Source organism: Achromobacter animicus (assembly GCF_040775605.1).
Lineage (GTDB): Bacteria > Pseudomonadota > Gammaproteobacteria > Burkholderiales > Burkholderiaceae_B > Achromobacter > Achromobacter animicus.
Genome location: NZ_JAYGJK010000001.1, coordinates 908709 through 965210 on the forward strand (window position 1 = coordinate 908709; position 56502 = coordinate 965210).

51 protein-coding genes, 1 tRNA gene and 1 pseudogene (2 of these 53 running past the window's edge) are annotated in these 56502 nt (G+C 64.1%); 12 read left to right on the forward strand and 41 right to left on the reverse strand.

The window, feature by feature from the left end; genetic code table 11:
- The 29 genes from AB3147_RS04090 to AB3147_RS04230 form a co-directional block, all read right to left on the reverse strand.
- A protein-coding gene (locus AB3147_RS04090) for a KfrB domain-containing protein (protein ID WP_152383444.1) crosses the window boundary here: on the reverse strand, nucleotides 1–741 show its 5' portion. The gene continues 177 nt to the left of window position 1, outside the view; only the first 741 of its 918 coding nucleotides appear in the window; its start codon is at nucleotides 739–741; its stop codon lies off the left edge, out of view.
- A gap of 734 nt (nucleotides 742–1475) precedes the next feature.
- Nucleotides 1476–2465 (reverse strand): helix-turn-helix domain-containing protein, encoded by a 990-nt coding sequence (locus tag AB3147_RS04095; RefSeq protein WP_152383445.1) that lies wholly within the window; start codon nucleotides 2463–2465, stop codon nucleotides 1476–1478.
- Nucleotides 2466–2529: 64 nt separating this feature from the next.
- The gene (locus AB3147_RS04100) at nucleotides 2530–2799 is read right to left on the reverse strand and encodes a hypothetical protein (RefSeq protein ID WP_152383446.1); all 270 of its coding nucleotides are present in this window, start codon (nucleotides 2797–2799) and stop codon (nucleotides 2530–2532) included.
- Nucleotides 2800–2971: 172 nt separating this feature from the next.
- On the reverse strand, nucleotides 2972–3445 hold the full coding sequence (locus AB3147_RS04105; RefSeq protein WP_152383447.1) for a hypothetical protein: 474 nt from the start codon (nucleotides 3443–3445) through the stop codon (nucleotides 2972–2974).
- Complete coding sequence (locus AB3147_RS04110) at nucleotides 3429–4109, reverse strand: hypothetical protein (RefSeq protein ID WP_152383448.1); 681 nt, start codon at nucleotides 4107–4109, stop codon at nucleotides 3429–3431. The genes AB3147_RS04105 and AB3147_RS04110 overlap by 17 nt, the downstream gene beginning before the upstream one ends.
- 402 nt (nucleotides 4110–4511) lie before the next feature.
- Complete coding sequence (virB11, locus tag AB3147_RS04115) at nucleotides 4512–5531, reverse strand: P-type DNA transfer ATPase VirB11 (RefSeq protein ID WP_152383449.1); 1020 nt, start codon at nucleotides 5529–5531, stop codon at nucleotides 4512–4514.
- Nucleotides 5532–5649: 118 nt separating this feature from the next.
- Nucleotides 5650–6813 (reverse strand): type IV secretion system protein VirB10, encoded by a 1164-nt coding sequence (virB10, locus tag AB3147_RS04120; RefSeq protein WP_152383450.1) that lies wholly within the window; start codon nucleotides 6811–6813, stop codon nucleotides 5650–5652.
- Nucleotides 6810–7628, reverse strand: coding sequence for a TrbG/VirB9 family P-type conjugative transfer protein (locus AB3147_RS04125; RefSeq protein ID WP_152383451.1), 819 nt, complete (start codon nucleotides 7626–7628; stop codon nucleotides 6810–6812). Before AB3147_RS04125 ends, virB10 begins: the two co-directional genes overlap by 4 nt.
- Nucleotides 7625–8212: a hypothetical protein gene (locus AB3147_RS04130; RefSeq protein ID WP_152383452.1), complete on the reverse strand. Its 588-nt coding sequence runs from the start codon at nucleotides 8210–8212 to the stop codon at nucleotides 7625–7627. Before AB3147_RS04130 ends, AB3147_RS04125 begins: the two co-directional genes overlap by 4 nt.
- Nucleotides 8213–8217: 5 nt before the next feature.
- Entirely contained in the window at nucleotides 8218–8913 is a 696-nt protein-coding gene (locus AB3147_RS04135; protein WP_152383453.1) for a virB8 family protein, read from the reverse strand.
- A gap of 623 nt (nucleotides 8914–9536) precedes the next feature.
- Nucleotides 9537–10427, reverse strand: coding sequence for a type IV secretion system protein (locus AB3147_RS04140; RefSeq protein WP_152383454.1), 891 nt, complete (start codon nucleotides 10425–10427; stop codon nucleotides 9537–9539).
- Nucleotides 10427–11176 (reverse strand): P-type DNA transfer protein VirB5, encoded by a 750-nt coding sequence (gene virB5 / locus AB3147_RS04145; protein WP_152383455.1) that lies wholly within the window; start codon nucleotides 11174–11176, stop codon nucleotides 10427–10429. The genes AB3147_RS04140 and virB5 overlap by 1 nt, the downstream gene beginning before the upstream one ends.
- Nucleotides 11177–11178: 2 nt before the next feature.
- A complete protein-coding gene (locus AB3147_RS04150) occupies nucleotides 11179–13638 on the reverse strand; it encodes a VirB4 family type IV secretion/conjugal transfer ATPase (RefSeq protein WP_286895896.1) in 2460 nt (819 codons plus the stop codon).
- On the reverse strand, nucleotides 13635–14036 hold the full coding sequence (locus AB3147_RS04155; protein ID WP_082900587.1) for a type IV secretion system protein VirB3: 402 nt from the start codon (nucleotides 14034–14036) through the stop codon (nucleotides 13635–13637). Before AB3147_RS04155 ends, AB3147_RS04150 begins: the two co-directional genes overlap by 4 nt.
- 2 nt (nucleotides 14037–14038) lie before the next feature.
- Nucleotides 14039–14365, reverse strand: a complete 327-nt coding sequence (locus tag AB3147_RS04160; protein WP_152383457.1) for a TrbC/VirB2 family protein — start codon at nucleotides 14363–14365, stop codon at nucleotides 14039–14041.
- Between the two features lie 109 nt (nucleotides 14366–14474).
- Complete coding sequence (locus tag AB3147_RS04165; protein WP_152383458.1) at nucleotides 14475–15140, reverse strand: lytic transglycosylase domain-containing protein; 666 nt, start codon at nucleotides 15138–15140, stop codon at nucleotides 14475–14477.
- 3 nt (nucleotides 15141–15143) lie between these two features.
- Nucleotides 15144–15755: a TrbM/KikA/MpfK family conjugal transfer protein gene (locus AB3147_RS04170; protein WP_227741356.1), complete on the reverse strand. Its 612-nt coding sequence runs from the start codon at nucleotides 15753–15755 to the stop codon at nucleotides 15144–15146.
- A 16-nt stretch (nucleotides 15756–15771) separates the two neighbouring features.
- A complete protein-coding gene (locus AB3147_RS04175; protein ID WP_152383459.1) occupies nucleotides 15772–16665 on the reverse strand; it encodes a hypothetical protein in 894 nt (297 codons plus the stop codon).
- Between the two features lie 23 nt (nucleotides 16666–16688).
- Nucleotides 16689–17966: a prepilin-type N-terminal cleavage/methylation domain-containing protein gene (locus AB3147_RS04180; RefSeq protein WP_175157418.1), complete on the reverse strand. Its 1278-nt coding sequence runs from the start codon at nucleotides 17964–17966 to the stop codon at nucleotides 16689–16691.
- 67 nt (nucleotides 17967–18033) lie between these two features.
- Nucleotides 18034–18660: a type 4 pilus major pilin gene (locus AB3147_RS04185; protein ID WP_152383461.1), complete on the reverse strand. Its 627-nt coding sequence runs from the start codon at nucleotides 18658–18660 to the stop codon at nucleotides 18034–18036.
- Nucleotides 18661–18716: 56 nt separating this feature from the next.
- Nucleotides 18717–19814 carry a hypothetical protein gene (locus AB3147_RS04190; RefSeq protein ID WP_152383462.1) on the reverse strand — a complete coding sequence of 366 codons (1098 nt, stop codon included), beginning with the start codon at nucleotides 19812–19814 and terminating at the stop codon, nucleotides 18717–18719.
- Nucleotides 19811–21604, reverse strand: a complete 1794-nt coding sequence (locus AB3147_RS04195; protein WP_175157419.1) for an ATPase, T2SS/T4P/T4SS family — start codon at nucleotides 21602–21604, stop codon at nucleotides 19811–19813. Before AB3147_RS04195 ends, AB3147_RS04190 begins: the two co-directional genes overlap by 4 nt.
- Nucleotides 21601–22125, reverse strand: a complete 525-nt coding sequence (locus tag AB3147_RS04200) for a hypothetical protein (protein ID WP_253856173.1) — start codon at nucleotides 22123–22125, stop codon at nucleotides 21601–21603. Before AB3147_RS04200 ends, AB3147_RS04195 begins: the two co-directional genes overlap by 4 nt.
- Nucleotides 22109–23470, reverse strand: a complete 1362-nt coding sequence (locus AB3147_RS04205; RefSeq protein ID WP_152383465.1) for a hypothetical protein — start codon at nucleotides 23468–23470, stop codon at nucleotides 22109–22111. The genes AB3147_RS04200 and AB3147_RS04205 overlap by 17 nt, the downstream gene beginning before the upstream one ends.
- Nucleotide 23471: 1 nt before the next feature.
- Nucleotides 23472–25160 carry a type II secretion system protein GspD gene (locus AB3147_RS04210; protein ID WP_338617962.1) on the reverse strand — a complete coding sequence of 563 codons (1689 nt, stop codon included), beginning with the start codon at nucleotides 25158–25160 and terminating at the stop codon, nucleotides 23472–23474.
- A gap of 24 nt (nucleotides 25161–25184) precedes the next feature.
- Nucleotides 25185–25598, reverse strand: a complete 414-nt coding sequence (locus AB3147_RS04215) for a TcpQ domain-containing protein (RefSeq protein ID WP_253856180.1) — start codon at nucleotides 25596–25598, stop codon at nucleotides 25185–25187.
- A 340-nt stretch (nucleotides 25599–25938) separates the two neighbouring features.
- Complete coding sequence (locus AB3147_RS04220) at nucleotides 25939–26265, reverse strand: hypothetical protein (protein ID WP_152383468.1); 327 nt, start codon at nucleotides 26263–26265, stop codon at nucleotides 25939–25941.
- Nucleotides 26249–26524: a hypothetical protein gene (locus tag AB3147_RS04225; protein ID WP_152383469.1), complete on the reverse strand. Its 276-nt coding sequence runs from the start codon at nucleotides 26522–26524 to the stop codon at nucleotides 26249–26251. The genes AB3147_RS04220 and AB3147_RS04225 overlap by 17 nt, the downstream gene beginning before the upstream one ends.
- 460 nt (nucleotides 26525–26984) lie before the next feature.
- The gene (locus AB3147_RS04230) at nucleotides 26985–29276 is read right to left on the reverse strand and encodes a putative bifunctional diguanylate cyclase/phosphodiesterase (protein WP_367351437.1); all 2292 of its coding nucleotides are present in this window, start codon (nucleotides 29274–29276) and stop codon (nucleotides 26985–26987) included.
- Nucleotides 29277–29563: 287 nt separating this feature from the next.
- Here AB3147_RS04230 and AB3147_RS04235 point away from each other — a divergent pair, with 287 nt between their 5' ends.
- The 3 genes from AB3147_RS04235 to AB3147_RS04245 all read left to right on the forward strand — a co-directional run bounded on the left by AB3147_RS04235 (nucleotide 29564) and on the right by AB3147_RS04245 (nucleotide 32986).
- Complete coding sequence (locus tag AB3147_RS04235) at nucleotides 29564–30286, forward strand: PIG-L deacetylase family protein (protein WP_367351438.1); 723 nt, start codon at nucleotides 29564–29566, stop codon at nucleotides 30284–30286.
- A 232-nt stretch (nucleotides 30287–30518) separates the two neighbouring features.
- Nucleotides 30519–32348, forward strand: a complete 1830-nt coding sequence (locus AB3147_RS04240; RefSeq protein WP_367351439.1) for an ATP-binding response regulator — start codon at nucleotides 30519–30521, stop codon at nucleotides 32346–32348.
- The gene (locus tag AB3147_RS04245) at nucleotides 32345–32986 is read left to right on the forward strand and encodes a response regulator (protein WP_367351440.1); all 642 of its coding nucleotides are present in this window, start codon (nucleotides 32345–32347) and stop codon (nucleotides 32984–32986) included. Before AB3147_RS04240 ends, AB3147_RS04245 begins: the two co-directional genes overlap by 4 nt.
- On the opposite strand, the pseudogene AB3147_RS04250 reads toward AB3147_RS04245, so the two are convergent.
- From AB3147_RS04250 to AB3147_RS04260, 3 genes and pseudogenes are all read right to left on the reverse strand, one after another.
- Nucleotides 32883–35130, reverse strand: a pseudogene (locus tag AB3147_RS04250) (peptidase domain-containing ABC transporter). The gene AB3147_RS04245 and the pseudogene AB3147_RS04250 sit on opposite strands and share 104 nt — an antisense overlap.
- Nucleotides 35127–36374: an HlyD family secretion protein gene (locus AB3147_RS04255; RefSeq protein ID WP_367351442.1), complete on the reverse strand. Its 1248-nt coding sequence runs from the start codon at nucleotides 36372–36374 to the stop codon at nucleotides 35127–35129. The pseudogene AB3147_RS04250 and the gene AB3147_RS04255 overlap by 4 nt, the downstream one beginning before the upstream one ends.
- Nucleotides 36375–36451: 77 nt before the next feature.
- The gene (locus AB3147_RS04260) at nucleotides 36452–36661 is read right to left on the reverse strand and encodes a hypothetical protein (protein ID WP_367351443.1); all 210 of its coding nucleotides are present in this window, start codon (nucleotides 36659–36661) and stop codon (nucleotides 36452–36454) included.
- 310 nt (nucleotides 36662–36971) lie between these two features.
- Between AB3147_RS04260 and AB3147_RS04265 the strand changes: the two genes are divergently transcribed.
- Complete coding sequence (locus AB3147_RS04265) at nucleotides 36972–38012, forward strand: patatin-like phospholipase family protein (protein WP_254595062.1); 1041 nt, start codon at nucleotides 36972–36974, stop codon at nucleotides 38010–38012.
- Nucleotides 38013–38014: 2 nt separating this feature from the next.
- On the forward strand, nucleotides 38015–39466 hold the full coding sequence (locus AB3147_RS04270) for a GntP family permease (RefSeq protein ID WP_175125573.1): 1452 nt from the start codon (nucleotides 38015–38017) through the stop codon (nucleotides 39464–39466).
- Between the two features lie 11 nt (nucleotides 39467–39477).
- Here the strand turns inward: AB3147_RS04270 and AB3147_RS04275 are convergent, their stop codons facing one another.
- From AB3147_RS04275 to AB3147_RS04285, 3 genes are all read right to left on the reverse strand, one after another.
- On the reverse strand, nucleotides 39478–39768 hold the full coding sequence (locus AB3147_RS04275) for an MSHA biogenesis protein MshH (protein WP_367351444.1): 291 nt from the start codon (nucleotides 39766–39768) through the stop codon (nucleotides 39478–39480).
- Nucleotides 39769–39874: 106 nt separating this feature from the next.
- Entirely contained in the window at nucleotides 39875–40294 is a 420-nt protein-coding gene (locus AB3147_RS04280) for a hypothetical protein (protein WP_175139396.1), read from the reverse strand.
- Nucleotides 40291–40731 (reverse strand): Fur family transcriptional regulator, encoded by a 441-nt coding sequence (locus tag AB3147_RS04285; RefSeq protein ID WP_367351445.1) that lies wholly within the window; start codon nucleotides 40729–40731, stop codon nucleotides 40291–40293. Before AB3147_RS04285 ends, AB3147_RS04280 begins: the two co-directional genes overlap by 4 nt.
- A 108-nt stretch (nucleotides 40732–40839) precedes the next feature.
- Between AB3147_RS04285 and AB3147_RS04290 the strand changes: the two genes are divergently transcribed.
- A complete protein-coding gene (locus AB3147_RS04290) occupies nucleotides 40840–41622 on the forward strand; it encodes a helix-turn-helix transcriptional regulator (protein WP_367351446.1) in 783 nt (260 codons plus the stop codon).
- Nucleotides 41623–41683: 61 nt separating this feature from the next.
- On the opposite strand, the gene AB3147_RS04295 is transcribed toward AB3147_RS04290, so the two are convergent.
- Nucleotides 41684–42145, reverse strand: a complete 462-nt coding sequence (locus tag AB3147_RS04295) for a YkgJ family cysteine cluster protein (protein WP_175139394.1) — start codon at nucleotides 42143–42145, stop codon at nucleotides 41684–41686.
- A 117-nt stretch (nucleotides 42146–42262) separates the two neighbouring features.
- On the opposite strand from AB3147_RS04295, the gene AB3147_RS04300 reads away from it, so the two are divergent.
- On the forward strand, nucleotides 42263–42895 hold the full coding sequence (locus tag AB3147_RS04300; RefSeq protein WP_367351447.1) for a DNA-3-methyladenine glycosylase I: 633 nt from the start codon (nucleotides 42263–42265) through the stop codon (nucleotides 42893–42895).
- A gap of 23 nt (nucleotides 42896–42918) precedes the next feature.
- Here the strand turns inward: AB3147_RS04300 and AB3147_RS04305 are convergent, their stop codons facing one another.
- Nucleotides 42919–44841, reverse strand: coding sequence for an LTA synthase family protein (locus tag AB3147_RS04305; RefSeq protein ID WP_367351448.1), 1923 nt, complete (start codon nucleotides 44839–44841; stop codon nucleotides 42919–42921).
- Nucleotides 44842–45189: 348 nt separating this feature from the next.
- Between AB3147_RS04305 and AB3147_RS04310 the strand changes: the two genes are divergently transcribed.
- Nucleotides 45190–47265, forward strand: a complete 2076-nt coding sequence (locus AB3147_RS04310; protein ID WP_175125556.1) for an AsmA family protein — start codon at nucleotides 45190–45192, stop codon at nucleotides 47263–47265.
- A gap of 100 nt (nucleotides 47266–47365) precedes the next feature.
- On the opposite strand, the gene AB3147_RS04315 is transcribed toward AB3147_RS04310, so the two are convergent.
- Together AB3147_RS04315 and AB3147_RS04320 are read right to left on the reverse strand one after the other, a co-directional pair.
- Nucleotides 47366–48958, reverse strand: coding sequence for a diguanylate cyclase (locus tag AB3147_RS04315; RefSeq protein ID WP_367351449.1), 1593 nt, complete (start codon nucleotides 48956–48958; stop codon nucleotides 47366–47368).
- Nucleotides 48959–48969: 11 nt separating this feature from the next.
- Nucleotides 48970–49617, reverse strand: a complete 648-nt coding sequence (locus AB3147_RS04320) for a TetR/AcrR family transcriptional regulator (RefSeq protein ID WP_175125552.1) — start codon at nucleotides 49615–49617, stop codon at nucleotides 48970–48972.
- A 114-nt stretch (nucleotides 49618–49731) separates the two neighbouring features.
- On the opposite strand from AB3147_RS04320, the gene AB3147_RS04325 reads away from it, so the two are divergent.
- The 3 genes from AB3147_RS04325 to AB3147_RS04335 all read left to right on the forward strand — a co-directional run bounded on the left by AB3147_RS04325 (nucleotide 49732) and on the right by AB3147_RS04335 (nucleotide 51834).
- Nucleotides 49732–50478, forward strand: a complete 747-nt coding sequence (locus AB3147_RS04325; protein ID WP_367351450.1) for a 3-oxoacyl-ACP reductase family protein — start codon at nucleotides 49732–49734, stop codon at nucleotides 50476–50478.
- Between the two features lie 140 nt (nucleotides 50479–50618).
- A tRNA-Lys gene (locus AB3147_RS04330) sits at nucleotides 50619–50694 on the forward strand.
- Nucleotides 50695–50889: 195 nt separating this feature from the next.
- Nucleotides 50890–51834, forward strand: a complete 945-nt coding sequence (locus AB3147_RS04335) for a metallophosphoesterase (RefSeq protein WP_367351451.1) — start codon at nucleotides 50890–50892, stop codon at nucleotides 51832–51834.
- A 14-nt stretch (nucleotides 51835–51848) separates the two neighbouring features.
- Here AB3147_RS04335 and AB3147_RS04340 read toward each other — a convergent pair whose 3' ends face one another.
- The gene (locus AB3147_RS04340; RefSeq protein WP_218345005.1) at nucleotides 51849–53762 is read right to left on the reverse strand and encodes a putative bifunctional diguanylate cyclase/phosphodiesterase; all 1914 of its coding nucleotides are present in this window, start codon (nucleotides 53760–53762) and stop codon (nucleotides 51849–51851) included.
- A gap of 517 nt (nucleotides 53763–54279) precedes the next feature.
- On the opposite strand from AB3147_RS04340, the gene AB3147_RS04345 reads away from it, so the two are divergent.
- Entirely contained in the window at nucleotides 54280–56214 is a 1935-nt protein-coding gene (locus AB3147_RS04345) for a bifunctional metallophosphatase/5'-nucleotidase (protein ID WP_367351452.1), read from the forward strand.
- A 123-nt stretch (nucleotides 56215–56337) separates the two neighbouring features.
- On the opposite strand, the gene AB3147_RS04350 is transcribed toward AB3147_RS04345, so the two are convergent.
- Nucleotides 56338–56502, reverse strand: partial view of a PAAR domain-containing protein gene (locus AB3147_RS04350; RefSeq protein WP_105237403.1) — the 3' portion only. Its footprint extends 105 nt past the window's final position; the window shows 165 of its 270 coding nt (coding positions 106–270); its start codon lies off the right edge, out of view; it ends in the stop codon at nucleotides 56338–56340.

A 56502-nucleotide genomic window follows, 5' to 3' on the forward strand; every position in this document is an offset into this window, starting at 1 on the left:
CGAGATGGCAGTGCCGTTCGACACGAGCTGATAAACCTTGCTGCCCTGCACATCAAGAATGGCACCCCGATACGTCGCGCCGACTTCAGCCGGTTTCACTTCGGCCGGTGTCGAACCACGCCACAGAGTTTCGCCAATCACGAGCGTCAAATCCTCGCTGGCGCCGTGTCGCTGCAGCTCATCAATGGCCTCCGCTATAGGCATGATGTCGTAGGTGGTTTGTTCGAAGTCGCTCACGTGGTGCCATAGTTGTGTCTTGAGAAGCGCTTGGCCTTGCGTGTCGACCGCCAGTAAGGTGACCTTCTCGACCGCGTTCTCGTCTAGCGGCGACGGGTTTAAGAAGTCTTTCCGAACCACCGGCGTGGGCACGGTTTCTCGCATGACCGGGTGGTCTTCGAGATTTCGGAAGTCATCGAAAACGCCTGCGTCGATATCGCTTACCGACTTTCCGTCCCATAGCCGTAGCTTCGCTTCGGCTTCGCGCTCGAGCGCAGAGAGATGTTGCTCATAGGAATCGGCGGGGTCTACGTCCATCTGATCGGCTGCGTGGCTGACTTCGCCAGGTTGAGGCGTTGAGGGCACGTGAACGAATCGCTCGCCGGTGCTGACGATGGAGATGTCGACCGGCTTGCGTTCGCCGTCGGCGGAAAGAGCTCGCGGGCCGTTCGAAACGGGCGCGCGATCGGGTTGGGCGGAGCGAAACAACGCTTGGAATTTGGCTTTCAGGTCGGAGATTTTCATGAGATTTCCTCGTGAGGTGAAGGTGCGTAGCGCTCCAGGCTGAGCACCGGCGTGCGGTTGAGTTGACGTGAGCGGTGGCGCCCCTCGTGCTGCAGAACCGGGGTTGAAGGAGGGGGAGCCGCGCCCGTGGGCGGGCGCGGGGGAACCGTTGCGGTTCCCCGGGGGGTCGGAAGCGCGGACGCCGCTAGGCGGCCGGCCAGGGGGGCAGCAGCCCCCGCGCTTTTGGGGCCTTCCGATCCCCACCCGGCGGGATGCCCGCCGGGAAGGGGACGGACCTTTTTCTGGGGTATGCAGGCAGCGCAGCCATGGAGGTCAGCAGCGGTGGCGCGGCATTGGAGGCGTTCGGCAGACAGGTCGTGGCGCTAAGGGCGGGGCGAGGCCAGCGGCCCGCAACGCCCTGGGGGGCTGCCTTTCCCCCGCCTGGCGGCGCATCGCGCCGGCGGAGAGGGGGACTGAAGCTATGGGTTCAGGCCGGCGCCGCAGGCGTCGGGGCGGAGGGAGCGCAGCGATCGGAGGGTAGGCGGATCGGCGTTCGCGATGAGCCAGCGCCTCGCGCGCGACTCTCTCTAAAACCTATAAAACCTATATATACCTATTGGGTACCGTTTTCGGTACTGGCAAAAAGCCGTTTTCGGTACTGGCGAAAGCAGAAACTGGGACGGGCAAAAAGTACTTTTCGGGCTAGGCCCAAAATTGGGACTGGTCCCGATACTGGGCCAGGCTGTGGACAATTTCTAATGGGACGGCACGAGCCCAGCGGCCTGGAACACGCGCGCCTTGAAATGGGGAGGTGGCTCGTTCGGGGCCTGTTCCACGCCCAGCTTCTTGCCCGTGGCCACGATGCCGGTCCAACTGTTCTGCCACGCCGCGCCGGCGGCTTCGCCGGGCTCGCGCTCTCGGAAAACCCAAAGCCGCCACGACTCGAACCAATCGGGCGACGTGCCCAGCTCGCCGGGCCTGGATCTCATGTAGGCGCTGAATGTGGCGGCCATGGCGTCGATCTTCTCGTGCGTCCAGAGCGGCCGCTGTTCCTGCGTCCAGCTTCGCCATCGCTCCGGCAGTGTCCAGGTCACCGGGAGCCTGGTGGCACCGGCGCCGGCACCGCGCGCTTCGGGCTGGCGCCTTCGGCCTTTTTTCCGGGAGCCCTTCGCCGCCTTGCCGGTGGCTGCATACGTCGCGGGAGCGGAATTCCGAGAACTGTCGTGGGTGGGGCTGGAGTCGCCTGCTGAGGTCATGACGCCCTCTCTGGGCAACCCCTCGGACATGCCGTCAATACCGGCTCCATCCCGATCGCCCGGCTGCCGTTGGTCCAACGGTGGCGGGTTGTCGACTGGCGGCGCGGCCGCGGGGGCATCGTCTCCCTCGTCCTGCAGGCCCAAGTCTTGCTGCGCCGCCTGAGCCTCGCCGCCGGCGACAGCACCGGTGGCCGCTAGATCGATCAGCGGGACCGCATTCGGGCACAAGCGATAGATGATGCTGCTGCGATTGTCGCCCGCACGCCGCCCGGTGTCCTGTATCGCGCCCAGTTCGCGAAGCCGACCAAGCGCCTCGATGACCGTCTTGCGATTCAGATGCGTGACCTTGGCCAGGTAGTCGATTGATGCGAAAACGGTCCAATGCTCGGCATCGTACCGGACGAGCTGCGCCAAGTTGAGCAACACGAGCTTGGATGAGGATTTCTGGACGTCGGCCATTCTGGCCCATTTGGATGCTTCGACGCTCATGTTCGTCCCTTGCGTTGCTTCGAGGTTTTGCCGGGTAATGGATGGTGCGGGTACAGCTTGCCGATCACGAGTCAGCCTCCAGAGATTCAGCAATGGAACGACGTGCACGCAGGGGCAGGCCGTGTGCTTCGTAGAACTCGCGGCGGGCCATCAGCCACGCTTTGTAGGGCCAGGCACGGCGCTCGCCCCAGGGGTACGCGTCCTTGATGGCCTGGTGGGTTTGTTCGGCGCTGAGGCCTTCGGCGCGGCAGCGGTCGAAGACGCTTTGCATGATCTTGTAGGCCATGCGGGTGCGTGCTTCCTGCGCGCCGCGTTTGCGGTTCGCTCGGGTCATGGAAGTCTCCGGGTGAAATTGGCGTCGGGGCGGTGTGAATGGTCCGCCGACGGCAGCGCAAGCCCGGACTTGGCCGGGCGCGCTGGGATTACGAAACAGAGAGGACAGAGTGCGCGCTGGCCGCCTTCGCTGGCGCGCTCGCTCGGATGGCGCCTCGAGCTCGGCCGGGACTTCAGGCTTGCTGGGCGGGGTGGCCTTGAAAGACGTCTCGAGCCCAATGCGCGAGGAGCATAAAGTCGGCGTCCACCTTTTGGCGTTGGAATCGGGAGTCCGGGCAGTGAAGATGGAAGACGAGCTCGCCGTTGGCATCGAACATTGCGTCGATGGCCCAATAGTGCTGCAGCTCGCACGCCTGCCCATAATCAAGCAGGATCCTACCCGCGAGGCGCGCGGACCGAGCGACATCCGTACGGAACATAACGAAGGGCGTCCGACGCGTCGGCAGGCGCCACAGCCGATGTCCTTCGCAGCTGCTTACTGATGAGACGACGCCGTCGACGTTGAACGCCGCAACCAGTGCACGGACGCGCGGATCGATGACATCGAGCGCTAGCGCTTCGGTGTGTGGCCGCAACGATCCTTTGAAGAGGCGTGCTTGCATCCTCCGGCGAAAGGCGCTGCGCATATGCTCAAGTACGGCTTGCATGGTTTGTATAGGCCGGAAGCCGATGAACTTGCACGTCACCGTCGGCGGCCGTGTTGAAGTGCAGGCGTAGCAAGGCGTCGGTGGCCTGCTTGTAGCGAGAGCGCACACGCGGCGGCATGGAAAGGTATGCCAAGAAAATGGAAATCGCGCCGGTGATGCCGACAATATTCGTCAGCGTTGCGCTGCCCCATGCGCGTGCGTGCCACTCCGCCGATAGCTCCTGCAGCATAGGTACCGCTTCATTGGGAAAGGCCATTGCAAGAAGTGCCAGTAGCCAGAAGAGAACTAGGGGCCAGATGAGCAACATCTTCGCAGCGAGGGCGGCCGACCACTTCGAAGAGGACATAAGTTGCTCGACGGCGACACCGCTATTACGGAGAACGCTGCGCTGAATAGCGGCGTAATGCCTGTCGGCCATTGTCCCGACCGATATCCCGTTCACAGTGACCTTCCAGACGATGGGCCGCGGCTGGGTGACGCGTGCCTTCAGACGGCGGTCGTAACTCACCGCCGTGACGTACATCATGGCGGCGACTACCCCGGCAGATATCCCGAAAACAGGCATCTGCATGCCGCTCGCCATACCAATGACGAAAACAAGCAGCAGACAAAACGCAATAACGGTGAACCGGAACGGAAGTGAAAGATCGAGTTCTTTAATCATGGATTTTACTCGGCTGCGAGCGAAGCGCTCGCCAGGTGAAGAAGAGGGTTGAACCAGGAAGCGACGGTGCAAAGCACCTGTGGCTGCGTCCAGGGCGCCACGTGACCTGCAAACGGGCTACTCGCGCCAGCGAGAGCTACTTACACGCATGAGCCGAACGCAAGTTTTAAACTCACAGCCGCTCTTGCCGCTCGATTGCGTAGATCGCGTCCATCAAGCCATCCACAAGCTGGTGCATGTCGGCAGTGGTAAGTGAGGCGGACGCAGTCGGCGCGCCAGGCATGCCACAGCCATCCATGGCTAGAAGTGCGGTTTGGCCTTTGCCGCACTCGTGCTGGAGCCGTAGAACACCCGGCTGCCCCACCGGCGCTCTGAACGGGATTTCGACGTCTATGCGTTTGTTCATAGCACCCGCCCAGGGTTGAAATACACCTGCGTCAGCTTGTAGTCGGCGAAGTACAGCGAGATATCCAGCGTGGAAAACAGGTAGCGCCGAATGGTGTCGAGATCCATCTGATTGCCGGCCGTGGACTGCTTGACGAGGAGCGCGACGCGTTCAAACGAATCGGGCGCACTGTTGGCGTGCGTGGTCGTGACAGATCCAGGGTGGCCAGTATTCAGAGCGTTCAGGTAGTCCCACGCTTCCGGGCCGCGCAGCTCGGACAGGAATATCCGATCGGGCGAGCTGCGCATGGCGGCCTCGATGCACTCTGTCGCCGACATTCGGCCCGCACCTTTGCCGTAGATCATGTGCACGCGATTGGGATGGTTAGGCAGGAAGAGCTCGTGCACGTCTTCGATGGTCAAGAGGCGTTCGAGGGAGGGCACGCAGTCGATGAGGCTGCGCGCGAACGTCGTCTTTCCTGAGCCGGTCTTGCCCGCGACAATGATGTTGCGGCATTGAAGGACTGCGCGTCGCAGAAACTGCAACATATCCCTCGCTGTCAGAAGGTCGAGCAATTCCTTGTCGTTGTCGGTCAGGTTGTCGAGGTGTCCCGTCAGACCACTCACATTGACCCAGTTGGCGAAGGCCCCTTCTGCGGCCAGCTCGTCCAGCGTCTTCACGACACTGCTGTGCTTGCGAATGTTGATCGAGAGTGCGCCGTCGATCACCGCAGGCGGCTGGGCAACCTGAGCGCGCTCCCCGTCCGGCAGCAGCAGCGACATGATTGGCGTGAAGTTGACGTTGTTGTAGCTGGCCATGGCGCTCACCAACGCTTCCAGAAAGCTGAAGGTCAGCTTCGGATCGTGGCGCTCATGCCATCGCCCTTGAGAGCGCGTAAAGATAACGCCAGGCCGGGTGATGGTGATCTCGCGGACAGCGTCGTCGGCCATGTAGCCAGAGATGGGACGCATCATCTGGCGCAACGCTGTGTCGCGCCCGCCCGAGTCGACGGGCGGTGCACCGGAGGAGTCTTTCATAGGGAATCCAATTAATGCGTCTGGCCCGCCGAGACCCGAAGGTCAGGCAGGCCTAACGGAGGATGCGTTGGAAGCTTCGGTCAGCTTCGCAGCATTGGCAGTGCCGGCGACTGCGCTGCTACCGCGGGACGGACCGGAGCGTGTAAACAGAACTGAAGTCCAGGTCGCGAGCGACATAGATCCCCAACCGGCCTCCCTGGTTGCGGTATAGCGTCGGCGGAATGTTGATGGTGTTATCCAGCACCGTGGTAACCGCGTTGGTAGCCGCGTCGCCCGTCGTGTTGAATTGCACTTGCCCGTTGTCGCTGCTGCCACGTGAGGTAGCCCACGTGCCCAGATCGCTGATCAAGCTGACCAGGATGGCACCGCCGAACCGCTCAGCGAAGTGCGTGTCGATGAAGCCGTCCAGGCCTGCCTCACCCAAGGGGCCGGTGCCAGGCGAATCCAGGTGGATGACAACACCCTTGGGCGTTTCCAGCCGCGACCATACGACGCCCACGCGCGGCTGGCCCTGGGCCAGCACGCCTTGCTGATAGCCGATGAACCGGGATCCTTTGTCGATCAGGACCACGCGACCGCTGGTCGAGCGGATATCGTGAGGCGCGTAGCAGCTCAGCATGCCTGCCTGCGCAGTGACGAGCTTGGTTTCCTGGACGCAGTCGATCATCGAGCCCTGCGTGATCAACATGTCTCGGTTGCCGATCAAACCTGCTCGCGATGCCGAGAGCTTCATAGGGGTGAGTTTGCTGGCCATCGGCCCGCTGTCGACTTCGCGTGCTGGCGGAGGGGAAGAGCTGGACTGCCCGGAAGACTGGCCTTCTTGTCCCTTGGTGCCACGAAGGCCGCTGGCCAAGCGCCGCTGGGTGACTGCGTCTACCGTCACGGCCTGTGCAAGGTCAGGCACTGCGCCCTTCTGCTCCGCCTGCATTGGAGCAGGCACTATAGGCGTAGCCAGAGGCGAATCAGGCATCGGAGGTGGCGGCGGAGGAGGTTCGGGTCTGAGCTTCAGGCCGGGAAGCACGTTCTCGATTCTCGCCTGCACGGCGGGCGCGGCCTCCTCTGCAGCGGGCGAGTTAAATGCGCGCCATCCCGTTACGCCGATAGCCATCAGAGCAATCAGGATCATCAGAAACATGAACGCTTTTGCGCCCTGTTGCATCGGCTTGGCCGTGCCGGACAAATCGGGCCGGCCGCGGCCCTGTATCTGTGCCTGGTGCTCCTCGATCTCCGCCACGGCGTCAATGGTTTGACCGGGTCTTTTTCGCCTTTTGAAGAACTTCATGGCGCTGGCTCCTCACGAAGGACGCGTTCGACTTGCGGGGACACAGTCCCGGTGGCCAAGCTGCGTGCGACAGGCGGGCCATCGTTGTGAACGGCCAGAACCTGGTTGCCAATTCGCAAGTGCCACCGTTTGGCGACGCGATGGAGTACCACGGTTTGTTCGTCTTCCATATGGCGGTTCACAATGACCTCCTGGCCGTCGGCGTCGACGAAGTAAATGGCTGGCAGATCCTGGCCAGGCGCGAAACGAAGCCAGGTCTGCGCACCGTCATCCCAGGCGGCACTGGGTGCCAAGCTGATGTCGCCGCTCATCGAGTAAGCCTGCCAGTTGATGGCGACGTCCGCCGTGGCCAGGTCGCGCTGAACGCGCTCACGCTCTTCCTGGGCGGCCGACTTTGCCTGCTCAAGCTCGGGGTAGCGCAGCACCACGCGAAAGACACCACCGCTCTTTCGGGCCTTTTCATACTTCAGGAGGAACGAGTAGTTGCGCTTGGTCGTGATGTAAAGGAGGTTCGTGTCGGCCTGCTCGACGATAGGTTTGAGCAGGAGGTGCTTGCCGATCTGCTGAAAGTCATACGCGGCCGAATCACCGAAAGCATGAGTCACATAGTCCTCATCGTCGTTCAGCTGGATCTGCGTTGCGACACCCAGCGTCGTGTCGACCTGAATGACGTCTGCGGCGTCATAGTCCGTCCAGCGGATGCGTTGATCCTTGGGCGAAGCTGCAGGGCGGTCAAGCGACCAGGCCGGCGCTGCGACCGCGCATAGCGCGGCCGTCAGCACCGCCAAGGCCAAAGGCCTGAAGCGGATGTTCATCGGGCGTGCCCCATCTCGAGGTTGCTCTCGCGTTGGCGGACCTGGTGGTGCGAGTGCTGATGCTCGACGCCCAGCTCGGCCTGCTTACCATGGTCAGCGTCGCGCACCAGGCCGACGCCTCCGACGGCCTTGAACGGATAGCTGATCGCGAGGGCTTCTTCGTTGCCGGTCATCTCGAAGGAACGATTCAGCGTGTTGCGTGCGTGGACGATGAGGTCGCCTGTCTCGTTGTCACGCTGAATCAGGCAGTTGGGAGTCGTCCCAACGATCGGACCTTTGTACTCGCGACCGTCTTCCGGTTGGCGGATTTGTCGGTCCTGTTCCCCGTACAGTTCCACCGGACGGCGCGCTTCGCGGATCCGCTCTTCGAAGTGCTTGCCGATGCGGTCAGCGGCCATCACAGCGGTAGGCAGGCGCAGGTTCGCATCCTTTTGGAGATGGTCCTTGCACAAGCGGGCGGCGCCGTAAAGGTCGCTCTTTGCATAGCGCTCAATGTCGCGCAGCAGGGCAGTGCGCTGTGCGTTGTCCATGCGGCCCACATCTTCGAGGCGGCGGGCGAGTTCGTTGATTTGTGCTTTTTGCATGACGATTACCTCAGCGTTTCGACAGCGGTCGAGTAGGAAATGACTTGAAAGCCCAACGGGTTGTCACGGATCACGCTTTCCGACATGGGCGTATTGACGAACCGATAAGCGAGGGTGGCGATGAACTGCTCAGAATTCGGCGCCCGATTGGGGCCGATCTCGCTTCGGGTAAAGCGAACCGTGGCGGTCTGGTTGGGGCCGGGGGTGATCGAGCGGACGCTGATCGCCAGGCGCGTGTGCTCGCCATACTTTTTGTCCAGGGCTTCCCGGCCCGTTCTCGAGTCATCCTCGAACTTCGAGTGGTACTGCTTCTGCACGTCAGGGGAGCTGAACAACCCGCAGCGGTCGTACATGTTCTGCAGGGTTCGCCAGTCGTAGCCTTCGCAGGAAAGCACGTACTGAGTGACGAAGTAACGGGCGAGCCGGGGGCCGTAGTCTTCCCGTGCATCACCAACCTGAGATACGTTCTCGACCTCGCCGGTCGCGTCATTGACACGCACAACGTAGGGCGGTTGGGGCGTGTAGCTCAGCAGGAGGGCGGTCAGCGCACCGACAGCGAGTGCCGCCAGCACAAAGAAGGCTGTTGCCACTCGCCAAGCTTTGGCCCTGGACACGCTGAATTCCGTAAGAAGGTCTCGGTCCAGGCCACGGTTGCGATCCAGTTCTTGCTGCAGTGAGAGCTTGGGATCTTCAGAGGACATGACCTTCCTCCCTTTGCCCGACGAGGTGGAAGGGCCGCACGTTTCGTACGGACGTGAAAGGGCGAGCCGCGGCGAGCGCGGCCAATATGGCGTGCTTCATCGATTCTCCGAGGAGATGAGGGGATTTAAATCAGAGGAGGCTGGCTAATGCGCAGCTCAAAGAGAAGGGCACAGCGATTGCTGTGCCCTGTGAGAAACCGGCAGTGGCGCCGTTGATATTGCTTTGACCGCGCTAGCGATCCTGACTCATGTTCCGAACCATCGAACGGGTCATTTCATTATGTTGCTGTTGGGAGTGCCTTTTCTGCCAAGGCGCGCGTCCAACATCGCTCGAGCGTTGGGTAGTCGCTGTGCCCGCTATAAATAGCTGCGTCGGCCATTTGAAGCAGAGATACCAAATCGGCCGCAGAATCCACGTCCAGCTCGCGCGTGCCAAGCTCACCCACTGGAAGGCCGAGATCGGTTGTTCGGCTCCCGTCTGAAGGGACGGAGATAGGGGCACATCCTGGCTCACAAGCGGAGCCCTCGAAAGAGGTTTGCCCAGGGGCGTAATCGGGGCCATCAGTTCTCCCACAAATTGTCTTGAAATCGAGATGATGACTTGCAGTAGGTTTGGATCAATGTTAGCCGATCCTACCCAGGAAAGGAACCGAAATACCCCCCCCTTCTCCGCCCGTAATCTTTGCCGCCACGGTGGAGACCTGTTCAAGCATGTATTTGGAACACATCATGAAAAAGACGATGGCTGTGAGCATGGAAAAGATGTTTATCTGATCCGCTGCTGTGAGGTCTAACAGCCCTTGCTGCAGCATGCCGAACATGCCCATGATGAACATGAATACGACCATAAATAGGCCAGCATAGATTGCATAGAACAAGGCTTGACGCAGCCAGGTAGTAAAGAAATCCCGGGTCACATCGAACAGCAGAGCCAGTATGCAGAGTGGCCCCAACACGACGACTAAGCCCATCCCGACTTTTACGGTGATAAGTACTAGCATGCCGATCGCGCTCATTACGGCAGAGATGATCGTAATGATGACCGACACGACGACAAATACGAACGCTTGTGCGATCTTTCTGATGCCGCTGGGTGCGCGCTCCTGCAGCCTCGTGCCGATCTCCGCGCCATTGTTTGCGGCATCGTCCATCATCTCTGAAGGAGTCTTGACGGTGCCGGTAAAGAGCTGTGCGACCGACGTGGGTAAGTCCAGCATCACGGTGACGATCCTTTGCTGATAAAAGCCATTGGCACCGGCTATGCCCACAATGAGCACAATGTTGACGACACGTCGCAAAGCGTGGAGTACCGGGGTTTGAATTGCCCCGGAGCAGATTAGCCACCCGTACCAGATCAGTGAGATCGAAAGGCCGACCGAGACAAACGGCAAGATTTTCGCCGTGACGGATGCGACCATTGGCGTGACGACATTTGTCAGCATCGTGGTTACTGACTGATCGATCCAGTTCGCGATGCCACCGAGACTGACAAGGCTAACCCCGGTGGTGGCCATTACCGCGCTCCCGGAAGCGGCGCCCGAATTGCGCTGAGGCTAAAGGAACTATCGGCGAGCTTCTCGGCCTGCTGTTCCATCAGTGCCTGCTCCGCCTCGATCTGTCGGGTCAGCATATCCGCCCGAGTTTGGTCGGCCTGGATGTTGGCCTGCTCAACCAACAGACGAGCCTGAAGGTCGGCAATAGCCTTCGGATCCTGGGTTTGGTTGATCTGCGCCTGGAGCTGGTCCACCTGTTTGACGCGAGCGGTCATGGCTTTCTGGGTCTGCTCCATCATCGCCTGACTGCGGATAGCGAGTTTATCGGCGCGCGCATCGAGGTTCTTCTTGTCTTGCTCGTAGTTCCCGGTCAGACGTTCCTCGCGCTCAATGCGCTCCACGACGTCTGAGATACCGCCCAGCCCGCCGCTGGACGCCCGCAGGATCTCTCGTGCGTCCGCCGGCAGGGCATTGCGGATCGCCGGGTTGTTCAGGATGTCGCCGAGGTTGCGCGTGCCCGTGAGCGATTCGAGTTGGCGTTTCTGACTTTCGAGCTGACTCTTGAGAACCTGGATCTGCTCGGCGTACTTGGCCAACGTCTCCACATGCTTGATTGCGCGGTCGGCGAGGCTGGCGCCGTCAATCACGGGGATTCCGCTCGCGTGGACAGGGGCCAGCGCGTTGCAGAAAAGGACGGCGGCCAGGCATGCGGTGACCCGTGCGCGCCAGGGGCTGCGCAGGCGGGTATTGCCGTTGTGCTTCTGGGTCATTTTTAGCTCCTTGTCGCCTCTTGGGCGCGTTTGAGGTAGTGGGGCAGCCAGATCGCGGGATCGTCGCCATGGGTGGCGACGGCCGCTTCGGCGATTTCGGCCAGGTCTTCAGAACCGGAGAACACCAGCAGTGCTTCAGGGCAAGAAGAAAGGTCCAGCTCGGCGGTGACGGCAGACTCGTTTTGCTTGACGACGAACTGCCGGCTGAATGGCGGCAGTTCCTTGACCATCTTGAAGACGGCCGGGGACAACTTGAAACCCTCGACATATTCCTCGGCGGTTGCTTTGGGGTTCTCGAGGAACATGGCAGTTGCCGACTGCTGAATGAGCGAGCGCCCCACCGGGTTCTCCAAGATCGCCGCCGGTTCCTGGGTTGCGAACACCAGGACGCCGTTCTTCTTGCGAACGGTGCGGCTGGCGTCCTGCATCGATGCTTGGAAGTACGGCACTTTCAGCGGGTGCTGCACCTCGTCAAAGAACAGGGCGATACGTCGGCCGTCCATCATCTGGTCAGTCCGATAAAGCAAATATGTGATCGCCGCGTCCCGGATCGGCCCTTGTTCGAGAAACTCCGTCAGGTCAAAGCCAAAGAGATCTGTGACTGCGAGGTCAAGCTCGTCCTTCGGGTTGTCGAACAGCCAGCCGTTCTCGCTTCCGGCACACCAGCGCTTGAGGCGGTCCTTCAAGCTGAGCTGGCCATCTGGCGCCGGCGCCGAAGGCAAGAACTGCAGCAGGGTAGAAAGGCACCGGTCCCCCAAGTCGATATGGCTGACCAGGTGGTCGATTGCCTCGGCGATCTGCTTTTGCTCGGAACTGCTGGGCGGCTCGTCGCCCCTGGCGCCCAGTTGCCGCGTCATGCTCGCCATGAATGCGACGTTGGAGGCGGTGGGCGGCAGCTGCAGGTAGTTCCAACCGGTTCTGACGCCCAGGCGCAGCGGGAAATACTTACCGCCCATCGCCATGACCGTGACTTGCATGCCGCGATCCTTGTCGAAGACGACGCCCGTGTAATTGAACTTGCGTGCCTGGGTGATCAGATGCCCTAACAGAACGGTCTTGCCAGCGCCTGACTGCCCGATGATGGACGTGTTGCCAAGGCGACGCTTGCCTGTATCGTCCACGTCCTCCAGCGAGGCGTGAAAGTTCAGGTAATAGGGCGTTCCCCCAGTCGTCTTGAGCATCGTGACGGCCGGACCCCAAGGATTGCCCGCGGGCTTTCCGAAGAGGTAGTTGTGCATGGACGCGAAGCTCAGGAAGTTGAGCGAGGTGATGGGCGCCGGGCGAGGGCGCCACTTCCAGTTGCCTGGGAGCTGCGCGGCCCATGCCGCCAGGGAAGCGCGATCACACAGCTTTCCAATGATCTCCTCATCGGCCAGCGCGCCGCTGATGTTTGCAGCCGCGCGAAGGGCGCTTTCGTTGTCCTCTCCGAACACTTGGATCGTTGCGTGATGATCCCCCATGACGAAGCGGCCGGCGGCCAACTCGTCACGCGCCTTGTGCAGATCCGCGATCTGTGACGACGAGTAGTCGCCCGAGTCTTGCAGCCATTTGATCTGGCGCGATAGGGCTTTCAGACCGTCTGCCTTGGACATTGCCCCGAATGACTGCGACAGGACGAACTCATGAGGCTGATTGAGCAGGCAGTTCAGATGGCCAGCTCTGGTGTTGTTGGGGTATTCACGCAATTCCAACATCACATAGCGGCGTGTCCAGTCGGGCCCGCGCATCTCGCCCAGCTCACCGTGCGTGGAGAAGAACTGCCGGCTGGTCGGCAGGTAGTTGTAGAGCCGGGCATTGACCAGCGGCACGGGCTGCATCTTGCCGTTGAGCAAATAGCCCAGGAACTCCGCGGGCTCCGAGAACCGCGACATCCTGCGCGGAGCCTCCTCATCGCCTATGTCTTGCGGCGACTCGCGTTCGACGATGGACAAGAGATCCGGCGAATAGCGCTTGAGCGAGCCGCGAAGCTTGCGGTTGACGTCATCGAGCTGCTCGATGGCCTGGTTCTGCCAGGCGAGCGCCGCGCGCGCGGTGCGCTTCTCAAAGTTCGAGAGCAATCGCAGCGCGGGATCAATCTGCGCCCGCATCAGCACGGTCAAGTACATCTCGTTGATCATCGGCGGCTTGCCTGCAAAGACCTTGCGGTACGCGGCGTCATGATCTCGCGAGAACTGGTCCGGATAGTCACTCTCGGGGTACTCGAAGACCTTGCGCCGGACCAGGTGCGACCAGATCCCGAATCCAGTCGGAAAGCCACGGAAGACGTTGTTCAGCTCCTCGACCCAGCGATAGTGTTCCTCTTCGCTGTAGCCCTGGAATGTACGGCCGTCGATACGCCACACTGAAAGGTACTCCCAGTCGCGGGTTGCGACGATGGTCGGGGTGACGTGGTGGGAATAGGGAACGTATTCGCTAACCGGTGGCTCATGCGCCGGCAGCGTCACGGTGGATTGTTGTTTCATCGGTCGTGAACTCCGCGCCCGCGTGCCCATGGGCGCCGCGGACTGTAGGGCGTGGGTGTGAGCGAAACTGCTCCCCAAAAGCCCTTGTTTTTGGCGAAGATCTTGGTCTTCAACCAAAGCTCCCAGATCCAGAAGGCCCGGTCATCGTTGCGGCTGACAATGGCCATGATCGGATAGAGCGCAGGGAAGAGCAGCCAGCCCCACAGGGTGAAGGACGCCGCCGTGACGGTCAGGAAGACCAGGGCCGCAAACGCCCGCGTCGGAACTCCACCCGGGACGGTGGCGACGCGGGTGGCTCCCTTGAAAAGAGGGAAGCGGTTGGGCGGCACTTCGGACCCCACCGCAACTGGGGCGGCTGCGGCGGGGGCTTTTGCCTTCTGCTTAGGCGAGGTGGCCATGTTTAGAAGAGCAGCTTGATGATGCCGCCAGCGATCGCGCCGGCAAATACCATACCCACCGCCCACTGATAGGCGGTCTCCTTGCGAATCACGTCGAAGGAGTAAAGGATGCCGATGATGCCCGCAGAGATGAGGCCGATGACCGGGATGATCAGCCAAAGCCAGTCTTTCAGAGCTTGCGTGGCACTGGTGGCCTTCTCGAGCTGAGCCATGGCCAGCTCAGGTTGCAGCATGAGGAGCGCTGCCAGGGTGGCATATGCCAGTGCGGTGAGCATGCGCCAGCTCTTGGACGGCGTTTTGATGTGGGAGGAAGAGGAAGCGACAAACATGTGAAACTCCAATGGGTGTGGCCTTCCGGCCGGTCGGCGGGGAGGCGTTTGTTGAGGCTGATGGGAAAATTCCGGTGTTTAGCGGCTAAACACGTTGAGGGGTACGTGGCTACTGCGTAGGCGGACGTGTGGGCAAGGTCGGTACTGGACGCCCGAATACCGCGTCGGTCTGCGGCGTGAAGGCATCGTTGCGCCGGGTGCCGAACGCATCTCTGCGGGGCGCTTGGAATGCGTCTGGCTTGGATGGCTTGGGTGGCGGTGAACTACCTGCCTTGCGTTCGGCGTGGGCGATGGCGCCGGCGTCCTTCACGATTGCCGGTACGGCCAGGCCCGCGCCTGCGATAACCTTGCCGACATAGCCATTGGTGAAACCTGATGTGAGGTTGCCAGTGTTGTAGCAACTGAATGCCGCATACAGCGCATTCTGTCCAGGCCCATGCAGCTTGGCTGCGCGCTGGTAGCAATTCACGAGTACGCGCTGCGCAGAAGCCAGGTTCACGCAAGGGTCAAAGATGGACTCCGGCGTGACACCCAGCCACTTCCAGTTGCGCACGTTGATCTGGCCGTAGCCGACATCGAAGTCGACCCCCTTGGCCATTAGCTCACGCACCGCTTCTACAGCTTCCTCCTTGGACTTGGGGCGGATGCTTCGATGCGGCTTGGCGTTGACGCCAATGGCAAGCGGATTGAACGCAGACTCGTGCCGCACTACCGCGCTCAGCGTACTGATATGCACGTCAGGCGCGCACTGCCGGGCGAGCGTGGGAAAGTCCATCGTCTAATTCCCCCCGCTTCCAGAGCCGTGTAACCACTCCTCGTGCTGCTTGCGCTCGGCGAGTTCCTTTTCGTACTTGGCGAGTTCGCGGTCATAGTCCTTCGCCTCAACCCAGTAGCCGCGCTCTTCGGGCGTTCCAACGTAGCGAGGCAGATCGTCATCAAATGACGTGTACTCGTGCGAGACATAGGCGTTGCAGTAGCCCGGTCGTTTGTTGCTGATGATGGGGTATCCGTCGTCGCTGGTCCCTCGCCAGGCGCCGAGGCCCGCGTTTAGGGAGCCTGCGTCGCATCGCCCTGCGCCATGGGCGAGCGCATCTGCGAGTGATGCCATTTCCTTGGTTTGGTTGGAGGACGGGCACAGCTTCAAAAAGTCATGGCGAGCATCCAGCGTGTCGGACAGCTTTTTCTTCTTGATGCCGTAGAAGTGCGAGAGGGCCGGGTCGCACTGCCCCGGCCGTACTCCGCTGGAAAGGCAAATGAGCGCTTCGCAGGCCAATTTCTTGTCGCCGGTCAGATAATCGAATTGACCGGGGCTTTGCGCCCACGCCGGAGATGACAGTGCCGGGAGAATCGAAGCAATGATAAGCGCCATCAGGCGCCGCAGGATCTGCATGGTTGGGGTCCTCAGATTAGTGGCAGATGTCGTAGCTACCGACGTCGACGATGTTGCGGCCTTCACGCGTCTCGGTAGTCACGATGCAACCGCTCACGGACGTGATGTTGACTACACGAGTGGCTGGAATGCAGTGGCTTCCATCGCCGCCCGTGTGGCCGTCGCAGCTTCCGTACAGCTCGGCGGTACGATTGCTGTTGGACAGTTTGCAGTATCCGAAAAAGCCGCTTTCACCCCTAACTTCGACCGACTCGCCGGGTTCCGCCAGCTTGCCGTACCAGATGGGATCGTTAGAGTTGCCGCTACCGGCGGTGGTGCCCGACGCGAACAAGCAGTTCAAAGTGGCCGAGGGTCGATGAATCGTGACCCCGTAGCGGGTGCCGTAGTACACCAACATGGCGCGCTGAAGGTTCGGCGTAACGATGGTTGAGTGATTGTCCGACCATCCACTTTGGCCGCCGTTGACCCCCGCTATTAGGGCGTCGACTACCCCAGGAAGGCGCGCCGCCACACATGCGTCTTGCCAGGGCCCCCAGCCCTCGTAGGCGACGTCGGCGTGATTGGCCTGCAAGATGTAAGCCGTTCGGTACCGAGTTCGGCTGCCGGTATAGCCCGCGGGGCAAGTGGCAGATTCGGACTGGGACTGAGCCAGGCGGCAACCACCGTAAGTTGTGTGCCAGGCATAGCCTGAGAAGCAGCCGCCAGGAGGAAGCGGCGCGCCTTGGGTGACCTGGACGTTCATGAGCGTAAGGTCCGTCTTGAGCTGGACGTCGGCCTGCTTGCCATTCGGGTCCGCCGCAGCCGCGGCGTGGGTGGACACCAGCAACGCAGTCAGGGCGAGCGCACGCCGGCCCCAGCACTTGAGAGTGTGGAAATTCATGCTTGCCTCAAAGGTGATGAGTGCGTCCATAGTGGACGCACGTGGGGGACTGCCTAGTTCCTGCAGCCCTGGATGACGGCGGCGCGTGCGTTTGCGCCTGCCGGAGAGATAACTACGCGGTCGCCACTCATTGCCACGGTCTGGCCCACCCGAACATAGCTGGAGCCAGAGTTTTGGAAGCTTCCCGCGAACGTGCCGTTCACGGTTACGGAGCCTGCGGCATTGACCGAACCTGATCCTTGAATGGTCCCTCCGACCGAACCGCCAACGTTAACGTCAGTCCCCGTGACAGTGACGTCTAGGGATTGGATCGACGCATACCTCCACGGCGTCTGACCTGCTGGGCAGGTGAGCGCCGGAACTGCTGCATCGGTCGGCAGGTTGCTGTACACCCCAGTAACCACGTGACCGAAGGGCGTAAACCACACCCCGCCCGTGCAAACCGCGAGCATCTTATTGGCCGTTGAAGCGTAAAGACCTTCGATCGTGCATGCGGCGCCTGGGGCGACCGACGTTTTGAGCAGCAAGCCTTTGTTGCTCTGGATCGTCTCTCCCACTGTCAAGGTGTTATGCAGAGTGACGGGGCGGGTTTCACCATGCCGCACGAACTGGCCGAAGGGTGTGGCGTCCAGGCTTGCAGCGATGACTGCATGCCCTGGCTCTGTGCCGAAGTCAAACCAGGCACGCGGAATGTCCATCAGCGGCCCCCGTACATTTGCGGACCCGCGCGCGTCGTGGCCACCGTAGCCGTCAGCGGCCAGAACCACCTTGCTCAGGAGGGCTTGGTCGAAAACGCTACGGTTGGCGGCAGGCGGTGTGCATCCGGCATTCTGTCGGAGGCTGCGCGCTGCGTTGATGGGATGGCAGGCGTAGACGAAGGCGCTGGTACGGCAATCAGCGCCTGGGCAGGCACCCTGTCGGACCAGAATGAACCGCGCTACGTCTCCCAAGCTCGGGTATCGCGGGATGGTCGCCGGCAGCAGCCCTAGCGCCGTGAGATCGGAGAGCCCGCCCCGCGCCACTTGCGCACCTCCCACGCTGGCCCAGGCTAGAGCTGGAGGCGTGGGATACGAGCCTGCGGGCAGTCCGGTGAGGTCTTCGCCGCGCAGCCAGGCCTCGTGCTTTAACTGCAGATCGACCACCGCGCCCCGGATTTGCATCAGGTAACGGCCGGTCGCTTCAGCGGCGCCTTCGTCTGCTTTGCGTCTGACTTCCTTCGCCGCGAATACAGCCAGCAACATGACGAGCAGTAGGGCGACCGTGACCTCGACGAGAGTAAAGCCTGCCTGTGTGCGCGCGCGGGAGGGCAGCGGTGATTGAAATAATTGCATTGGTTCGCCTCCGTTGAGAGCCCGTCGGGGCGTGCCGGTGGCACGTCCCACACGCAGTCCCAGGGAATCAGCGCGTGGCGAAGACGAAGGTGTTGTTGTCGCCATTGACGCAGAGGTTTTGGGCGGTGACGGCGTTGAACGTCCCCGACTCGCTGTTGGCACCCAAGGTTTTTGCGACCGTGCCGTTCACGCTGATCATCTCGGAAATGCCGTTCAAGGTGGAGGCGAGGACAGGGCAGGCGCGATGGTTGACGTTCGTCAGCGTCAGGGAGAACGCGCTTCCTACCGCGCCGCCACCCAGCGCGGCCGGGGCGATAGTGATCGTCCCGTTCGAGCCCACGCCGGTACCGCCGAGGCGGTGTGCAACCGTGTTCCCGGTCACCTTGAAAACGGTTGAGTCCCTCAGCGACGGCGCCAGGTTCTGCGCGTTGTCGATCGCCGAGTAAGGCGTGGCCGAGTCACCTTCGCTCATGATTCGTGCAGTGGACATGAACCGCTGCAGTTCACCAGCCGCCGCAGGGACACGACCTTGAACAAAGAAGCCCTTTACCGAGGGGAATCCCACGATAGCGAGGATGATGACGATAGTGATGACCACGCCCACCTCGGCCAGCGTCCAACCGCCCTGACGGCGAAGGTCCGCAGATTTGGCGCGTTGGATTGCACGCTGGGTTGCGATGTTGTGCTGTTGCATCTGAATTCCGATTGTTCGAATGAGTTTTCACCACGAGCTTTCGTGGCGGCGAGTTGCTACATTGCGTCGATCATCAAGGCGTTGCGCATGTCCATGATCACGCTTTGATGCCAAAAGAAGAGGCCTGCCATGAAGAGGACGGCGCAAATGAGCGCCGCCCATCGCAGCACCTTTGCGCGGTCTTCAACGCGCTTGAGAATGGTGGTCTCCATGCGTGCGCGGGTCATCTGCAAGCCCGCGTCCAGGCCAAGCGTGTTCGTGAGGTCTTCGAGATACCAGTAGATCTCTCGATCCAGCAGGCCAACGTCAAAAATCTCCGCGCCCTTTTTTGCGTCGTCGAGTCGGTTCTGAATGGCCTGAAGCCGACGGCTAAGCCAGCGGGATGCCCCGGGTAACTGCAGCTCTATCGCTTGACGGATCTGCATGACCTTGCCGGCGCGAGGCTTGACGGCGGTTGCCGCCGTGCTCACGACCGCAATCGCTTGAACGTCCCGGTAAAGCCGATACGGTCCCCACTTGTCGAGCCACCGGCGTAGCGCGTTGTCCATATAGGGAAACGAGAGATAGACACCAACGCCGAGGGCACTCGATACCAACCACAGCCGAATACCTTTGTCCCGAATCCACTGCGCCATGTCGAAGAACGCCTGGGTCGACGGACTAAGCAGCTCAAACCGTATGTCGGGCATGGCGTCCTGCAGCATGGGCGCGGTGAGGTAGGGGACCGCGATCATCACCATGGCCCAGACCAGCAGCAGCATTAGGGCAGCCACCGCCAACGTTCCGACGAGGATTGACCTAAGCTTGGCCGTCACGCGCACGACGGCGGCCATGTCGCGCAGCCCTCCTGCGAAGACTGCTTGCCCTTGGGTTTGCAGCGAAACGAATTCCGCTACCTCTCGCGGTGGGAGCGTCCGGTGAAGCGTCCTGCCAAGCTCGCCCGTCTCCACAATTCGGTGCGCCCAGTAAGCCGACAGGACGCCACGGGCGCTTTTGCCATAGCGCTGGGCGTCTGCCTCAAGAATGCTGAGGAACGTCCGGCGCCCCTGAGTGTCCTCCGTCATGTCCGCCAAGTATTCGTACCAGTCCGCACGGGCACGCGCGAACTTGCTGGCGGCCTGGCCCACCCGCGTGAAGTAGAAGGGAATCTTCATCCCTTTTTCCTTTGGCGCAGAAGTGTTGCGTACGCCGTGAAGTGAGGCTCAATGTCCCGGGGGTCGATCATTCCCTGGCTCATCTTGTAGACGGCGCATTCCATGGTCGACTTTCCTTCCATATCAGGGTCGTCGTAACGGGCGGTGCGCTGGCTGGCGAAGATCGCTCTCAGGCGGATCTCGTCCCCGTTTGCGATGGCTCGAAGTGCATCGGGATCACTAGAGGGCTCGAAAAGTTCTGCTACTGCAGTACGACTTGCGTACCCGAAGAGTTCAGGGATCCCCTTCTTGCGGCAGTGTTCGCACCCGTCCGGGTTACGGATCTTGAGCGGATCGCTGCCGAAGTCGTATAGGGCTTCGATGTCCGCCAAGTACCGTTGCCATGTATCGCGATCTCGATTGATTCCCATCCGATCCTGGGCGCCGTCAAGGAGTGCCACGGCGGGAAGGGCGCAGCTGCACAACTTTGGCATCAGGGCCTGGTGAACCAGCAGCTTCAACACGCCAGGGGTTCCCAGCGTGCTGCGCGGTATTCCGATTTCGCTGGAGGCAAACCGCTGCGGAATGGCAAGCGCACCTCCCACGTGCGTCGTGCAATAAAGGTTGCTGCCCGAGAGCACGATGTCCTGAAATGCCGCGCCCGTGAGCACATCGCGAATCTCACCGAGAAAGACGTCACTGGCGGCTGCCCGCTTGAGCGCCATGAGCTTCGATTTCATCGTGTCGCGGTCGGAGCCATCCAATGAGCGCGAAACGCTGGCTTGGAGCACTGCCTCCATGATGAGTTCCACCGGATCCTCGATCGACATCCGCTTGCGGGTCTTCGGCAAGCGCACGATGAGTTGGGCGATGCTCACCGTTTTCCCGGAGCCGGGGATACCGCCCATGACGATGGCGCCGCCCATGCTGCGCATCGCCCGCTCGAACTGGGCGATCTGCGAGGGGAGGTATCCAAGGGCTGACATGTCCACCGTTTGCACCTTGGAGTCCACGTCCAGCAGGCGCAGTGTGATGGACGGCCCCTTGTCCGCAATGAATGAACCCCAGCGAAGCATGTAGCTGCGCTCGTCCACCACCTCGTACAGCCGGCCCTGTTGCTCGTTGGCCATGTCAAGGAATAGGCCGTTCCCGCCGCTGACATCCAGCCATGCAACGCTGGCCATGTCGAGGAGCTGCTGCGTGGGCATCGCCAGATGTTCAGGCGTGGTGTACTGGCCGTCGATGGTGGCGCTGATGCGCGATTTCGCGGCCGTAGTGTCGATGTTCAGATGCAGATCGCTCGCATCGTTGCGAACCGCCCAGGACACAATGTCGTAGAACCCCTGGCGAACCGCCGACTTCTCCTTTTGGCCACGGATCCGGGAGCTTCGCTGCATCACGTCTTCGGCCTGCATCCGCTCTCTGACAAGGGTCAGCAGAATGACCGGGTTGATCGTATATATGTGGACCGGGCCTTTGGCGGCGTCGATGGCGCGCTGTTTGACGGCGCGAAAGATGTCCGTGTCGACTTCGCGCGGTTTGACGAACACGACATAGCGCGGTCCCTCGAGCTCGGCGACGCATGCGGTGACCGCCGATGTCGAGCCGCACCAATCGACCTTGAGCGTCCTGAACGCCGGCTGCATTTGCGTAATGTCTTCGAACGAATCGAGGTGCGGGTAGTCGTCACCGGTGGGCACTGCAGGCATCGATGCATGCATATCCAGCACCGGCATTTCCTCTTGTTCGCGCAGGCTGACATGCAACGTTCGCTTGAGCCGCCGCACCCACTGAAGGAAGCTTGAAATCATGGTGTTCCCCGATTAAGGCAATAGGTGACTGCGTCCTGAGACTGGTCAACGAAGCTGGCGCAGGGTTGCGAAACGGCCTGCAGGCGCAGTCCGAGGTCGACGCCGGCAACCGGCTCGGCGTGGCCGCTGCGAAAATGCGCCCGACGGCCCGCCTGGTCGACCATCACCGTCAGCTGCTTGCCGACACCTGTGATGGCGAGAAGCCGAGGCGGGGCAACAACTGGCGTTGCGTTTGGATCGGGTTTGGCGGCCTGCGCGGCAGGCGGGCCAGAAGCGGCAAGGTGCGCGCTTTCGCCTATTCCGGGCTGCGCCTTGCGCTTTTCCTCATCGAGTGCGCGTTGGGCATCGAGCTCCAACAGTTCTTGCACCATCCGAGGAACTGGCTGGCTTAGATTGACGGCATCGACGCCAAAGACGGGAATCTGCGCCGCCACCGATAGCGGCACGGCAATTGCAGCTGCTGCGCAGACGACTATTGCGACGAATCGTTGTCGCTGTCTGCGTTCAGGGCGATTCAACATAGATGGTTCCTTTGAGCGTTGTGTCGAAGGCGCTCGTCGTGAGCCCTGGTGTGGTATCTGGCGAAAAGCGCACGTGCAACTGCGTGACTTCGGTGGCGCGCGGAAGCGCCAAGCCGTACAGGGAGCGCAGCGGCGCGTTGATGACGAGCGCGCGCGTTGCCGGAAGCTTGATCTCCTTGGGCCGGATCACGGGTTGTTCCAACCCGTTGGCAAGCTTGATGTTCGGTACCGAGATCGGCACTTGTCCTGGCGCAGACAGAGAAATGTCCTGCAGCGCTGGGCGCAGTGCCTGCCAGGATGGCTCCCAAACCTGCCGCATCGCGTTTGCGTCGGGGAGTTCCGCCAGCAGCAACGGCTGAGCCGCCAGCCCCGCAGGGACGGTCCAGGAGGCGTTCGCGCTCTCCAGATCGACATGCTCAATCTTCCAGGTGGGAGGTAAGGCCGCGTGCAGGGTGCGATTATCCGCAAGTCGCGTGCGCTCGTACTTCGCTACGCAGCTGCGAACCTTGGGTTGGCAGTCAACCTCGACGAGCTTCCACCGACCGGGCGCGGTCGGCACGGACTCCACTTGTTGCAGCAGCGGAGTGAGCCCCGGCTCGCCAAGTGTTCGCGCGGTCTTTGCCCACGCAGCGATTGCCTTTTTCCACAGCGTTGCTGGGTCAACTTCGGGCTGCGCGGCCAGCATCTCCTGTGCAATTCGTGCTTGCCGCTCCTCCCAGTAGCTCATGCCGATGTCCCAGGCCTCGTACACCAGAAATAGCCCCAGGATGGTCCACCAGAAGGGCGAGACCATCGCGAGACTGAAGCCCGCTCGGCGCAGGGTCGACTGCTGGTTGGTGTGCGCGGCAAGCTGTTGCAAGGAGAAAGGCCGCGACTGCGTGCGGTGGTCCCCGTGCACCTGCGCCTCGCCGTAGCGGGCCAGCGCCTCATCGAGCGCACGCTGTGCCGCCTGCAGATCTGCGAAGACCGCGTCTCCGCCTGCCTGGACCACACCAGCAACGACGACGGCAATCCATACGGATTTGTCGGGCAGGTTGAGCGCCACGATGTGGGTGCCGTGACGGTGCATCTGTGCAAACGCGGAGGCCGCCGAGAATAGGCTGGCGCGCGTCTTTGCGCGACGCTCCTTCCCTTTGGCGATGAGGAGTCCGACGGAAGGGCTGCGGGCATCGCTGTGGACAAAGTGCGTGGCCTTCACCTTGCGTGCCAGCCGCAGCGCTTCTTTCTGCGGATCCTCTCCGAGGACCGTCTGCCATCGGACGCCGAAGACAAGCTGATTCGATGTGCCGGGGATGGCGACGAGCCGATAGCTCAGCCGCCGCGGGGCTTTCTCTCGTCGTGCCACGTCAGAATCCTTCTTCGGGAATGGCCGTGACCAGCACGACCGTGAGCATCTGCTTCTCTTGCGAAGCGTCGGAGCCGCCGGCGAGCATCGGAGCCTTGTCATCCAGGCGCCGCCTGGTAGAGGTGTCGGCCGATTGTTGGTAGCCGCCGATCACGACCTGCTCGCCGGGGCGCACCATCACCTGCTGCACTCGTCCCTGGCCACCGATGTCAGTCTGCTGGACAAATGACTGATCACCACGCGCACCGACCGGCTCCTTTTTCATCTCGATGAGCCGGGTGTCGTCGTAGGCAATGGTCAAGAGCACTTGGCCGTCGTCCTGCGCGTCCGGCACAACCGTAAGGAAAGTGCCGACCGTCTTGTTGTCTTGCGTGACCGTGACGGTGGGGGCTGAGGTGTCCGACGTGCTTTGCGTTTGCTGCAGGTCCTTGATGTAGTCGAAGGAGCGGCGGGTGTCGTACTTGCCTGGGCGGCGGTTTTGCATCAGGAGCGGGATGCTCTTGTGGTCGATGATCGAACCCAATTGCGATAGCGCTGACAGTGCAAGGTTGGTTCCTGCGAACGGGCCGCTGCCCACTGTGGCTCCTACGCTGCCAGCGGCCTTGGCCGCGTCCAGCATTGGAGCGACACCAATTGCTGACGCGGTGTTCTGGCGCCCGAGGCTGTTGAACAGGATGCTCCAGTCCACACTCCCCTGGTTGATCCGATCGCTCTGCACCGTGATTTCTTCGAAGACCAGGCGCACGCGACGAGTCATCTGCCGATTCTCGGCGTCCAGGAATTCGCTGATTCGGTCCTGAGCTTCCTTGGTGTCCGTCACCACGATCGTGTTCGACGCGCCGTCCGCCGCTTTGATCACGCCGGCGCGGCTGAGGAACTGGGTGACCTTGCTGACAACTGCGGCCAGCTCGCGGGCTTCGTCTTTCGCACCCGCGGTGGTTCTGTCTGCAAGCATCGAATTGGTCGACTTGATATCGCGCTGCAGGTTTTCCTCGGCCGCCTGAGTGGGCGTGCGGACCACATAGCTCTTGGTCTCTGTCCGGTAAAAGCGCAGCGCACCGATCTTGTCGTCGTAGCGCCAGTACACGCCCAGGCGCAGGGCGATGGCGTCCAGCACGGAGGCGAGCGGGGCCTGGCCAGCTGGCAGGGGGGCCATCTTTGTGCGCGCTACGCCCGTCGGCAGCGCGGGACCCGCAACACGATCCACTGCCGCGCCGGGGATTAGAGCCGGGACGAGCGTGTCAGCCGTGCTGGCGCTCAGGCTAAGCGGGTTCACCGCGCCGAGATCGCCCGCCAGGCGAGGCAAGAAGTATTCGGCGGGGAGCAGGGCGTCGGCAGTGACCTGCGTCAGGATGCCGGTGGCGATCTGGATCCGGTCGGCCAGCGTCTTGAGATCGGCGGAGTTGTTCTCAAAGAGCAGCGTCGTATTGACGTTCGCCCGGAGCGCCGGGGGCAGGGTGACTTCGCGAGCCAAGGGCTGCGGTCGGCCGGCGATCCAGGGGAGCTGCACGACTTGACCCTTTGCCCGGTCGATGTCTCCGGCTTTGAGCTTGAAATGGTCCAGCGCGATCGTGCCGTCGGCTTGACGGAGGGCGGCGCGGGATTCGACTCGATCGGTGGCCTGCAGGGCCGAGCAGCCAGCAAGCGTTGCCAGCATGACCGCCGTCGGTACGGTGCGGTAAGCAATCATTGGATTTCCTGTTCAACGCCACGGCTAGGATTGCGTGGCGGGGGATCGGTTGCAGCTGCGGGTGAAGGGCAACATGCGGAGCACGCGGTTGGCATAGAAGCAGGGGCGGATCGGCGATTCACCCATGGCGACCGCCTGCGATAGCGCCTGAGTGGCTTCTCGGAACGAGTCCGCCTCGAACTCGGCGGGAGCCTGTATCGGAATGTCGACGTTCAGTTCCCACTGATCAGGTCCGAAGGTCCAGTGGGCATCAGCTGCCCAGCGCACAAGCGCTTGGCGGACGGTCCCGTCTTGCGGGCTGACCCGCCAAATCTGTTTAGGCGGCTCCACGACTTGCGGTTCGGCAACGGGCTCGGTAGGAGTAACTTCGACCGTTACGACGGCGCCAGCGGTCGGAGTGACTTGTTGCGGACTTTCGTTCACGTCGTTGGTAGGCACGGAGGCTTCATTTGTTGCTACCGGCGGCGGCGCCGACGCAGAGGCGCTGGCACCAGGCGTTGCCTCAGTCGCGGCTGGCTTAGGCGCGCTGGCAGCTGGTGCAGTGCTTTCGAGCTTGGGCGGCGCTTCCGGCACGGGGATGGGGGGAATGTCTGCCGAAGCCAGGGCGGTCGGCGATTTACCCGGTAGAACGGTGCGCGGATCAGCATGGTTGATGAGGATGCGTCCGGAGTCCGGAGGTGTCGGAGGGGCGGGCGGGACAAATCCGCAGGCCGAAAGAAGGCAGGCCGCCGAGACGACGGCCGCCAAGAGGGGTGCTTGCATTGGGGATCCTAAAGAGTTACTTGAAGGTCTGGGGCGTCACGCCCTGCCGTTCAAGTTCATGGTGAACGGCGCGCAGCTCGGCCGGGGAGCTCTGTCGCCTGGTGAGCAGCAACAGTTCGAGGAGGATGGGGAGCAGCGAACCGTCGGACTGTCCGCTCGGGGCGTTATCCAGCAGCGTGAGGCGCAGCTGCGAAACATGTTCGGCGACCTGGTCGTCGACTTCGAGCCGATCCCGCAGGTACGCGGAAAGCGTCATGCCGCGATCCGCAGCTGCTTGCGCGTACCGCCGGCGGGCGTCATCGGATAGCCGGAATGTGATCGGGCGCTCAAGCAGGGAGCGCATGAAGCCTCGCCTCCTCCACCACGATGTGGCCCATGGCCTCAGCAAATGCCTGCTTGAAGGCGTCCCGCCGGATTCTGCGTTCGAGGGGCGAATCGGCTTTGCCTTTGCAATGCTCGATAAATTGCTGGTCGCGGTACTGAGCCGGAGTCATCTCCGGAGCCGTTTCGAACCAAGTGCGAGCTGCTTGGCGTGCGTCGCGCGCCGTGGATGGAAATTCAAATGCGGCGCCGGATGGGTAGGCCGCGGACGACTGAACCATATAGATCCTCTGCGAATGACGTGCGCACCTCGGCCTGCCGCCGTGGGCGACATACGCGGGCTGCGGGTTTAGCTGACTATCCAGCGTGACTGGGGATGTGCCGCGAAGGAGCGGCTAGGGCTGCTGGCGCATGTGTCGGCGCGCCAGAGAGGTGAAAGTCCTGCTAGGTTCGCGCGGCAGCGGGCCTTGACCAAATCTTGACCGCAATCATTAAAAAAGACCGCAAAACCCTGCGAATCACTGATTGAATGTCCAGTGGCTAAAGGGGGGCTATCGTTGCAAGTCTTTGATTGAAAAGACATTCTGACTTGCAGGGATTTGCAGATCGGCGGACTTTTAATCCGTTGGTCGCGAGTTCGAGTCTCGCACAACCCACCACCCCAATTCGCAGGACATTGTGAACGCCGCTATTCATAGCGGCGTTTTTGCGTTTGGGTCCAAGCGCTTTTGGCGTTCAGTGTCAGCGGCCGCCTACTGACCGCGCCTTACGCAGGTACTCGGTAATTTCTGCTTCCGGCACCGCGCGCGAAAACAGAAAGCCCTGCAGTTCATCGCAGCCCGCAGCGCGCAGGAAATCGCGTTGGGCGGCTGTCTCGACCCCTTCCGCATTGATCGTCAGTCCCATTGACCGCCCCAGCATCACGACCGCATTCACGATGGCGGTTGAATCGCTGCCTTCGCCGATATTGGCCACGAAGCTGCGGTCGATTTTGATCTTGTCGACCGCGAACCGCTGCAGGTAGCTCAGGCTGGAATAGCCGGTTCCAAAATCGTCCAGCGCGATCCGGAATCCCGCGGCGCGCAGTGTGGCGATCGCCCTCTGCACCCGGCCATCGTCTTCAATGAAGACGCCTTCAGTGACCTCCAGTTCGATCTGCGCGGGGTCCACGCCCGCGCGTTGCACCAGGTCGATGACGCGCTCGGCGAATCCTTGGCCGCGAAACTGCACGGGCGACAGGTTCACCGCAATCGACAGCCCCGGCCATTGCAACGCGGCGCGGCAGGCTTCCTTCAGTACCCATTCGCCCAGCGGCACGATCAGTCCCGTGGATTCGGCCACCGGCACGAAGATCTGTGGCGACACCGGGCCCTTGCCCGGATGATTCCACCGCACCAGCGCCTCCACGCCCACCAGCTGTTGCGTGCTGCTGTCGATCTGCGGCTGGAAATGGACCTGGAGCTGGCCGCTGCCGGCCAGCGCGCGGCGCAGGTCTTCCTCGATGACCGCCTTGGCCTTCAGCGTGTCGTCCATGTCGGGGGCGAAGAAGCTGTACTGGTTCCTGCCAAGCTCCTTTGCGCGATACAGCGCGATGTCGGCCTTGCGCAGCAGCTCGCTGCGCGTCGTGCCGTCGCGCGGGGCCATCGACGCGCCGATGCTGGCGCCCACGAAGGCCCGGCCGCCCAGCAGGTCGAAGGGCTCGCGCACCTCGGCGAGAATGCGTTGCAGCAGGGCGGTCGCGCCAGCTTCGGTCGCGTTCTGCATCAGCACGGCGAACTCGTCTCCGCCCAGCCGCGCGACCGCATCGTCCGGCCCGAGGATGAGCTTGACCCGTCTTGCGAACTCTTCGATGAGCGCGTCGCCCGCGGCGTGGCCCCACGTGTCGTTGACCTGCTTGAAATGGTCCAGGTCCAGCAGCAGCACCGCGCAGCACGCATCGGGCCGGCGGCGGACCAGCGCCTGGTCCACGCAGGTGTTGAAATAGGCGCGGTTAGGCAGTCCGGTCAGCACGTCGTGAAAGGCAAGATGCTGCGCGTGCGCTTCGCTGGCCTTCAGTTCGACATGGGCCGACCGTAGTGCGCTCAGGTGCGCCTGTTGCTGGCGCAGCAGGCGATAGGTGCGCAACGCCAGCCATGCGACAAGGATGAAGGCGCTGGCGAGCATGGCGGCCACGGCGGGCAGCATCGAGCGCCAAAGTTCGGAGCCGGGCAGGTCGGGCCGCCACATCAGATAGCCGAGCAACGCGCCATCGGACGACAGCAGGGGCTCTTCGCGCTCGTGCACTCCATCGTGACGCGTGCGCACGGGATGATAATGAAGCCCGTCTATCAGGTTGTCCCGTGCGAACGAGCGCAGGAAATCTCCGTCGACGAATCTGACACTCACGAGCAGATTGGGCGTCTCGACCGCCGGGGTATCGAGGTTGGGCGGAAAGCGCGCGACGCGCATCACGCTCACCACCGCAGGCCTTTGCCCGATGGTTGCGAGGTCGGTGGCATGCACGGCGGCAGCCGTCGTGCGCACCGAAGAATTGGTGGAGGGAGGCTGGCCGGGCAGGCGCTCATGGTCGTTGTTGGGCCGGGTGTCCTGTCCGCGAGTCAGCGCGATGAACGGGCGCAGATCCGGTTCGTACACGGCGTAGCGTTCAGGGGGAACCAGTTCGCCGTGGACATTGCCGAAGCGCACCGTGTTGTCCGGGCCAAGGATGAACACCAGATCCTGTTCGAACAGCCGATGCAGAAAGGCCCCCACGTTGTCGTCGAGCCAGGCCTGGTCGGGCGCGGGCTTGGCCAGTTCGTCGGCCAGCATGTCCCAGATGGCGACGGCTTCCTGCGCCTGCGCCACGTCGTCCAGCGTGTTACTGATTGCCTGCTGCAGCTCCTTGCTCTGGCGCATCGCCGCCATATCGTCGCTTTTGTCGACGGACAGGTGCAGCGAGAACAGCATTGCCGCCAGAAAACCGACAAAGGCGATCAGCAGCAGGACGAGAAGTCCACCAGCGGAACGGGGAAGCGGCCCTTCTTTTATTCTCATGCCGGTACAGCTCCGTGTTGTTGGGGCGATCAACAGACGGATCAGATGCGCTTCGAGGCCGCGTGCCGGCGCGGCAGGATTCGAAGAGGCAGGTGATCGATCCGCACGCTGACGCGGTCGTCGACGATTCCGGTGCCGGGCAGACGTCGGGCGCCGCAATTCGCGTGCCTGCGTCGCGCGGTGGAAGGGGGCGGCGTCGAGGGGGCGTGTGGATGCAGCCCGGCATGGCGCTTGCTGCATGACGGGGTTGCCAATCACTGCGATCCCTCGCGGATCGAAATCACCCGATGGACCTTGCGCAAGCGCCAAACCCGGCTGACGATCCGTCGCTGCCGCCATCCCCCCTCGTTGTGATCTCCCCGCATCTGGATGACGCCGTCCTGAGTTGCGCTGGCCTGTTGGCGGCGCGGCCGGGCAGCACGGTCGTGACGGTTTTTACCGCGCGGGCGCCCGCGCAGCATCCGCTGACCGACTGGGACCGCCGATGCGGGTTCGACAGCGCGGACGCCGCGATGACGTGCCGGCTGGCCGAAGACAGGGAGGCGCTTGGCATCGTGGGGGCAGTGGGGCGGGAGCTCGGCTTTCTGGACTGTCAGTACACCGCGACGGCGAATCAGGATGGACCGCAGATCACCGAACGCCTGTTTCACCTGCTGGCGAGCTTGGCGCCCGCGAGCGTGGCGATGCCGCTGGGCGTTTTCCATTGCGACCATGAGCGCGTCAGCGACGCCGCCCTCATGATCCGCGACGCGTTGCCCGGCGTTGCCTGGTTTGGCTACGAGGATGTGCCGCACTGCGAGCGGCCCGGCGTCGTGCAGGCCCGGCTGTCGCAACTGCACGCGCGGGGCGTCATGGCCACGCCGGTTCGTCTGACCGTGGATGCGGCAAGCAAGGCGCGCGCCATCCAGGCGTACGCGTCGCAGCTCAAGGGGTTGGAAAGCACCGCCCTGGAATTGGCAGTGCATGAAACGTACTGGCGGTTGACGAACGGCGCGGCGGATACGGATTGAAGTGCGATAGCGCTGCGCGCGCTCATGAGCGGGCTGTGGAAAGGGCGGGCGCTGAGACAGCAGGGCAGACTCGATGCGGGTGCGTCGGCTGAAACGGACGAGACAGCGCGTGGTGTGAAATGTCCGTTTACATGTCGCGTGTAACGTCTAAAATCGGGACACTTCCACGCCGGCTGCCTGACGGCGGCCCCCGCCTCCCCGCGTTGCGCCGTGCCCTCTGGCGCTCATCACCGTGCAACCTGCCATCGGCCCGATTCCCGCCCCTCCGCCGCAAGGTTCCGTGTATGCCGCCCGCATCCATCAGGTGCAGGTGGACGCGCTGCGCCGGATGTTTCCCTTCGCGCTGGCTGGCTCACTGATCACCGCCTGCTTCTCGGTCTTTGCGCTGCTGGACGTGTTGCCCCGTCAGCAGATCCTGCTGTGGATTGCCGTCACGCTGGTGGTCGGCGCATTGCGCCTGGGTGCCATGCTGGCCTACGACCGGCGCCGTGCCGACCCGGCCGCCGCTCGGATCTGGGTGCGGCGCATGCTGGTGGGCAACCTGTGTTCGGGCATCCTGTGGGGCTTGCCGTTCGCCTACTGGACGTTCATCGTTCCGCTGGAATACCAGCTCTTCTTCATCGTCATCCTGTTCGGGCTGGGCACCGGCGCCATCTACTCGAACTACATGATGTTGCCGGTCATGTACGCGTTCGAGATCCCCGCCTTCGCGCCCATGTTCATCGCGCTGGCGGCGCAGCCGTCCGCCATTCACCTGGCGCTGGTCACCAGCGGGCTGGCCTATCTGGTCGCCACCCTGGCGTTCATCCACCGCATGAACCGCACGCATCTGGACGCCTTGCGGCTGGGCTATGAAAATCTGGCACTGTTGGAACAGGTGCGCCAGGAGAAGGCGGCCGCAGAACGCAGCGACCTGGAAAAGTCGCGCTTCCTTGCCGCAGCCAGTCACGACCTGCGTCAGCCGGTGCACGCGGTCAACCTGTTCCTGGGGCTGCTCACGAACGAGCGCCTGTCGCGGCATGGCCGCTATCTGGTCGACAACATCGCCAGCGCGATGGCGGCGATGGGCCAGCTGTTCGACGCGCTTTTGAACCTGTCCCGGCTGGATGCCGGCGTCATCGAGACGCGCGTCGAGGCCTTTGCCCTGCAGCCGCTGCTTGAGCGCTTGCGAGCGGAGTACGCGCCCCAGGCGGCCGAGAAGGGCATCACGGTGCGGGTGCGGGCCTGCGCGGTCAGTGTGCGTTCGGATCCCATCCTGCTTGAACGCATTCTGCGCAACCTGATCAGCAACGCCATCACGCACACGGCGGGCGGGCGAGTGCTGATCGGATGCCGGCGCGCCGGCGGGCGGCTGCGGATCGAGGTCTGGGACAACGGCCCGGGCATTCCGAAGCCGGAGCAGGAACGCGTGTTCTGGGAATTCCATCAATTGGGCAACCCCGAACGCGATCGCAGCAAAGGCCTGGGACTGGGGCTGGCCATCGTGCGCCGCACGGCGCGGCTGCTGGGGCACGAGCTGTCGCTGCGCTCGCAGGAGGGGCGCGGCACCGTCTTTGCCCTGACGGCGCCTATCGCGGAACGTGCAGCGTCGGAGCCGCCTGTGCGTGACCCGGAGCCCGGCATGCCGCAGGTGACCGCGTCCAGCGGCGGCCTGGAGGGCAAGCTGGTTCTGCTGGTGGACGACGATCCGCAGAATCTGGCAGGCCTGTCCATGCTGTTCGAGAGCTGGGGCTGCCGCGTCATCGCCGCCACCAGCGGCAATGCGCTGCTCGAGCGCGTGCTGCCGTTGGCCGAAAGCCCCGCGCTCATCATCAGCGACTACCGCCTGCGCGACCACGAGACGGGTATCCATGTCATTGAAAGGCTGCGCGAGGAATACAACGATCCGGACCTGCCGGCCTTGATGGTCAGCGGCGACACGGATCCGGCCCGGCTGTCCGAGGCCGCCGCCCGCGGGGTGCCGCTGCTGCACAAGCCGGTGCAGGTCCAGGCACTGCGCGAGCGCGTGGCCGGACTGCTTCAGGCCACCCCTGTTCACCCCCTGACCGGAGACGCCGAATGACGGCAGTGCTATTGATTGACGACCATGCCATGTTCCGCGAAGCACTGGTCATGGCGCTTGACGATGCGCTGCCCGACGTGACCATCCACCCGGCGGCCAGCGGGCAGGAGGCGCTGGAGGTGCTGGACCAGCACGACGCCATCCGCAACGTCATCATGGATTTCTATCTGCCCGACATCGCGGGCGCGGATCTGCTCAAGCGCCTGCGGCAGCGGCGGGCGCAACTGCGTGTGCTGGTGTTGTCGGCGTCGCAGGATCCCGAGGACCGGCGCCGCGCCATGGACGCGGGGGCGCAGGGATTCATGAACAAGTCCGCCAGCTGCCAGGAACTGGCGGCCGCGCTGCTGGCGATTGACGAAGCGCCGGCGCGGGTCATGCACGCTGCGTCCGCCGCCGGCAGTGCCGGCGCCGCGCAGGACGAGGCGGCGCTGCTGCGCGCGCTGACGCCGCGCCAGAGCGAGGTGTTGCGGTTGATGTGCGATGGCCTGCGCAACAAGGAAATCTCGGAACAGCTCAACATGACGGAAAAGACCGTCAAGACGCACGTGTCGGCCATCCTGGGCACGCTCGGGGTGCTGAACCGCACGCAGGCCACGCTGGTGGCGCGGCGCGGCGGCGTGTTCGGCAAGCCGGTCTAGGCCGGGACGACCCTTGCTGCGGCGCATGCGCGCCGGCCGCTGTCCCGGACCACCTTGCCGTCCGCCAGCGCGATTTCGCGTTCCGCAGCGCCGATGGTGTCCGGACGGTGCGCGACAATCACGCGCGTCATCTCAAGCCCCGCAATCGCGGCGTTGACCGCACGTTCCCGGTCTATATCCAAATGGCTGGTCGCTTCGTCCAGGAACAGGACGGTTGGCCGCTTGTACAGCGCGCGCGCGAGCAGCACCCGTTGCTTCTGGCCGCCTGACAGCACGGTGCCCATGTCCCCCACCAGCGTGTTGTAGCCCATCGGCATGGCGCGGATGTCGTCGTGGATTGCGGCGATCTGCGCACATTGGGCAGCGCGCTCGGGGCTGTACTGCGGATCAAAAAAACTGATGTTCTCGGCGAGGGACCCGGCAAAGAGCGCGTCGTCCTGCAACACGGTGCCCGCCATCCGGCGCAGGCAGGCCGCGCCGGCGCCGCGGGCGGGCACCCCGTCGATCAGCACGTCGCCGTCCGTCGGCGCCAGGACGCCGAGCAGGATGTTGATGAGCGTCGACTTGCCGCCGCCCGACGGCCCCGTGATGGCGACGGATTCACCGGGCTCGATCGTGAAGCTGACGCCGTCGAGCACGTAGGGTTCCTGCGGGCTGTAGCGAAAGCGCAGGTTGCGCACCTCGATCACGGGCGGGCGCACGGGCATGTCGTCCGCCTGCGGCATGTCTTCCAGCGGTTCGGGGGACTGGCGCACGATGTCGGCCAGGCGCTCGCCCTGCAGCCTCAGCATTTTCACGTCGACCAGCTTGTCCAGAAGCGCCGCCACGCGCTGGTCGAACAGTGTCTTGTAGACGATAAAGGCGAGTAGGGCGCCCACGGTGAACTGACCGTCCAGCACGAGCCTGGCGCCCAGCCACAGGATGACGATGGACGACAGGCCAAACAGCAGGCCGTTGCAGGTGCGAAAGAACAGCGCCCACTTCTGCGTGCGAAGATCCGCGTTGATCTCGTTGACCAGCAGCGACAGCCACCGCGACCGGCGGTCGTCCTGATGCTGGAAGAGCTTGATCGCCTTCACCCCGCGCACCGTTTCGAGAAAGTGCGTTTGCTCCTTGGCCGCGTGCACGATGTGCGCCTCGGTGGCATTGCGCAGCGGCGTATAGCCGCTCCAGCGCACGATGCCGTAAAGCGCCATGGCGCCCAGCGAGATTCCTGCGAGCGGCGGACTGTAGAGGAACATGAGCACCAGCGTGATGAGCATCACCAGCCCGTCCAGCACGGCTTCCAGGAATGAGGTCGTCAAGGTGCGCTGGATCTCGTCGACGGCCCCGAAGCGCGACACCACATCGCCCAGGTGCCGCTTTTCAAACCAGGCGACCGGCAGACGCAGCAGGTGGGTGAAGACGTTTGTGCGCCATTGCAGGTTCAGCGTCGTGCTCATGACCATCAGCATCCAGCCGCGCGCCACCGAGGTGAGCTGCTTCATCACCATCAGCAGGGCGAAGGCCAGCGCCAAGGTGCTCAACAGGTCGCGGTCTCCCGTGTTCAGCACGTGGTCCACGACCCACTGCAGGAAGAAGGGTTGCACGACCGTCAGGATCTCGAGCGCCAGCGCCAGCAGCAGCACCTGCGAGCATGCCCCGCCCAGGCCGCGGATGCGCCCGGTGAGTTCGCGCAGGCGCACAGGTGCGCTTGCGCGCGTCTCCTGGAACTGCGGCGTTGGCCACAGTTCCAGCGCGACGCCGGTGTAGGACGCTGACAGCGCCGCAAGGGAGCAGGTGCGCTCGCCGCTCGCCGGGTCGAACAGGGTTGCCGAGCGCGCGTTGATGGCCGTCAGCACCACGAAGTGATTGAACTCCCAGTGCAGGACGCAGGGCAGCTTCAGGAGGCCGAGCGCGCCCAGTCCGGCCTTGACGGGACGCGCCGCCAGGCCAAGCTGGCCGGCCACCTGAATCAGCGTGGCGAGCGTCGCGCCTTTCATCGACACGGGAAAGCGCGCACGCAGGGCCGCAAGGTTCTGGTGGTGGCCGTGATAGCCCGCAATCATCCCCACGCAGGCCAGGCCGCACTCGGCCGCTTCGGTCTGCAATAGCCCCGGAACGCGCCGCTTGAAGCCGAGCGCCAGGCGCTCCAGCGCGCTCATAGCTTTTCCGCCAGGCGCATGGCCGGATCGAACGCCCACTGGTACAGCCGGCGCGTCTGCTGCAGCAAATCGGCCTCCAGCCGCATGCCGGGCCGCAGCGCCAGTTCCTGGCCTTGCGGGCCCTGGGCGGGCGTCTCAATCGCCACGGTGATGCGGTAGACGGCCTCGTCGTCTGGCGTGTTGCGCTTGGCGTCGTCGAGCTGCCATTCGGGCAGGGCGCTGCGCGCCACGTCCTGGACGATGCCGGTCTGCTGGCCAAACGTCTGATACGGATAGGCGGCCAGACGGATCAGCACCTTGTCGCCCGGCGCCACGAAACCGACCGCGCGGCTGGGCGCCAGCAGTTCGGCCAGCAGCTTCGCGCCGTCCGGAACAATTGTGGCAAGCGGCCGGCGGCTGTCGACCGCCTGGCCGGCGTCGGCGGTGGCGGCCGTGACCACGCCCGCATGGGGCGCGGTCAGGACGATCTGGCGCCGCGCCTCGCTCTGGGTCAGTTCGACCGCCACGGCGGACAATTCCCGGTCCAGTTGCGCCAGCTGGTTCTGATGGCGCAGCGTCAGCTCGGCCAGCGACTGTTCGTGTGCCGCAAGGGTGGTTGCCAGCCCGATGCGGTCGCGCAGCAGCGCTTGCAGCAGGTTGCGCTGGTCCAGGAGTTCTGCGCGCTTCTGATCGGTTTCCTCGGGCGACAGATAACCCTTATCCATCAGTTGCCGATAGCGCTGGGCGCTATCCTGCGCGAGCTTGATGCGTTCGCGCTGGCCGGCGATCTGCTGGTCTATGGCGGCAAGTTGCGCCTTCAAGCTAACGATGGCGGTGGCCTGGGTGCCGACTTCGCTTTGCTGCAGCAGGGCCGTCTTTTGCCGGGCCTCGTGCAGACTGTCGCGGCGCTGCCGTATCTGCATGCTGATCGCCTGATGCGTGTCGCCCAACGCGCTTTGCCGGTCGCCCGACACGACATACAGCACCTCACCGGCGGCCACGTGCTGGCCTTCCTGCACGCGGCGCTCGAGCACGATGCCCGGTTGCGGCACGTACAGCTTGAGCAGTCCCGCGTCCGGGGCAAGTTGGCCGCTGACGGTCGCGCGCTTGGTATAGGTGCCGAACGCCAGGAACAGGCAGACGGCCAGCACGAAGCCCGCCAGAACGGTCGTCGCAAGGGCAAAGGACACCGGCCGGATCAGGACGATGTCGCCCAGGCCGGAGATGCGTTGCGCGGCGAGCGCTTGGTCGCGGTAGAGCGGCACGGATCGGGAACGTGAGAGGCTTCGCGCTGCGGGGACTGTCCGGGCTCGGACGGCCCCCGCAATGCTCGTCAGTCAGTTCAGCTCAAGAAAACCTGTCTGATCCCTGCCGTGCTGGGCTTTTGGACATTGGGCTTCGTGGAGAGCTGGGCGTGCGGGTTGTAGGACGTAGCGCCCGTGGAGCGGTTCGGGCCGATTCCGCCGCTGACCTGGTTGATCTCGTCGTCGGTCATCGCTTCGATGCGGAACTCCGCGTTGCCTTGCTGAGCCTGCTGTTCCATTTTTTCCATTGCTATCTCCTGCTGCATGCCGGCGGAAAAAGCCGCGCCAACGTCGGCTGAGCGCCCCGCGGGCGGATCCAGCCGCGTGTGTCACACACCTTCAAGGCCGGGGGCTGGTTTGCTCGAGGCGGACAGTAGCAGCGGCCCGGTGCAGGCGCATCGGTCTTTGGTCGTAGAAGGCGCGCGACCGCCCGTGCTGTCTTTTGTTTTTCAAAGCCATCGCGTATAACTGCCGAACGATATGTGCGCCGCAACATGGTTCATATCGCAATCATTTGATCGCCCGCTCACCCCCCAGCCTCCCGCAAGGAGTACCGCCGTGGCCCGATCCAAAGCGTCGCCGACTGACCGCGATCCCCTGTTGATCGACCTGGCGCTGCAGGGCGGCGGCGCCCACGGCGCATTCACCTGGGGCGTGCTGGACCGGCTGCTCGAAGAATCCTGGCTTGGCATTGACGGCATCTCGGGCACCTCTGCCGGCGCCATGAATGCCGCGGTGCTGGTGCTGGGGCATGCACGGGGCGGCGCCGACGGCGCCCGTGCGGCGCTGGAAGACTTCTGGCGCCGCGTGTCCGACGCCGCGCGCTACAGCCCTTTTCGCCGCAGTCCGCTCGACATCCTGATGGGTTCCTGGTCGCTGGATCATTCGCCCATGTTCATTGCCTTCGACCTGGCGTCGCGGGTGTTTTCGCCCTATGACCTCAGCGCTGCGGCCAATCCGCTGGCCGCCATCCTGCAGGAAGTCATCGATTTCGATGAACTGGCGCGCGCGCCCATCCATCTGTTCATCACGGCGACCAATGCGCGCACGGGGCGCGGCCGGGTGTTCAAGAATGCCGAGGTGAATGCCGACGTGCTGCTGGCCTCGGCCTGCCTGCCGACCATGTTCCGGGCGGTGATGATCGACGGCGACCCGTATTGGGACGGCGGCTACAGCGGTAATCCCACCATCACGCCGCTGGTGCGGGAATGCCAGTCGCACGACACGATCCTGGTGCAGATCAATCCGGTCGAACGCCCCGGGTTGCCCAGCAGCGCCCGCGAGATCATGAACCGGCTGAACGAAGTCACGTTCAACGCGTCGCTGCTGAAAGAGCTGCGCATGATTGCGCTGCTGCGGCAGGTGGCCGACCCCGGCAATGGCGAGGGCAGGATGTGGGCGGACATGCGCATCCATCGGGTCTCGTCCGACCTCATGGTGGAACTGGGCTATTCCTCCAAGCTCAACGCCGAATGGCCATTCCTGTGCATGCTGCGCGACGAGGGCAGGAAGGCCGCCGACCGCTTCCTGGCCGAACATGGCGATGACCTGGGCAAGCGGTCATCGCTGGACATCGACGAACTGCTGGGCGAGGTCTGACCATGGGACTCTTCGGCATCCTGCTCGCGCTGGTATTACTGATCGGGCTGGCCTACCGCGGCTGGAGCATCCTGCTGCTGGCGCCGGCGGCGGCCATGGTGACGGCGGCCGCGGCGGGAGAGCCGCTGCTGGCGCATTGGACGCAGACGTTCATGGGCGGCGCGGCCGGATTTGTGGCCCAGTTCTTTCCGTTGTTTCTACTGGGGGCGCTGTTTGGCAAGCTGATGGCCGACAGCGGGTCGGTCACCGCGATTGCCGACGCGATGACGCGCAAGCTCGGCGCGCGGCGCGCCATCCTGGCGGTGGTGCTGGCCGGCGCCATCGTCACCTACGGCGGCGTCAGCCTGTTCGTGGCGTTTTTCGTGCTGGCGCCCATGGCGCACGCGCTTTTCAAGTCGGCCGGGATTCCGGTGCGCCTGATGCCCGCGGCCATCCTGCTCGGCACATCCACCTTCACGATGTCCGCCTTGCCTGGTACGCCTGCGGTGCAGAACGCGATTCCCATGCCGTTCTTTGCGACCACGCCGTTCGCCGCGCCCGGACTGGGCATCATCGCCAGCGCGATCATGCTGGGTTTCGGACTGTGGTGGCTGAGCCGGGCGGAAGCGTCGGCCCGGCGCGCGGGCGAGGGCTATGTGGCGCCCGCGGGCATGGCCGCCGACGTGTCTGACGATGTCCTGGTGCGCGAGCGTGCCACCGTGGCGCGCGAGTTTGATCCGGCCGAAATGCACCACGGCCAGCGCAGCCCCGACGCGCCGTCCACGCTGGTGGCCGCGACGCCGCTCGTGGTCGTCATCCTGGTCAACCTGTTCATGACGCTGGTCGTCCTGCCGCGCATGGACACCGCCTGGCTGGCCGAGGCGCGCTGGGGCGGCACCAGCCTGGCCGCGGTGGGCGGGGTCTGGTCGGTGATCACCGCGCTGCTGGCCGCGATTGCCGTGCTGGTGGTGTTGAACTTCCGGCGCCTGCCGTCGCTGCGCGACACCATGGACGCGGGCGTGAACGCGTCGGCGCTGCCCCTGCTTAGCGTGGCAAGCCTGGTGGGTTTCGGCGCGGTGGTCGCGTCGCTGCCGTCGTTCGCCGCGGTGCGCGATTGGGTGCTGTCGATCGAAGGCGGGCCGCTGGTATCGCTCGCGGTGGCGACCAACGTGCTGGCTGCGCTGACCGGTTCGGCGTCGGGCGGCTTGACCATCGCCCTGCAATCGCTCGCCGCGACGTACATGGAGCTGGCCCAGACGCTGGGCATCGATCCGGCGCTGATGCACCGCGTGTCGGTGATCGGCGCGGGCACGCTGGACAGCCTGCCGCACAACGGCGCCGTGGTGACGCTGCTGGCGGTGTGCGGGTCAACGCACCGCGAGGGCTACATGAACATCGTCGTGGTGGGCATCGTGGGACCCATCATCGGACTGGCCGCCGTCATTGCGCTGGGCAGCGCGCTGGGGTCTTTCTGACGGGCGAACGCTCAGGACAGCGTGCGCGCGGGCAGCGCCGCCGACAGGTCGTTCAGACTGAGACCGCAGCACCGCGCCCGCTCGGCCAGCGTTTCACTCTGCGCCAGCGCGCGGCTGCTTTCGTCCAGCAGCACGTCCAGCTGCTCTTGCGGCGTGGCGGCCATCGCCCACGCGCGCTCGGCGAAGCGGACGGCAAACTCGTCCACACAGGTTTTGCAGATGGCCGCGCCGTTCTGTTCGAGCAGCGGCGCGCCCTGCGCGAGCGTCGATTGGCAAAACAGACAGGCGAGGGCGTGGTTCATGCGTCGGGCGGCCGGTGCGAATTGTTCGAAGGCGGCCGCGCGGATGGCGGCGCCTGTCATTGAACAACGGCCGCGCACGCCCAGTCTTAAATCGCGATGCGGCCCCTTAATCGACGTTGAAGCCGCCCGGGCCCGCCTGCCCGAGAAGTTCGCGGGCGCATTGGACCGCTTCGCCCGGCGTCGCGACCACCAGGAACGGCAGGCCGAAGGCGCGGGCCATCTTTTCGCCGCGCTTGCGCAGCTTGTCCAGCGCGTCGGTATCGCGCTCGACGGCGATGAATGCCCGGCAGCGTGCCCGCAGTCGCGGCATGTTGGCCGTCTGCCATTCGATCATCGCCTTGCGGTCCTCGTGCGCGGCCTCGTGGCGGGTATCGGGCACCACCATGACGAAGCTGCGCGGGTTGTCCACCAGCAGCTCCATCTCGCGAATCCACGAGGCCGAATAGCCCAGCGGCGCGCCGCCATGGCGGGCGGTCACGATGGGAAATTGCGACAGGTCGTGGAAGAAAAACTGATCGTGGTTCATTCGAAGGCTCCGTGGGGCAGGGCGGGGTCGTCCTTGGCGCAGCCGCAGCTGCCGTATAGCACCAGGCTGTAGGAATCCAGCTCGAAACCGCTGCGCCGCGCGATCTTCCTGACCAGTTGCGCCATGGCGGGATCGCTGGATTCCCGGATCTGTCCGCAACGCGTGCAGACCAGGTGGTCGTGATGGCCCTTGTCGCTCAGTTCGAACACATTGGTGTGCGTGTCGAGCTGGGTGCGTTTGAGCAGGCCGGCGTGCTCCAGTTGCGTGATCACCCGGTAAACCGTGGCCAGGCCGATATTGCTGTGATCCGAGATGAGGCGGCGGTAGATATCCGCGGCGCTCATGTGCTGGTTTGCGTGGCGGTAGAAGATGTCCAGGATCTTCATCCGCGGGAAAGTGGCTTTGATGCCGGCGTCGCGCAGCCGTGTGTGGTCCATGTCGATTCTCCATCCGGGGGGCTGATACCCGGCTGATGAGAATGATGTACATTTTCAAATGGACCCGCTAACGGGAACCCGTCAACCTGTACCTCAAACCTGCCAACCATGCTTCAAGCGGCTGCCGCTTCCCCTTTGCCCGACGTCCTGCTGACGCCGTTCAGCCTGCGCAGGCGGCGGGAGTCCAAGGGCATTTCCGTGCCTGCGCACACCCACGCCGAGGGCATGCTGGTGCTGGTCCACGAAGGGCTGGTGATGGTGCAGTCGGGCGAGCGCGTGCTGACGGTGCTGCCCGGCAGCCTGGGGTGGATTCCGCCCGGCGTGCAGCACGGGGCGCGCTGGTTCGGCGAGGCGCGCGGGTCATTCCTGCACGTGCATCCGGACATCTGCGGGCGCCTGCCGGCAAATTGCCGGGCGTGGCCGTCTTCCCGGCTGATCGAGGCGCTGGTCGAACGTTTTACGGAAGGCAGGTGGCAGGATGCGACGCCGTCTTATCAGGCGCAGTTGTTCGACGTGCTGCTGGAGGATCTGCGGCAGCGCACATCCGATGCCACCGCGCCGCTGCCGATGCCGGCCGATCCGCGCCTGCAGGATCTGGCCAACACGCTGCTGGACACGCCGGACGACACGGCGGACATTGAAGAATGGGCGCAGCGGCTGAATATGTCGTCGCGCACGCTGATGCGCCGTTTTCGTCAGGAGACCGGCGTGACGCTGGGGCAGTGGCGCCAGCAGGCCCGGCTGCTGCGGGCGCTGGAAATGCTGTTCCGGGGCGGATCGGTCACCCAGGCCGCGCTGTCGGTCGGGTATGAAAGCACCAGCGCGTTCATTGGAAGCTTCCGCACGGCGTTCGGCATGACGCCGACACGGTATCTGGCGGATCGCGGTTAGGGGTTGAACGCGGTCAGGCGTGCCACGCAGTCAGGGGGCCACGCGGTCGGGGGCAGCGCAGTCAGGCGGCGGCGGGCTGGTCCGGATGCAACGGGCCTTCCGGGTCGTTTTCCGCGTCCGGCCGGGGCGGCACCGGCGTCAAACCGAGCGACAGCCGCAGGCGCTGGCAATCCGGATTGGGCGCGCCGTCCGGCATCCAGATGTCGAACTCGCGGCACGGCGTGGGCCGGCTCTCGTAGATGTCGCAGTGGATGCCGGGCTTGCCCAGCTCGCCGCGCAGTGAAATGCAGCGTCCGCCGCCCATTTCCGTGCCCTTCATGCAGGCACGCAGCGGGCTCATCTGGGTGACCAGGTCCAGCGGCACGTGGCCGCCGTTTTCGCCGGCCAGTTCCCCGACGTAAAACGACACGCGAAAATGCGCGCAGCAGGCGCCGCAGTCCAGGCAGGGATTGGCGGACGGGTCGTCGCCGGCCAGTACCGCGGGCGAGACAAACGAGACGAGCGAGGTCAGTGGCAGGGACATGGGCGTAGGTCCGAAGGCCGGAAATATTATCTGGATTTGCGTTGCGGCCGCTACGACTTTTTTCAGGGACATTGCAGGAGTAGCATCGGTACCCTGTCAGTCCTGAGGAGCGCTTTCTTGTCCGCGAAAACCGATTTTCCAGATGGCCTGGCCCGTTGCGGCTGGGTGGACACGTCGGCCGAATACATGGCCTATCACGACACCGAATGGGGCCGCCCCGAAGGCGACGATCGCGCGCTGTTCGAACAGCTCTGCCTGGAAGGTTTCCAGTCCGGACTCAGCTGGCGCACCATCCTGAACAAGCGCGAGGCCTTCCGCCGCGGTTTCGCCAACTTCGATCCCGCCAGGCTCGCAACCTTTGGCGAACCGGAAGTCCAGGCGCTGCTGGCGGATGCGGGCATCGTGCGCCATCGGGGCAAGATCGAAGCCATGATCAACAACGCGGCCCGGGCACTGGAAATGATCGACCGCGAAGGATCGTTGGCCGCGTATTTCTGGCGCTTCGAAGCGCCGCCCGCCAAGGGGTCCACCTACGGCGCCTCAACGTCGGAACAGTCCGAAGCCCTGTCCAAGGCGCTCAAGAAGCTGGGCTGGAAATTCGTGGGGCCCACCACGGTCTACGCCTTCATGCAGTCCGTCGGCATGGTCAACGACCACAGCCCGGGCTGCCATTGCCACGCGATCATCGAGAAAAAGCGCAAGGCGTTTGTGCGGCCAATCGTGCGTCCGCCCGTGCGGCCAGCCGGCTGACGCCTTGTACTGAACGGCCCGCGTCAGGCTGCGCGGCCGTTCTCCTGCCCGGTCTGTTCCGGCGCCTGCCCCGGCAGGCTGTAACGCCCCTCGCGGTAAGCCCAGCTTGGCCACAACGCGTGCGCCAGCGCCTCGGTCGCCAGTTCGGGGTTCAGCGGCGCGGGGGCGTAGTCCTCGGGCGCGGTGTAGCGGTATTGCACCGCCGTCTTGTTGGGCGCCAGCACCAGCAGGTCGTCGCCCTTCAGATAGCCGTAGGTGCTGTCGTACTGCATGATCGCGCGTCCCGGCGTGCTGCGCGTGAGGTCGTGCCCGATCATCGGATGCTCGGTATCCACGCCGATCAGCGACAGCAGCGTCGGCGGCAGGTCGATCTGGCTGACCAGGCGGTCGTCGCGCCGCGCCTCGATGCCGGCGCCCAGGATCACGGCCGGGATATGAAAGTGGCGCACCGGCACCAGGCTGGCGCCAAACACCCGCGAATCGTGGTCCGCCGCCACCAGGAAGACGGTGTTCTCCCAATACGGCGACGCCTTGGCCTTTTCAAAGAACCGGCCCAGCGCCCAGTCGGCATAGCGCACCGTGTTCTCGACCGTGGCGGGATTGCCGTCGGTCTCGATGCGGCCCGCCGGATACTCCCACGGCGTGTGGTTAGACACGCTGAAAGCCAGCGTGAAGGTCGGCAGGTCGGCGTCTTCGCGCAGCAGGCGGTCCAGCTGGTTGAACATGTCCTCGTCCGAGGCCCCCCAGGTGCCGACGAATGCCGGGTCGACAAAATCGGCCCGGTCGACAATCTGCTTGAAACCGTTGCCCAGGAAGAAGCCCTTCATGTTGTCGAAGTGCGACTCGCCGCCATAGATGAAGCGCGAGTGATAACCGTGGCGTCCCAGCAGATCCGCCAGCGAGAAGAACCCGCGCTGCGAGCGCGGCAGCTTCAGCACCGCCTGCGCGGGGGTGGGAAGAAAGCCGGTGGTCACGGCTTCCAGGCCGCGCACCGAACGGGTGCCGGTGGCGTAGGCGCGCGTGAAGGACCAGGCGTCGCGCGCCAGCGCATCCAGTTCCGGCGTCAGGTTGGCGCCGCCCAGCGCTGCGCTGTACTGCGCGCCCAGGCTTTCTTCAAGAATGATGACCAGGTTGAGCGGGCGATGCGTCTTGCGGGTGGCCGGCTGGCGGTGCAGGCTGGGGTAATCGGGGTTCGGCGGCGGATACGGCAGTCCGGACTGCGCCAGCACCAGGGCGTGCATCTTGTCGTCGTCCATGCCGCCATACACGGCGGAGGCCGACTTTTCGTTCTTCATGCTGTAGACCGCGTAGAACACGTTGTACAGCGAGTTCAATGCCAGGGTATTGAGCATCCCGTCGGAGCTATAGGCCACCGAAGACGGGTTGATCGGACGGTGGCTCAGCGTGCCGCGGATGGCCAGGATCACCACGGCCAGGATCGCCACGCTGGCAAGCGGCATCTGCCACCACGTCAAAGGCGCGTCGGGACGCGCGTGGCCCAGCAAGGTCCAGGCGGCCCAGCCGATGAGCGCCAGCGCGCCCAGCCCGCCCAGCAGCGCGCCCTTGTAACCGCGCCACAGCATTCCGGAAACCTCGCGCGGATGCTTCAGGTATTCGACAAACAGGCGGTTGGGGCGGGAGTCGTATTCGATGATGAAGGGCGGCGTCGCCACTTCCAGGAACGCCAGCAGCACGAACGCCACCAGATACCAGCCGGCGGCCAGGTTTGCCGCCAAGGGAATGTGACCGAAAAGCGGCGACAGGACGGCCGGCAGCGCCGCCAGCACCGCAATCTGATGCGCGTCGATGCGCAGTCCCCGCAGCAGCAAGGGCGCGAGACCGCCGGCATTGCGCACGCGCTGCCATTGCCAGAGCGCAAGCGCCAGACGGCTGAGCGTCAGCAGCGCGAACGCCGCCAACACGAAAATCAAGGTTGAATGCCGCATCGGGCCTCCAGGTTGTCCTGCTTCACCACCCGGCGCGGGCGGAATCGGTCATTTGGCATTGGAACCGCGCCGGCGTCAAAAATTCTGTAAGGGCGTCTGATAAGGCAGTTCTTCGCACGCCCTAGTGGTCTCTGTTTGTAACGGCGGCGCCGGCGCCCGGGCACAGCACTTGCTGCGCAACGCCGCGGACGTTCGTGCCGTTGACATGCCTGCCCGGCGCGACCGCCCGGAAAAATCCGCACACATTATGGCGTCGTTCCGTCCGACCGCCGCAACAGGCCGCGATACCCTGGGGTAGCAAGTCCGGCCAGCGGTGTGCGGCCGGCAGCCAAGCCAAGGATAGTAACCATGACGCGCACAAGAAAAATAGCGATCGGGATTGTAGGGGGCATTGCCCTGCTGGTGGCGGTATTGATCATCGTGATCGCCACGTTCGACTGGAACCGCGCCAAGCCCATGATCAACGAACGGGCCACCGCCGCCATGGGGCGCCCCTTTGCAATCAACGGCGACCTGAGCGTGCGATGGCAGCGCGAGCCCGGCGAAAGCGGCTTGCGGTCCTGGGTGCCCTGGCCGCGCGTGGTCGCCAACGACATCACGATCGCGAACACGGAGTGGGGCAAGGCGCCGCATTTCGCCACGCTCAAGCGCGCGGAATTCAGCCTGTCGCCCTTGCCGCTGCTGGCTCAGCACGTCGTTATCCGGCACATTCAATTGACGGAGCCGGCCGCCGACCTGGAACGGCTGGCCGACGGCCGCGCCAATTGGGTCTTCACCCTGCCGGAATCGGGCGAGCCCTCGCCCTGGGTGCTGGACATCAACGAGATCGGATTCGACAAAGGCCGCGTCGGCTATGCCGACGAAATGCTCAAGGCCGACCTGACGGTGCTGGTCGATCCGCTGGGCAAGCCTGTGCCGTTTGCGGACGTGACAGGTAAGTCGTTTGTGCCCGAGGACGGCACGGCCCCGGCGCCGCGCGATTACGTGTTCGGCTGGAAGGTCGACGGCAAGTACAAGGGGCTGGCCACCAAGGGCGAGGGCAAGGTTGGCGGCATGCTGGCCATGAAGGACCCCAAGCAGCCTTTCCCCTTGCAGGCCGATGTGTCCATCGGCGGCACGCGCGCATCGGTCGCGGGCACGCTGACCGATCCTGTGAATCTGGGCGCGCTGGATCTGCACCTGAAACTGTCCGGCTCGTCCATGGCGCAGCTTTATCCGTTGACCGGCGTGACGCTGCCCGACACGCCGCCCTACAGCACCGACGGCCATCTGGTGGCCAAGCTGCAGAATCCCGGCGGCGCGGTGTTCGACTACAAGAACTTCAACGGCAAGGTCGGCGACAGCGACTTGCACGGCGACATCACATTTGCGCTGGGCGCGCCCAGGCCCAAGCTGACCGGCAAGCTGTCGTCCAAGCTCCTGCAAATGGCCGACCTGGGTCCGCTGATCGGCGTGCAGTCGGGCGGCGGGCCGAAGTCGGCCGTGGATAAATCCAAGGACGCGCCCGCCAAGCCCAAGGGCGGCAAGGTCCTGCCCACGCAAGAGTTCCGTACGGACCGCTGGCGCGACATGGACGCGGATGTCTCGCTGGACGCCGCCCGGATCGTCCATGACAGCAAGCTGCCGCTGTCCAAGCTGTCGGTGCATGTCATCCTGCAGGACGGCAAACTCACGCTGGATCCGCTGCGCTTCGGCATGGCGGGCGGCACCATGAACGCCACTGCGCGCCTGGACGGCTCGCGCGCGCCGCTCACCGGCCGTATCGACATGCAAGCGCGCCGCCTGCAGCTCAAGCAACTCTTTCCGTCGGCGGAAGCCATGCAGAAGACGCTGGGCGAGCTGAACGGCGACCTCGCGATCAGCGGCACCGGCAACTCCGTGGCGGCGTTGCTGGGCTCGGCGAATGGCGACGTCAAGATGCTGGTCAACGACGGCGTGATCAGCCGCAGCCTCATGGAGCTTGCCGGGCTGAACGTTGCCAATTACGTGGTCTCCAAGCTGTTCGGCGACGACGAAGTGAAGATCAACTGCGGCGCGGCGGACCTGGAATTGAAGAACGGCGTGATGACGCCGCGCATCTTCGTTTTCGACACGGACAACGCGCTGATCACCATCACCGGCTCGGCCAACTTCAAGGACGAGACCATGGACCTGGATATCGATCCCGACAGCAAGGGCTTCCGCATCTTCTCGCTGCGCTCGCCGTTGTATGTGCGCGGGACGTTCGGATCGCCCGATGTGGGCGTGCATGTCGCCCCGCTGGCGGCGCGCGGCGCGGGCATGGTGGCGCTTGGCGTGCTGTTGACGCCGGCGGCCGGGCTGCTGGCGCTGATCGCGCCCAGCGCCAACGACGAGAATGCGTGCGGCCCGCTGCTGGAGCAGATGCGCAAGCCGCCGAAGGCGCCGGCGCCGGCCAAGAAGTAAGCGGGCGCGTGCCGGCAAATGCGCCGGCTCCGCCCAGGTGACAGGAATATGCGGGCCGGCGTGACCGCAGACGTCCCCGTCCCGCCACGGCGCGTGACGGTCAGCCCCCGGGCATCAGTCGAAAGCCATCCGGCGCGGCTTCGTCGGCCGCGCACACCACATTGCGGCCATGGTTCTTGGCGTAGTAGAGCGCCTGGTCGGCGCGCTCGAATACCGCCTCGAGGGTCGCGCCTTGTTCCGGATAATGCGCTACGCCGGCCGAGATGGTGAGGGGGGCGGGTAGCGGCGTCGCCGCCGGCGTCGCCAACCGCGCGCGCAGCCGCTGCGCAATCGCGATGGCCGCCGCCATGCTGGCGCCCGGCAGCAGCATCACGAATTCTTCGCCGCCCGGCCGCGTCAGCACATCACCGCTGCGCGATCCCTCGCGCATCACGCCGGCCAGCGCCTGCAAGGCCTGATCGCCCGCCGCGTGGCCATAACGATCATTGATGCGCTTGAAGTGATCGATGTCGATCGCCACGATGGCGACCGGCGTGCCTTCGGCGCCCAGCAGCGCCAGCGCCTCATCCATGCCGCGGCGGTTCAGCAACCCGGTCAGCGTGTCGGTCGTGTTTTCGCGGCGCAGGTCGCTGAGCTTGTGATGAAACGACGCCAGTCCCATCAGCAGCGCGCGCCGCAATTGCGCGGCTTCGAAATACCACGAGCGCACGGCACGGATACGGTCCGCGGAATCGGGGTCCTGCATGCGCTTGGCAATGCTGGCCATCTGCCCCAATGGGCGTGCGATCCAGCGCGACAACAGCCAGATCAGCGCCACCGATAGCAGCAGCAAGGGCAGGGTGTTGCGGGCGGTGGCCATCAACAGGTCCGAAAGCGGGGCAAGCGTGCTGTCCACCGGCCGCTGCGCGATGATGCTCCAGCCGGTGCTGGGCACGGGCGCAAACCCGGCCAGCATGTCGCGGCCTTCGTTGTCGATGAAGCGCCGCTCCCCGGTCTCGCCACGCCGCGCCGAGGCAAAGGCTTCGTTGTCGGGGGCCGGCTTGCCAAGCTGCGCGCTGTTGGGGTGATAGATCAGCGTGCCCTTGCGGTCGATGACGTAGAGAAAGGAATCGTCGCGGTAGAAATGCTGGTCCAGCAGACGATCCAGCACGTTGTCTTCGTGCAGGTAAAGCGAGCCGGCGATGAAGCCGAGATAGCGGAAATCGCGGGAAAAAATCGGCTGGGTGTAAAGGATCTGCCAGCGGCCGTTGCTGGCCTGAAACGGCTCGCTGATCGTCGGCTGCCGGGCGGCGAGCGCCTGCTTGACCGCGTCGCTGACCAACTGATGTCCCAGCAATTGCGGATACGACGGCGACACCGCCAGCACCTTGCCTTGAGGTGATGAGACAAAGCTGGAATTGAAAAGCCCCAGCTGCTGCTCCTGCCGCCGCGTTTCCTCGGCCATGCTTTCGGGACGGCTTTCCATGCCGGCCAGCTCGTCGGCGCTGTAGGCGAGATAACGGCGAATGTCGTTCAGCAGCGCATCGGTGGTCAGCGCCAGCTTGGACGCATAGATGCGGTTCGTGTCCATGGCATTGCGCAGCAGCAGATCGCGTTGCACCAGATAGCTGGCATGCAGGCCGCCCGCAAGCACCACGACGACCGACAGCAGGCTGATCCACAGGATGAGACGCCGCAGGTCGACGCGGAACATGACGGCATCCGTCAGTTGCGGGCGCGGCCCGGTGGCACGCCGGACGGCGGCGGGGCGTCGCAGATCAGGGCGTCCCACGCGCGCATCGCCTGCCGGGCCACCGCCTGCAAGGTCTTGCGGCTGGCGCCGTCGCGCGCCTGGATGGACATGCCATGCAGCACCGTCGTGTAGAACGCGGCCAGCCCCTTCAAGTCCGCGCCGGCGGGCAATTCGCCTTGCGCGGCGCCTGCGTTCAGACGGGCGAGGATGCGGCTTTGCATCTCGCGCCGGTTGTCTCCCAGGAAATTCCCCACGCCGGGCTGGTTGTCGCATCCAGCCGGTGCGCCCAGCACGATCATGCAGCCAGGCGGCAGGCCAGGAGCGGTGAAACGTTCGGCCGATGCCAGCAGCATGGCCTGCACCGCGTCGCGCGCCGTCGGCGCCGCCAGCAGCGCGCGTCGCGCCGAGCCGCCCTCGGTCTCGCGGTAGAGCTCGACGGCTTCGCGGAAGAGGCCTTCCTTGGAACCAAAGGCGCCGTAGAGGCTGGGCGAGTTGATGCCCATCGCTTCCGTCAGATCGGTCAGCGATGCCCCTTCATATCCCTTCGACCAAAAAACTTCCATGGCCTTTTGCAAGGCCTGGGCACGGTCGAAGTTCCGCGGGCGCCCACGTTCAGCCATGCCCGCGATTTTACTCGCGTCGCGTATTTTGTGTTGATCGATAAAAAATTGTTGACCGTGCCGTAATGGCGCGGCGATGATATTTGTACCGATCACTACAAAACGAGGTTTCCCATGCAGAACTTGAACGGAAAAGTGGCGTTCGTCACGGGCGGCAGCCGAGGCATCGGCGCCGCCATTGTTCGACGCCTCGCCGCTGACGGCGCGGATGTCGCCTTCACCTATGTCAGCGCATCGTCCGCCGAGCCTGCCCGGGCGCTGGCGCAGGAGCTGACGGCGCAGGGCCGACGCGCGATAGCCATCCAGGCCGATTCCGCGGACGCCGCCGCGGTCAAGCGCGCCGTCGAAGACGCGATCCGTGAACTTGGTCCTGTCGACGTGCTGGTCAACAACGCCGGCATTTTTCTGGCCGGGCATGTCGCGGACACCAGCCTGGACGACTACAAGCGGACGATGGACATCAACGTGCGCGCGCCTTTCGTCGCCATCCAGACGGCGCAGGGCTCGATGCCGGATGGCGGCCGCATCATCAACATCGGCAGTTGCCTGGCCTCCCGCGCCGGGCGCGCGGGCGTTGCGCTGTATGCCGCCAGCAAGTCCGCGTTGGTCGGACTGACGCAAGGCCTGGCGCGCGATCTGGGGCCGCGCGGTATCACGGTGAACGTCGTACACCCGGGTCCTATCGACACGGATATGAACCCGGCCGATGGAGACCGCGCGGCTGATCTGGTTGCCGTGCTGTCCTTGCCGCACTACGGGGAAGCGCGTGACATTGCGGGGATGGTCGCATTCTTGGCAGGACCGGAAGGCCGCTATGTCACGGGCGCGAGCTTGGCCGTCGATGGCGGGTACGCGGCCTAAAAGTGGATGCCTTCAAAACTTTTTCGCCACCCGACTTGCACAAACAAAAAAAGCCCCATATAATCTTTCTTCTTCGCAGCACACACATAACGAAACGCTACAGCGGCAACGCAGCAGCAGATCAAAGTGAGTGACTTGCAGGGCTGTTAGCTCAGTTGGTAGAGCAGCGGACTCTTAATCCGTAGGTCGAGTGTTCGAGCCACTCACAGCCCACCAGAATTCTTTGGCGGTACTTCTAGTAGTAACTGCAGCAGTAACCCCAGCAGTACCCCAGCGCTAAGCCCACCGGAAACGGTGGGCTTTTTGCTTTGTGGGAATTTTGGCCGCAATGCTAACGTACTCCGGTTTCATCTCCTCAGCTTGCGAGCCGCATCTCGCAAGTCGGCAAGGGGATTGCAGGAAGGGAGACGCATGTACGACATCATTGGCGACATCCCCGGTGAAGACCTGAAGCTCGAGGGGCTGCTGCGTTGTCTCGGCTATGTGCCGGCGGGCAAAGGCTACAAAGCCCCCCAAGGCCGGCAGGCAATATTCCTGGGCGATCTGGTGGATCGCGGCGCGGGGCAGCGGCGTGTCCTGGAAATCGTCCGCGCCATGATGGATGACGGGCAGGCCTTGTGCATCATGGGCAACCACGAGTTCAACGCCATCGGCTACGCCGTCGAAGACCCTCACCACCCCGGCGAATTCCTGCGGCCCAATCGCGGCGACTCGGCGACGTGCCGGAAGAACCGCAAGCAGCACGGCGCCTTCATCGATCAGATAGGCGAAGGCAGCCCCGAGCATGCCGCCTGGGTTGCCTGGTTTCGCCAATTGCCGCCCTGCATGGACTTGGGCGGCATCCGCGTTGCGCATGCATGCTGGGACGACCGTGCCGTCAAAGCGTTGACCGAAGCGGGCTGGGTGGCTGGCAAGTCATTGGATGACGCCATGCTGGTGGCCACGCATCAAAAGGGCTCGGATCTGGAGCAAGCCAGGAAGCTGCTCACGTCGGGAATGGAATTGGCATTGCCTGACGGCCGCTTCATCGAGGACAAGGAGGGGCACCGCCATCACCACGTGCGCCTTGCCAATTGGCGCGATTGGGCCGGTGCCTTGCATGAGGTCGCTTTGGTGCCGGCCGGCCAGGAAGAGCAGATCCGCGGCTTGGCATTGCCCGAGGGCTTCAACCGGACGCCCATCACCGGCGCGCCCGTGTTCATCGGCCACCATTGGTTCAAGGGGAAGCCCAAGATCGAGAGCGGGAAGCTCGCCTGCCTGGACTGGTCGGCCGCAGCCGGCGGTCCGCTGGTGGCGTACCGCTGGGATGGCGAGGACACGCTGTCCAATGAAAATCTGGTCTGGGAAAGGGAGTAACGCCGCGACGGCTTTCAAGCCATGATCCGCAGCGCCGTCTCGATCCCGAACGTCTGCGCAAACTGCTGCGCCGCCATCGGCTTTCCGAACAGATACCCCTGACCCTCTTCGCAATGCTCGGCCTGCAGCCGTTCGCGTTGCGCATCCGTTTCGATGCCTTCGGCGATGGTGTTCAGGTCAAAGCTGCGCGCCACATCCAGAATGGCCCGGACTACCGTGGCGTCCTGGTTCGACTCCAGTATCCCGCTCACGAACGATCGATCGATCTTGATGCGCGTGATCGGATGGGTCTTTAAAAGGCTCAGCGAGGCATACCCCGTGCCGAAGTCGTCGAATGAAATGCCTACGCCTTGGGCGCGCAGGCGCTGCAGCGTTTCCAAGACCGTGTCGTCGCTGTTCAGCACGATGTTCTCGGTGATCTCCAGTTCCAGCGCCTCGGCCGGCAGGCCGTGCCGGGCGAGGGTTTGCGCGACTTCGGCCGCCAGGTCGCCCTCGCGGAATTGCACGCCAAAAAGGTTCACTGCGATGCGAAAGTCGTGCAGGCCGCTGCGTCGCCAGAACGCGGCCTGACTGCACGCTTCATTCAGCACCCATGACCCGACCGTGCCCGCCAAGGGCCCGCCTTCCAGCGACGGCAGGAAGACGCCCGGCGCCAGCAGACCCAGTTGGGGATGGCGCCACCGCAGCAGCGCCTCGGCGCCCGTCAGTGCGCCCGTCGCCAGATTGATCTGCGGCTGATAGAAGAGCTGGAATTCGCCTTTGGCGACCGCGCGGTGCAGCTCCATGCCGTAGAGGCGCCGCGCCACGGCCTCCAGGCGCAGGTTGGGGGCGAAGACAGAAATGCGGCCGCGGCCGACCGCCTTGGCTTTGACCAAGGCGAGATCGGCGTTGCCCACCAGTTCCAGCGCTTCGTGCGCATGCAGCGGGGCCAGAGCCACGCCGCAGCTCGCCGTCAGGCGCAGCTCTTGCCCCTGGACCGAAATGGGATCGGCAAAGCGCGCCAGCGCCTGTTGCGCCAGTTCCATTGCCTGTTTCAGGTCGCCGACTTCGTGCTGCAGAATGGCGAATTCGTCGCTGCCCAGGCGGGCCACCGTGTCGCACGGACCCGCGATGCCGTCCAGGCGCGCCGCGAGTTCCCGCAGGATCGCGTCGCCCACGGCATGGCCCATCGTGTCGTTGATGTCCTTGAAACCGTCCAGATCCAGCATCAGGATGGCGGCGGCACACGGATGCGCCAGCACTTCCTCCACGCGCCGGTAGAACACCCCGCGGTTCGCAAGGCCCGTCAGGGGATCGAAACTGGTGAGTTTGCGCGCGTCGTCGTCATGGCGCGTGTGGGGGTGGGCCGCCCCGGGCCGTGGGGTGGGGCTGCGCTTCGTCCTCTGTGCGCCCGCAGGCAGTTCGGCCCGCGCGCGGGCGCGTTCGGCGCTGACTTCGACACGCCGCAACTCCAGCCGGTCGGCCGCCATGCGGGCCAGTTCGCGCAGCCGTTCCTTGTCGTCCTCGCTGAAATCGGCGTGCGGTTCCGTGTCGATGACGCACAGCGCGCCGAGCGGATGGCCGTCCGGTGAATTCAGGGAAACGCCGGCATAGAACCGGATGCCGGCAGGGCCCGCGACGAGCGGATTGTCGTGGAAGCGTTCGTCCAGGCGCGCATCTGGCACGACCATGACGTCGTCCTGCAAGACCGCATGGGCGCAGAAAGAGACGTCACGGCGCATGTCGGTGTCGCCGACGCCGATGCTGGCCGCGAAAAACACATGCTCGCTGCCGACCATGTTGATGGCCGACACCGGCATGTTGAACATGCGCGATGCAATGCGCACGACCGGGTCCAGGCTGGGCAGCGGACGCTGCGGATCCAGTCCGTATTCCGACAGGGCGCGCAGCCTCTCGGTTTCAGTCGGCAAAGGTGGGGGGCATTTCATCTACAGCCTCCTTTCTGTTTCTCCTTGTGCTGCGCTGTCTGGTTCCCCCGGCGTTGCGCGGGCAAGCCGCGGAACTGTCCACCACCTTGCTGCGCCGCCATTGCGGGTAACGCAGCGATGGTGTCGCCCATCAAAGGGGTCTGTTACGCCTTACAGCGAAACCGGCGCCACATTGCCGGAAGCGCCGGTGGAAGAACCAGTTTTCGAAGTGTGACTTGCCTGAAAAGTTTCGGAAGATGAATCTGTAACGGATTATTCCGACGTATGAATTTATCGCACGAACCTTCGTTTTTCCAGTGCGGGATGTGTTTTCTGATGCGCGCATGGCCGGCCGGAGGCGACGCAATCATGCTCTCGAAAAGCCACTCCCGTTACACCAGCTACGCGTCAAAAGCATGTCCGGACGCGAAAAATCGACCATTTTCTTGCGCGGAAGGTTTTCAGCTCGCATTCATCGTTGCGTCATACGCGGCAAACAGAATGCGGGCCTCGAATAGCCTCCACGGGAAAAAGGAACATGAAGCACTGGAATCGGAATGCGCTGGCCTGCGCAATGATGAGCGCAATGGCGCTGCTTGCCGGCTGCGGCGGCGACAACGACAACGACAACAGCAGCGACCCCGAAACGCCGCCCGTTACCGAACCTCCCGTGCAGGCGCGTCCGCTTGAGCTGACGATCCTCCACATCAATGACCATCACTCCACGCTGGACGGCAAGGACCGGACGCTGACCCTGAAGAACGCGGCGGGCGCTGACACCGAAGTGACCGTGTCCGCCGCCGGCATGCCGCGCGTGAAGGCCGCCATCGACCAGTTGGCCGCGAATTCTCCGAACGTGCTGAAGCTGCACGCGGGCGACGCGCAGACCGGCACGCTGTACTTCAACCGCGCCGGCGAGCCGGGCGAGGCCGATGCCGCGCTGATGAACACGGTCTGCTTTGACGCCATGGCCGTGGGCAACCACGAGTTCGACAAGGGCGACGATGGCCTGAAGCGCTTTGTCGACTTCCTGCACGCCGGCGCCTGCCAGACGCCGGTCCTGAGCGCGAACGTCAACTTCGGCGCGAGCTCGCCGCTCAAGGGCACCGACCTGATCAAGCCCGCCATCGTGGTGGAACGCGATGCCCAGAAGATCGGCATCGTCGGCCTGACGATCGCCAGCAAGACCAAGGAATCGTCGAGCCCCAACGCGGACACGACGTTCACCGACGAAACCGTGGCCGCGCAGGCGCAGATCGACGCCCTGCGCGCCAATGGCGTCAACAAAGTGATCCTGCTGAGCCACATCGGCTACGGCTATGACAAGGAAGTGATTGCCAAGCTGAGCGGCGTGGACGTGGTGGTGGGCGGCGACTCGCACACGCTGCTGGGTCCGGACGCGATGAAGACGATGGCCGTGGGCACGCCGGGCGGCGCCTATCCGACCCGTCTGGCCGACAAGGACGGCAAGCCCGTCTGCCTGGTGCAGGCTTGGGAATACTCGCAAGTCGTGGGTGAACTGAAGGTCAGCTTCGACGCCAACGGCGACGTGACGAACTGCGCCGGCACGCCGCACGTGCTGATCGACACCGACTACCGCGTCAAGTCGGGCAGCGCCCTGGTTGCGGCCTCCGATGCCGATCGCGCCGCCTTCAAGGCCGGGGTCGCGGCCAGCGGCTTCCTGCGCGAACAGACGCCGGACGCCGCCGCATTGTCGGTGCTGCAACCTTTCAAGGCCAAGATCGACAGCTTCAGCAAGACCAACGTCGCGCAGGTGCCGCTGGAACTGTGCTTCCGCCGCATTCCGGGTCCCACGCCCGCCAGCAATGCAGCCAGCCCCGCCTGCGAGAGCGAAGGCAACGTCGCCCTGCGCGGCGGCGACATCCAGCAGTTGGTGGCGCAAGCCTATCTGGACGTAGCCAATGCCGAGTACGGCGGCGCCGACATGACCCTGCAAAGCGGTGGCGGTGTGCGCCGCGCGCTGAACGGCACCGTGACGGCGGCCGACGTGATCGCCGTCGTGCCGTTCGGCAACATGCTGTGGCGCCTGGATCTGACCGCCAACGAGGTCAAGTCCATGATCGAGGATGGCCTGGACGCGACGTACAAGCCGGGCGGCAAGGACGGTCCTTACCCCTACGCGGCCGGCCTGCGTTGGGATGTGACCGCGTCCAACGCCAAGGGCAGCCGCGCCAGCAACTTCCAGTATCTGGACCAGGCCACCAGCACGTGGCTGCCGCTGGATAATGCGCGCACCTATCGCCTGTTCGTGCTGAGCTTCAATGCCACCGGCGGCGACGGCTACACGACGCTGGCCAACGTGCCGGCCGAGCGCCGCTCGGACATCGGTGTGCTGGACGCGGATGTGTTCCAGGCCTACATCGACATGCAGGTGAAGGATTCGGGCACCGGCCTGCCTGTCTTGAACCGCATCGACAACGACCGGTACAGCACGCACAACTGGCAGCAGTAATCGTCAATCCGGCAGGCCGGAACGCCGGTCCTGCCGTGCCGTTGGCGGGTCCCCGATGCGGGGGCCCGCCTTCGCGCGTCCTGAATACGCGCTCGGCCTCGCGCCAGCCGCGAGGCCCGTCGCTCAACCGTATTCCAACTGATAGAAATGCTGGCTGGCGATCAGCGTGGCGCCGCACGACGTGCGCATGCCTTCCAGCGCGGTGAGGCGGTCCGAGCCGACGTTCTGCACGCCTTCGACGATGGTGTGGGTGTCGCCGCATTTGGGGCAGGTGACGCGATCGCCGAC

Bases quoted from the DNA above. Each gene is read 5' to 3' on its own strand.
- AB3147_RS04110 (WP_152383448.1), bottom strand. From the start codon at position 4,109: ATGATTAAAGAACTCGATCTTTCACTTCCGTTCCGGTTCACCGTTATT.
- AB3147_RS04335 (WP_367351451.1), top strand. From the start codon at position 50,890: ATGTACGACATCATTGGCGACATCCCCGGTGAAGACCTGAAGCTCGAG.
- AB3147_RS04185 (WP_152383461.1), bottom strand. From the start codon at position 18,660: ATGCAACAGCACAACATCGCAACCCAGCGTGCAATCCAACGCGCCAAA.
- AB3147_RS04155 (WP_082900587.1), bottom strand. From the start codon at position 14,036: ATGGCCACCTCGCCTAAGCAGAAGGCAAAAGCCCCCGCCGCAGCCGCC.
- AB3147_RS04135 (WP_152383453.1), bottom strand. From the start codon at position 8,913: ATGTCCTCTGAAGATCCCAAGCTCTCACTGCAGCAAGAACTGGATCGC.
- AB3147_RS04295 (WP_175139394.1), bottom strand. From the start codon at position 42,145: ATGTCCCTGCCACTGACCTCGCTCGTCTCGTTTGTCTCGCCCGCGGTA.
- AB3147_RS04150 (WP_286895896.1), bottom strand. From the start codon at position 13,638: ATGAAACAACAATCCACCGTGACGCTGCCGGCGCATGAGCCACCGGTT.
- virB11 (WP_152383449.1), bottom strand. From the start codon at position 5,531: ATGAAAGACTCCTCCGGTGCACCGCCCGTCGACTCGGGCGGGCGCGAC.
- AB3147_RS04285 (WP_367351445.1), bottom strand. From the start codon at position 40,731: ATGGACCACACACGGCTGCGCGACGCCGGCATCAAAGCCACTTTCCCG.
- AB3147_RS04325 (WP_367351450.1), top strand. From the start codon at position 49,732: ATGCAGAACTTGAACGGAAAAGTGGCGTTCGTCACGGGCGGCAGCCGA.
- AB3147_RS04180 (WP_175157418.1), bottom strand. From the start codon at position 17,966: ATGCAATTATTTCAATCACCGCTGCCCTCCCGCGCGCGCACACAGGCA.
- AB3147_RS04125 (WP_152383451.1), bottom strand. From the start codon at position 7,628: ATGAACATCCGCTTCAGGCCTTTGGCCTTGGCGGTGCTGACGGCCGCG.
- AB3147_RS04340 (WP_218345005.1), bottom strand. From the start codon at position 53,762: ATGAAATGCCCCCCACCTTTGCCGACTGAAACCGAGAGGCTGCGCGCC.
- AB3147_RS04235 (WP_367351438.1), top strand. From the start codon at position 29,564: ATGGACCTTGCGCAAGCGCCAAACCCGGCTGACGATCCGTCGCTGCCG.
- AB3147_RS04270 (WP_175125573.1), top strand. From the start codon at position 38,015: ATGGGACTCTTCGGCATCCTGCTCGCGCTGGTATTACTGATCGGGCTG.
- AB3147_RS04195 (WP_175157419.1), bottom strand. From the start codon at position 21,604: ATGATTTCAAGCTTCCTTCAGTGGGTGCGGCGGCTCAAGCGAACGTTG.
- AB3147_RS04230 (WP_367351437.1), bottom strand. From the start codon at position 29,276: ATGAGAATAAAAGAAGGGCCGCTTCCCCGTTCCGCTGGTGGACTTCTC.
- AB3147_RS04190 (WP_152383462.1), bottom strand. From the start codon at position 19,814: ATGAAGATTCCCTTCTACTTCACGCGGGTGGGCCAGGCCGCCAGCAAG.
- AB3147_RS04345 (WP_367351452.1), top strand. From the start codon at position 54,280: ATGAAGCACTGGAATCGGAATGCGCTGGCCTGCGCAATGATGAGCGCA.
- AB3147_RS04095 (WP_152383445.1), bottom strand. From the start codon at position 2,465: ATGAGCGTCGAAGCATCCAAATGGGCCAGAATGGCCGACGTCCAGAAA.
- AB3147_RS04320 (WP_175125552.1), bottom strand. From the start codon at position 49,617: ATGGCTGAACGTGGGCGCCCGCGGAACTTCGACCGTGCCCAGGCCTTG.
- AB3147_RS04210 (WP_338617962.1), bottom strand. From the start codon at position 25,160: ATGATTGCTTACCGCACCGTACCGACGGCGGTCATGCTGGCAACGCTT.
- AB3147_RS04225 (WP_152383469.1), bottom strand. From the start codon at position 26,524: ATGGTTCAGTCGTCCGCGGCCTACCCATCCGGCGCCGCATTTGAATTT.
- AB3147_RS04130 (WP_152383452.1), bottom strand. From the start codon at position 8,212: ATGCAAAAAGCACAAATCAACGAACTCGCCCGCCGCCTCGAAGATGTG.
- AB3147_RS04220 (WP_152383468.1), bottom strand. From the start codon at position 26,265: ATGCGCTCCCTGCTTGAGCGCCCGATCACATTCCGGCTATCCGATGAC.
- AB3147_RS04310 (WP_175125556.1), top strand. From the start codon at position 45,190: ATGACGCGCACAAGAAAAATAGCGATCGGGATTGTAGGGGGCATTGCC.
- AB3147_RS04280 (WP_175139396.1), bottom strand. From the start codon at position 40,294: ATGAACCACGATCAGTTTTTCTTCCACGACCTGTCGCAATTTCCCATC.
- AB3147_RS04305 (WP_367351448.1), bottom strand. From the start codon at position 44,841: ATGCGGCATTCAACCTTGATTTTCGTGTTGGCGGCGTTCGCGCTGCTG.
- AB3147_RS04315 (WP_367351449.1), bottom strand. From the start codon at position 48,958: ATGTTCCGCGTCGACCTGCGGCGTCTCATCCTGTGGATCAGCCTGCTG.
- AB3147_RS04170 (WP_227741356.1), bottom strand. From the start codon at position 15,755: ATGCAGATCCTGCGGCGCCTGATGGCGCTTATCATTGCTTCGATTCTC.
- AB3147_RS04175 (WP_152383459.1), bottom strand. From the start codon at position 16,665: ATGGACGCACTCATCACCTTTGAGGCAAGCATGAATTTCCACACTCTC.
- virB5 (WP_152383455.1), bottom strand. From the start codon at position 11,176: ATGACCCAGAAGCACAACGGCAATACCCGCCTGCGCAGCCCCTGGCGC.
- AB3147_RS04275 (WP_367351444.1), bottom strand. From the start codon at position 39,768: ATGAACCACGCCCTCGCCTGTCTGTTTTGCCAATCGACGCTCGCGCAG.
- AB3147_RS04140 (WP_152383454.1), bottom strand. From the start codon at position 10,427: ATGGCCACCACCGGGGTTAGCCTTGTCAGTCTCGGTGGCATCGCGAAC.
- AB3147_RS04160 (WP_152383457.1), bottom strand. From the start codon at position 14,365: ATGTTTGTCGCTTCCTCTTCCTCCCACATCAAAACGCCGTCCAAGAGC.
- AB3147_RS04245 (WP_367351440.1), top strand. From the start codon at position 32,345: ATGACGGCAGTGCTATTGATTGACGACCATGCCATGTTCCGCGAAGCA.
- AB3147_RS04290 (WP_367351446.1), top strand. From the start codon at position 40,840: ATGCTTCAAGCGGCTGCCGCTTCCCCTTTGCCCGACGTCCTGCTGACG.
- AB3147_RS04165 (WP_152383458.1), bottom strand. From the start codon at position 15,140: ATGGACTTTCCCACGCTCGCCCGGCAGTGCGCGCCTGACGTGCATATC.
- AB3147_RS04200 (WP_253856173.1), bottom strand. From the start codon at position 22,125: ATGTTGAATCGCCCTGAACGCAGACAGCGACAACGATTCGTCGCAATA.
- AB3147_RS04100 (WP_152383446.1), bottom strand. From the start codon at position 2,799: ATGACCCGAGCGAACCGCAAACGCGGCGCGCAGGAAGCACGCACCCGC.
- AB3147_RS04260 (WP_367351443.1), bottom strand. From the start codon at position 36,661: ATGGAAAAAATGGAACAGCAGGCTCAGCAAGGCAACGCGGAGTTCCGC.
- virB10 (WP_152383450.1), bottom strand. From the start codon at position 6,813: ATGAAGTTCTTCAAAAGGCGAAAAAGACCCGGTCAAACCATTGACGCC.
- AB3147_RS04105 (WP_152383447.1), bottom strand. From the start codon at position 3,445: ATGCAAGCCGTACTTGAGCATATGCGCAGCGCCTTTCGCCGGAGGATG.